The 57,545-nt window shown below is 62.2% G+C and carries 47 protein-coding genes, 2 tRNA genes and 1 pseudogene (1 of these 50 running past the window's edge); 21 read left to right on the top strand and 29 right to left on the bottom strand.

Annotated elements, in window-relative coordinates; genetic code table 11:
• Positions 1-1,184, top strand: partial view of a Glu/Leu/Phe/Val family dehydrogenase gene (locus AC5RVG_RS05680; RefSeq protein ID WP_494013057.1) — the 3' portion only. It extends 124 nt beyond the left edge of the window; only the last 1,184 of its 1,308 coding nucleotides appear in the window; the start codon falls outside the window, past its left edge; the stop codon is at positions 1,182-1,184.
• 174 nt (positions 1,185-1,358) lie between these two features.
• Positions 1,359-1,556 (top strand): hypothetical protein, encoded by a 198-nt coding sequence (locus AC5RVG_RS05675; protein ID WP_494002281.1) that lies wholly within the window; start codon positions 1,359-1,361, stop codon positions 1,554-1,556.
• 1,152 nt (positions 1,557-2,708) lie between these two features.
• Here AC5RVG_RS05675 and AC5RVG_RS05670 read toward each other — a convergent pair.
• The 4 genes from AC5RVG_RS05670 to AC5RVG_RS05655 all read right to left on the bottom strand — a co-directional run bounded on the left by AC5RVG_RS05670 (position 2,709) and on the right by AC5RVG_RS05655 (position 9,070).
• Entirely contained in the window at positions 2,709-3,245 is a 537-nt protein-coding gene (locus AC5RVG_RS05670; protein WP_494013056.1) for a potassium channel family protein, read from the bottom strand.
• A gap of 390 nt (positions 3,246-3,635) precedes the next feature.
• On the bottom strand, positions 3,636-4,247 hold the full coding sequence (locus tag AC5RVG_RS05665) for a hypothetical protein (protein ID WP_494013055.1): 612 nt from the start codon (positions 4,245-4,247) through the stop codon (positions 3,636-3,638).
• 273 nt (positions 4,248-4,520) lie between these two features.
• Entirely contained in the window at positions 4,521-7,115 is a 2,595-nt protein-coding gene (locus AC5RVG_RS05660) for a DEAD/DEAH box helicase (protein ID WP_494013054.1), read from the bottom strand.
• A complete protein-coding gene (locus AC5RVG_RS05655) occupies positions 7,112-9,070 on the bottom strand; it encodes a site-specific DNA-methyltransferase (protein WP_494013053.1) in 1,959 nt (652 codons plus the stop codon). Before AC5RVG_RS05655 ends, AC5RVG_RS05660 begins: the two co-directional genes overlap by 4 nt.
• A 314-nt stretch (positions 9,071-9,384) precedes the next feature.
• On the opposite strand from AC5RVG_RS05655, the gene AC5RVG_RS05650 reads away from it, so the two are divergent.
• On the top strand, positions 9,385-11,106 hold the full coding sequence (locus AC5RVG_RS05650; RefSeq protein WP_494013052.1) for an ATP-dependent nuclease: 1,722 nt from the start codon (positions 9,385-9,387) through the stop codon (positions 11,104-11,106).
• Positions 11,107-12,284: 1,178 nt separating this feature from the next.
• A complete protein-coding gene (locus AC5RVG_RS05645) occupies positions 12,285-13,418 on the top strand; it encodes a protein kinase domain-containing protein (protein WP_494013051.1) in 1,134 nt (377 codons plus the stop codon).
• A 682-nt stretch (positions 13,419-14,100) separates the two neighbouring features.
• On the opposite strand, the gene AC5RVG_RS05640 is transcribed toward AC5RVG_RS05645, so the two are convergent.
• The 5 genes from AC5RVG_RS05640 to AC5RVG_RS05620 all read right to left on the bottom strand — a co-directional run bounded on the left by AC5RVG_RS05640 (position 14,101) and on the right by AC5RVG_RS05620 (position 18,634).
• Entirely contained in the window at positions 14,101-14,259 is a 159-nt protein-coding gene (locus tag AC5RVG_RS05640) for an HNH endonuclease (RefSeq protein ID WP_494013050.1), read from the bottom strand.
• 730 nt (positions 14,260-14,989) lie between these two features.
• On the bottom strand, positions 14,990-15,505 hold the full coding sequence (locus tag AC5RVG_RS05635; RefSeq protein WP_494013049.1) for a flavin reductase family protein: 516 nt from the start codon (positions 15,503-15,505) through the stop codon (positions 14,990-14,992).
• Positions 15,502-16,848: an NtaA/DmoA family FMN-dependent monooxygenase gene (locus AC5RVG_RS05630; RefSeq protein ID WP_494013048.1), complete on the bottom strand. Its 1,347-nt coding sequence runs from the start codon at positions 16,846-16,848 to the stop codon at positions 15,502-15,504. The genes AC5RVG_RS05635 and AC5RVG_RS05630 overlap by 4 nt, the downstream gene beginning before the upstream one ends.
• 86 nt (positions 16,849-16,934) lie before the next feature.
• Complete coding sequence (locus tag AC5RVG_RS05625) at positions 16,935-17,447, bottom strand: cupin domain-containing protein (protein WP_494013047.1); 513 nt, start codon at positions 17,445-17,447, stop codon at positions 16,935-16,937.
• Between the two features lie 155 nt (positions 17,448-17,602).
• Positions 17,603-18,634, bottom strand: a complete 1,032-nt coding sequence (locus AC5RVG_RS05620; RefSeq protein WP_494013046.1) for a helix-turn-helix domain-containing protein — start codon at positions 18,632-18,634, stop codon at positions 17,603-17,605.
• 300 nt (positions 18,635-18,934) lie between these two features.
• On the opposite strand from AC5RVG_RS05620, the gene AC5RVG_RS05615 reads away from it, so the two are divergent.
• The 3 genes from AC5RVG_RS05615 to AC5RVG_RS05605 all read left to right on the top strand — a co-directional run bounded on the left by AC5RVG_RS05615 (position 18,935) and on the right by AC5RVG_RS05605 (position 23,231).
• Positions 18,935-19,822, top strand: coding sequence for an SDR family NAD(P)-dependent oxidoreductase (locus AC5RVG_RS05615; RefSeq protein ID WP_494013045.1), 888 nt, complete (start codon positions 18,935-18,937; stop codon positions 19,820-19,822).
• Positions 19,823-20,034: 212 nt separating this feature from the next.
• Positions 20,035-20,988, top strand: coding sequence for an isocitrate lyase/PEP mutase family protein (locus AC5RVG_RS05610; RefSeq protein ID WP_494013044.1), 954 nt, complete (start codon positions 20,035-20,037; stop codon positions 20,986-20,988).
• Positions 20,989-21,746: 758 nt separating this feature from the next.
• Positions 21,747-23,231, top strand: a complete 1,485-nt coding sequence (locus AC5RVG_RS05605) for an MFS transporter (RefSeq protein ID WP_494013043.1) — start codon at positions 21,747-21,749, stop codon at positions 23,229-23,231.
• Positions 23,232-24,165: 934 nt separating this feature from the next.
• Here AC5RVG_RS05605 and AC5RVG_RS05600 read toward each other — a convergent pair.
• From AC5RVG_RS05600 to AC5RVG_RS05575, 6 genes are all read right to left on the bottom strand, one after another.
• Positions 24,166-24,993: an SDR family NAD(P)-dependent oxidoreductase gene (locus tag AC5RVG_RS05600; RefSeq protein ID WP_494013042.1), complete on the bottom strand. Its 828-nt coding sequence runs from the start codon at positions 24,991-24,993 to the stop codon at positions 24,166-24,168.
• 54 nt (positions 24,994-25,047) lie between these two features.
• A complete protein-coding gene (locus AC5RVG_RS05595; protein WP_494013041.1) occupies positions 25,048-26,133 on the bottom strand; it encodes an amidohydrolase family protein in 1,086 nt (361 codons plus the stop codon).
• A 1,431-nt stretch (positions 26,134-27,564) separates the two neighbouring features.
• Positions 27,565-28,347 carry an HpcH/HpaI aldolase family protein gene (locus AC5RVG_RS05590; RefSeq protein ID WP_494013040.1) on the bottom strand — a complete coding sequence of 261 codons (783 nt, stop codon included), beginning with the start codon at positions 28,345-28,347 and terminating at the stop codon, positions 27,565-27,567.
• A gap of 143 nt (positions 28,348-28,490) precedes the next feature.
• Complete coding sequence (locus AC5RVG_RS05585) at positions 28,491-29,009, bottom strand: cupin domain-containing protein (protein WP_494013039.1); 519 nt, start codon at positions 29,007-29,009, stop codon at positions 28,491-28,493.
• 710 nt (positions 29,010-29,719) lie between these two features.
• A complete protein-coding gene (locus AC5RVG_RS05580) occupies positions 29,720-31,075 on the bottom strand; it encodes an MFS transporter (RefSeq protein ID WP_494013038.1) in 1,356 nt (451 codons plus the stop codon).
• Between the two features lie 295 nt (positions 31,076-31,370).
• Positions 31,371-32,276, bottom strand: coding sequence for a LysR family transcriptional regulator (locus AC5RVG_RS05575; RefSeq protein WP_494013037.1), 906 nt, complete (start codon positions 32,274-32,276; stop codon positions 31,371-31,373).
• A 138-nt stretch (positions 32,277-32,414) separates the two neighbouring features.
• On the opposite strand from AC5RVG_RS05575, the gene AC5RVG_RS05570 reads away from it, so the two are divergent.
• From AC5RVG_RS05570 to AC5RVG_RS05540, 7 genes are all read left to right on the top strand, one after another.
• Entirely contained in the window at positions 32,415-33,761 is a 1,347-nt protein-coding gene (locus AC5RVG_RS05570) for an NtaA/DmoA family FMN-dependent monooxygenase (protein ID WP_494013036.1), read from the top strand.
• 16 nt (positions 33,762-33,777) lie between these two features.
• A complete protein-coding gene (locus tag AC5RVG_RS05565; protein ID WP_494013035.1) occupies positions 33,778-34,353 on the top strand; it encodes a flavin reductase family protein in 576 nt (191 codons plus the stop codon).
• Positions 34,354-34,907: 554 nt separating this feature from the next.
• Complete coding sequence (locus AC5RVG_RS05560) at positions 34,908-35,396, top strand: NUDIX domain-containing protein (protein ID WP_494013034.1); 489 nt, start codon at positions 34,908-34,910, stop codon at positions 35,394-35,396.
• Between the two features lie 43 nt (positions 35,397-35,439).
• Complete coding sequence (locus AC5RVG_RS05555; RefSeq protein WP_494013033.1) at positions 35,440-35,877, top strand: riboflavin kinase; 438 nt, start codon at positions 35,440-35,442, stop codon at positions 35,875-35,877.
• Between the two features lie 131 nt (positions 35,878-36,008).
• Positions 36,009-36,299 (top strand): hypothetical protein, encoded by a 291-nt coding sequence (locus AC5RVG_RS05550; RefSeq protein ID WP_494013032.1) that lies wholly within the window; start codon positions 36,009-36,011, stop codon positions 36,297-36,299.
• 205 nt (positions 36,300-36,504) lie between these two features.
• The gene (ppsA, locus tag AC5RVG_RS05545) at positions 36,505-38,913 is read left to right on the top strand and encodes a phosphoenolpyruvate synthase (RefSeq protein WP_494013031.1); all 2,409 of its coding nucleotides are present in this window, start codon (positions 36,505-36,507) and stop codon (positions 38,911-38,913) included.
• A gap of 9 nt (positions 38,914-38,922) precedes the next feature.
• Positions 38,923-39,759, top strand: a complete 837-nt coding sequence (locus tag AC5RVG_RS05540) for a pyruvate, water dikinase regulatory protein (RefSeq protein WP_494013030.1) — start codon at positions 38,923-38,925, stop codon at positions 39,757-39,759.
• 1,196 nt (positions 39,760-40,955) lie between these two features.
• Here AC5RVG_RS05540 and AC5RVG_RS05535 read toward each other — a convergent pair.
• From AC5RVG_RS05535 to AC5RVG_RS05515, 5 genes are all read right to left on the bottom strand, one after another.
• Complete coding sequence (locus AC5RVG_RS05535) at positions 40,956-41,150, bottom strand: hypothetical protein (protein ID WP_494013029.1); 195 nt, start codon at positions 41,148-41,150, stop codon at positions 40,956-40,958.
• 208 nt (positions 41,151-41,358) lie between these two features.
• Positions 41,359-41,670: a hypothetical protein gene (locus AC5RVG_RS05530; protein ID WP_494013028.1), complete on the bottom strand. Its 312-nt coding sequence runs from the start codon at positions 41,668-41,670 to the stop codon at positions 41,359-41,361.
• Complete coding sequence (locus AC5RVG_RS05525) at positions 41,667-41,942, bottom strand: hypothetical protein (RefSeq protein ID WP_494013027.1); 276 nt, start codon at positions 41,940-41,942, stop codon at positions 41,667-41,669. Before AC5RVG_RS05525 ends, AC5RVG_RS05530 begins: the two co-directional genes overlap by 4 nt.
• 108 nt (positions 41,943-42,050) lie before the next feature.
• Positions 42,051-43,460 carry a DNA primase family protein gene (locus tag AC5RVG_RS05520; RefSeq protein WP_494013026.1) on the bottom strand — a complete coding sequence of 470 codons (1,410 nt, stop codon included), beginning with the start codon at positions 43,458-43,460 and terminating at the stop codon, positions 42,051-42,053.
• Between the two features lie 130 nt (positions 43,461-43,590).
• Positions 43,591-43,794, bottom strand: coding sequence for a helix-turn-helix transcriptional regulator (locus AC5RVG_RS05515; protein WP_494013025.1), 204 nt, complete (start codon positions 43,792-43,794; stop codon positions 43,591-43,593).
• 103 nt (positions 43,795-43,897) lie between these two features.
• Between AC5RVG_RS05515 and AC5RVG_RS05510 the strand changes: the two genes are divergently transcribed.
• Entirely contained in the window at positions 43,898-44,500 is a 603-nt protein-coding gene (locus tag AC5RVG_RS05510; RefSeq protein WP_494013024.1) for a helix-turn-helix domain-containing protein, read from the top strand.
• Positions 44,501-44,506: 6 nt separating this feature from the next.
• Positions 44,507-45,613: a site-specific integrase gene (locus AC5RVG_RS05505; RefSeq protein ID WP_494013023.1), complete on the top strand. Its 1,107-nt coding sequence runs from the start codon at positions 44,507-44,509 to the stop codon at positions 45,611-45,613.
• 62 nt (positions 45,614-45,675) lie between these two features.
• On the opposite strand, the gene AC5RVG_RS05500 is transcribed toward AC5RVG_RS05505, so the two are convergent.
• A tRNA-Ser gene (locus AC5RVG_RS05500) sits at positions 45,676-45,763 on the bottom strand.
• A 60-nt stretch (positions 45,764-45,823) separates the two neighbouring features.
• The gene (locus tag AC5RVG_RS05495) at positions 45,824-46,303 is read right to left on the bottom strand and encodes a nucleoside deaminase (RefSeq protein WP_494013022.1); all 480 of its coding nucleotides are present in this window, start codon (positions 46,301-46,303) and stop codon (positions 45,824-45,826) included.
• Positions 46,304-46,364: 61 nt separating this feature from the next.
• On the opposite strand from AC5RVG_RS05495, the gene upp reads away from it, so the two are divergent.
• Together upp and AC5RVG_RS05485 are read left to right on the top strand one after the other, a co-directional pair.
• Positions 46,365-47,000, top strand: a complete 636-nt coding sequence (gene upp / locus AC5RVG_RS05490; protein WP_494002283.1) for a uracil phosphoribosyltransferase — start codon at positions 46,365-46,367, stop codon at positions 46,998-47,000.
• A 570-nt stretch (positions 47,001-47,570) separates the two neighbouring features.
• Entirely contained in the window at positions 47,571-48,434 is an 864-nt protein-coding gene (locus tag AC5RVG_RS05485; protein WP_494013021.1) for a winged helix-turn-helix domain-containing protein, read from the top strand.
• A gap of 26 nt (positions 48,435-48,460) precedes the next feature.
• Here AC5RVG_RS05485 and AC5RVG_RS05480 read toward each other — a convergent pair whose 3' ends face one another.
• On the bottom strand, positions 48,461-49,912 hold the full coding sequence (locus AC5RVG_RS05480; protein ID WP_494013020.1) for a dihydrolipoyl dehydrogenase family protein: 1,452 nt from the start codon (positions 49,910-49,912) through the stop codon (positions 48,461-48,463).
• 55 nt (positions 49,913-49,967) lie between these two features.
• On the opposite strand from AC5RVG_RS05480, the gene AC5RVG_RS05475 reads away from it, so the two are divergent.
• Entirely contained in the window at positions 49,968-50,489 is a 522-nt protein-coding gene (locus tag AC5RVG_RS05475; protein ID WP_494013019.1) for a SixA phosphatase family protein, read from the top strand.
• A gap of 66 nt (positions 50,490-50,555) precedes the next feature.
• On the opposite strand, the gene AC5RVG_RS05470 is transcribed toward AC5RVG_RS05475, so the two are convergent.
• The 3 genes from AC5RVG_RS05470 to AC5RVG_RS05460 form a co-directional block, all read right to left on the bottom strand.
• On the bottom strand, positions 50,556-51,644 hold the full coding sequence (locus AC5RVG_RS05470; protein ID WP_494013018.1) for an NAD(P)-dependent alcohol dehydrogenase: 1,089 nt from the start codon (positions 51,642-51,644) through the stop codon (positions 50,556-50,558).
• Between the two features lie 101 nt (positions 51,645-51,745).
• Positions 51,746-52,636, bottom strand: a complete 891-nt coding sequence (sigJ, locus tag AC5RVG_RS05465) for an RNA polymerase sigma factor SigJ (protein WP_494013017.1) — start codon at positions 52,634-52,636, stop codon at positions 51,746-51,748.
• A gap of 312 nt (positions 52,637-52,948) precedes the next feature.
• Positions 52,949-53,025, bottom strand: a tRNA-Arg gene (locus AC5RVG_RS05460).
• A gap of 397 nt (positions 53,026-53,422) precedes the next feature.
• On the opposite strand from AC5RVG_RS05460, the gene AC5RVG_RS05455 reads away from it, so the two are divergent.
• Both AC5RVG_RS05455 and AC5RVG_RS05450 read left to right on the top strand, forming a co-directional pair.
• Positions 53,423-55,261, top strand: coding sequence for a phosphoenolpyruvate carboxykinase (GTP) (locus AC5RVG_RS05455; protein WP_494013016.1), 1,839 nt, complete (start codon positions 53,423-53,425; stop codon positions 55,259-55,261).
• A gap of 231 nt (positions 55,262-55,492) precedes the next feature.
• Complete coding sequence (locus tag AC5RVG_RS05450; protein WP_494002290.1) at positions 55,493-56,056, top strand: hemerythrin domain-containing protein; 564 nt, start codon at positions 55,493-55,495, stop codon at positions 56,054-56,056.
• A 25-nt stretch (positions 56,057-56,081) separates the two neighbouring features.
• On the opposite strand, the gene AC5RVG_RS05445 is transcribed toward AC5RVG_RS05450, so the two are convergent.
• From AC5RVG_RS05445 to manB, 3 genes and pseudogenes are all read right to left on the bottom strand, one after another.
• Positions 56,082-56,531, bottom strand: a complete 450-nt coding sequence (locus tag AC5RVG_RS05445) for an RrF2 family transcriptional regulator (RefSeq protein ID WP_494002291.1) — start codon at positions 56,529-56,531, stop codon at positions 56,082-56,084.
• Between the two features lie 62 nt (positions 56,532-56,593).
• On the bottom strand, positions 56,594-57,082 hold the full coding sequence (locus AC5RVG_RS05440; protein ID WP_494002292.1) for a hypothetical protein: 489 nt from the start codon (positions 57,080-57,082) through the stop codon (positions 56,594-56,596).
• Positions 57,079-57,545: pseudogene (gene manB, locus AC5RVG_RS05435) on the bottom strand (phosphomannomutase/phosphoglucomutase); the annotation flags it as partial. The gene AC5RVG_RS05440 and the pseudogene manB, both read right to left, overlap by 4 nt.

Here is a 57,545-nt window from a genome sequence, read left to right as displayed (position 1 = left end):
GATACAGCGAAGGGCTGCACCAGTTGCTGGCCCAGCCGCGCCGGGAGCTTTCCGTGAGCATCCCCTTGCGCCGGGACAACGGCAGCGTTGAGGTTCTCACCGGTTACCGCGTGCAACATAATTTTTCCCGCGGACCCGCCAAGGGCGGACTGCGTTACAGCCCGCACGTCTCCTTGGACGAAGTGCGTGCACTGGCAATGTGGATGACGTGGAAGTGCGCTCTGCTGGACGTCCCTTACGGCGGCGCCAAGGGCGGGATCACTATTGATCCGCGGAATTACTCGCAGCAGGAATTGGAGCGCGTTACGCGCCGCTACACCAGCGAAATCCTGCCGATCATCGGCCCTGAGAAGGACGTGCCGGCGCCCGACATCGGCACTGACGAACAGACCATGGCATGGATGATGGACACCTATTCGGTCAACGTCGGATACACGGTTCCAGGCGTGGTGACGGGCAAGCCTGTCAGCGTTGGCGGTTCCCTCGGCCGTTCGAGCGCCACATCCAGGGGCGTCGTGCACGTCGCGCTGGCAGCGCTTGCCCACGCCGGGCTTGATCCACGGCAGAGCACCGCGGCTGTTCAAGGCTTCGGCAAGGTGGGAGCCGGAGCCGCAGAGTTCCTTGCCGACGCCGGAGTCAGCGTTGTGGCTGTGGGCGACCAGTATGGGGCCATCCATAATGCTGACGGCTTGAACATCCGTGCCCTGCAAGACCATGTCAAGGAGACTGGCAGCGTCGTCGGCTTTGCCGGCGCAGGTGCCATGCCTTCGGATGAGCTGTTGGAGCTTGAGGTGGACCTGCTGGTCCCCGCAGCAGTAGAAGGCGTGCTGCACGGCGGCAACGCCAACAAGGTGCGCGCCAAGGTCATCGTGGAAGGCGCCAACGGCCCCACCACGGCGGCGGCGGACGTCATGCTGCAGGACAAGGGCGTGCTCGTTGTTCCGGACATTCTCGCCAATGCGGGCGGCGTCATCGTCTCCTACTTCGAGTGGGTGCAGGGCAATCAGGCCTACTGGTGGACTGCTGCCGAAGTTGAAGAAAAACTGGAACACCGGATGTTGGCGGCGTGGGAGAACGTCCTGTCCATTGCGTCCAAGCGCGGCCTGAACCTGCGCGAAGCCGCTACCGTGACGGCCGTCGAGCGTGTGGCACAGGCGCACCTGACCCGCGGGCTCTACCCCTGATCCTGACTGCGCGCGTCGGCGGGGTTTCGCATGCCCCGCATCAGGGACCGGGCCGGTTGGGGGATGTTGCGGAACGATGGCGACATCCCCCAACCGGTGGCGGCACCCTCGTTTTACCTCTCTTACCACCACGCAGCGGTCAAAATACTGCACAAGATTGAGGAAAGGTCTCCCATGACGGTAGACAATTGGAAAGACCTAACAGGCCAGCACGTTCAGATCCGCAAGGACGGGAAAGCCGTCCGGAAGGGCCGGGTCGAAGAGGTGACGCGGGCAGCGGACGCGTTGTGGCTGGAATGGCACGGTGGACACCTGAGGCAGCTGTACGAAAAAGCTGAAGGTTATTCGGTAGAGCTCGTTCCAAGCCCGTAAGGCGCGGAAACAGAAGAAGCTCTGGCCGTTACGGGTGGTCGTCAAACGCGCGACTCAAGCTTGGCAAACTGTCCCGATCTGCGGCGAAAGCAAAAGGCCCCACTTCCCTTCTTTAGGAGGGGAGCGGGGCCTTGCTAGTGGCGGTGACGGTGGGATTTGAACCCTATCCATGCCCCTGTAGTACCGGCGAAAACCGCGTGATTCCGCGGAACGACATCACTGTCATTCACCCTGAATCACGGTGTTTCTCAGCCAAGTGTTGCCAAAATGTTGCCACGGAATCAGGTGGAGAATCTTCTGCACCTGCTCTTCCCACTCGTGTGGAGACCGGCGTCCGCTGGCCGTGGAGCGTGCCAGGACTCCGCCGCCTGAGGCATCCGCGCCGGTCCGATTTGGGGCACGGTGGCCACGTACTGGCCCGGCTAGGAAGGTCCGTGGGGTCATTCGACGCCCCGCGGGCCTTTCCTCATGCCTGTCCGGAATGACCACCAAACGAGACATCCTCGTCGGTAGCGGTGCATGCAGTCTTATGCGCCTTGTAGCTATGGTTAGGCCATGACAGGCAGCGGACCGCGCAACGCTTGGTTGCGGATGACAGACTGGATGGGTCTGGCCGAACCTGGGGTCAAGCCGGCGAGCCCAAGCCCCCGCGCCCTCCTGTTCTCAGTCGTCCTATGGTTCCTCTCGGCTCTGGTCTGGTTCGCGCTGGTCATGCTAACGCAGGGTGGAATCCAGGTCTTGTACGTAGTCCTGGCTCTGACTTCACTCACATTGAGCGTGGCCAACTCCGTGATGCTGCGCCAGTCACGGAAGAACGGGGGCGGCTCAAGGTTGGATCGGACGGGCCAATAGGTATCCAGCATGGCGGCCGCTGGCGGCACAGGAAGGACCTGTGGATCCATTGTTTGCGCCCGGTCCACGAAAACCGGGCGCGCCGTGCTGCCAAGCGGCAGGGATTTCGCCTGCACAAGTCCCGCGCCCGAGACCCCCGCGCACGCAACTACGCCACGTACGTGCTTACCGACATCGAGCCCAACGCGCTGATTGCCGGTTATGACTGGGCCGGCGGCTACGGCCTCAGCCTGGAAGATCTGGAGGACTATGTGACCCGCTAAATATTGGGCCGTTCCCCGGACCTCGGGGGACGGGATCCTAGTTCTCCGTGCCAGCCCGGATTCCAGAAGGTTCACGGTCCTCAGCAAGCAGGCGGCTCAATTGCTTCACCTCGTTCTTTAGCTCTTCTATTTGTGCCGAGGTGGCGGCGGTGTTCTTTTCGTCCGCGGCGGAAACTTTCTCGACGAGCCATGAAGCAAGTGTTGCCGTGACCACGCCGAGGAGTGCAATGCCACAGACCATGAGTCCCACGGCGATGAGTCGGCCTGTCGCAGTGTTCGGGGACAGGTCACCGTATCCCACTGTTGTAATCGTGACGACGGACCACCATAGGGCGTCTCCGAAGCTGCTAATAGTCGCATCAGGGTGTGTCCGTTCAGCGTCATACATGGCGAGTGCTGCAAGGAACACCAGAAGTGTTGACGCTCCGACCACGTAGGTAACTACTTTGCCTCTGAGCGCGTTGCCCGCTATGCGCTGAAGCACAGTTATGAGCGTTATGAGCCTGAGTAAGCGCAGTGGTCTCAATGCGGGGAGAATGACGATCGCAACTCGTGAAGATGCCGGATGAACCATTTTCCGCGTGGACGAGCGAGAGCCAGGCTAATCATGTAGTCAGCAGCGAATGCTAGCCAAGATAGCGTTATCACTGCACTGGTCACATCATTTAGTCCGCGCTCAGGAATGAGGACTTGGACCGTGTAGGCGATGAGAAAAATGATAGCGACCGCCATAAGAGGCCATTCGGACAATTTTTGCCAGCGATGCATAGTCATGACGGCGGTGCGCTTCCCTCGTTTGTTCTTCTACTGCGGCGGAGTTGAGTCTATATTGACCGCCTCGGTATGGCCGCACACTCAGGTGCAAAAGATGATCGCTTTTAGAAGGGAGTGCCTTCCAGTGTCAAAGGTTCGCTACCGTCGTTCTTCAAATTGTTTGCACCGGACACACACAATACGGGCGCGGTCACGACCACCAGTCTGACTGATCCAGGTCTTCTCCGTCTGCGGCTTGAAGAACAGCATTCTTCAAGTCCGTCCACTGCGTAACGCCATTGGAGAGTCGGGAAACTGCATCGAGTCCGATGCTAGCGGAGCCGAGTCGTTCCAGTACGCTCCTGGGCAGGACGTAGAAAGACCATTGGGCCAGATTTAGCGGCTGGTAGTTCTCGTGAGAGATCGCTGTCTGCACACAGAAGACATAGACGTGCGCGTTCAGCCGCTTTCCGTTTGGGTCGTAGCCATGTCGAGGGTGGTACCGGGTTCCACGTAATCCGCTGAACACAATCCGGCTCAGCCGGGGTTGTTCCCATGCCTGCAGGTATGCCGATGACTTCACCTCCACACGGATTCCATCCAGTAGCAAATCGTAGGCATCCCATTCGACCCGGGTGACGTCGCGTAGACCCAAAGCTTTGGCTACGAGAAATTCGGCCAGATAACCGCGGGCGTTATTCATTCGGAGATCACTCATCGCGAATCGCCAAAGGTCGGCTACGGTCGCGTCCATCCCTATGAAACGGTCGGAGCCGTCGATGGCAAATGCTGGAGGCGGGATAATCCATGCTTCATCGGCCATGGCAGTACAGTACGGCTATCGCTGTCGTTTGGACACTGGAAAGGAACCTGCGATGGCCTAAAGAGAGCGGGCGACGTCGGCGAAGACCGTGTAGCGACCCCTGACATGAACCAAGACCAGTCACTTAGCCGGTGCTTGGGCATATGCGCTGTTATCGGCGTTTGCTTGTTCCTCGGGCCGGATCCAGCCCAAGGAACATTATCGTCTTGCTGTTCCCCGCGGCACCCGCGAACGACCACGGCCGTCAGGGAACAAGTGATCATTTCTAGTTGTTTAGTAAGCTCCGCCCAGCTCACGGAATAGCTGTTCGATGGCTTCCTTGGATGTTGCCTCGGCCAACTTTTTCTCTAGGATCTCGTCGGTTTGGCCGGATAGCTGGATTGCCAACAGCTTTCCCGCGGTGTCCTTGATGACAATCGCAGCTCGGCGGAAATCCCCGTCGTGCTCTCGGACATAGCGCGCCAAGGCAGCCCACTTTGGTGCAGTGTCCGCCAGCGAGTGGTTGTGCGGGTCCACCAGGTCGATGGCTGCCCCGCCCTCACCGTCATCGTGGAAGAACAGGAAGTCCGGGTAGAGGATTTTGGACACCTCTGAATCCAGATAGTGCACAGACAGGGCGTGGTTTCCACCAACGGGGTTGCGGTACCAGCCCAACAGGGTGCTGGAAGCCTGCTCGGCTTCAAGGACACTTTCCTCCCAACCGGTGAAGGTGTCGGGGAACAGCTTGGTGTCGGGCAGCGCGTAGAGATGACTCGCATACATCGGGAGTTCCTCGACCTGCCCGGTCTCCTTGTCTAGGATCTCTGTCTTCTGAGAAATCGTCGCTGGCATACCGAGTTTGCTGGTCAGCGCCGAACCGATGGGGGCGAAGATGGTTTCAAATTCCTGGCGTTGCGTCGGCTTCAGGCGTGCCACCGAGCCGGCCGTGTTGCGCCGCCAGGATTCCACGCGGGCACCGCACTGGGCTTCCAGTGCTTCCCTGGCCTCGGTGGACCGTGCCAGGGCGACAGTCCGGACGACCACCTCATCCCACTCCAGTTCCCCGGCAACGACCAAGGAGGTGCTGTACCAGGCAGCGGCGGCGTCGGGGAGCCGTCGTTTGGCCTCCTCCAGGAGCTGACGAAGATTCTTTTGACTGGTGGCAGCCGTGCGCGCAAAGGTTCCGGTATTGGCGCCGCTGTACTGGTCGAAGGTGGCCATTTCAAAACTCACTTCGAGCAACGAAGCAGCAACCTTATCGATGGCCACCTTGTTCTGGCTGTACACAGAGGCAAGGGTCTCTACGACCACGTTGCGTGATTCCTCGGTATAGGAAGACCCTCCGGGGTGCTCGAAGTCGGAGTTGTCCAGCAGGGCACCAAGCCGCACCAGGCGATTCACGTTCGAGTTAAACCGGCGGACCGGCTTCTGCTCCCGGGTCAGCTCACCGATGGCATCCCAGACTGCTTCAGGAACGTCCGGGTTGCGCGTCATGCGCTTTGGATTCAACTGCACCGGAACCTCGACGTCAGCTGAATCCATGAAGGACTTCACGACTTGTGCCACTTCAGCTTTGTTGAAGTGTGGCAGGTACAGGTCCACTGCGTTCAGGTCATCGAATTCGGGCTCTTCAATTTTCTTGGCCAAGGGGTTGCGGACCATCCGGCCGATGAGCTGGGCGATCTGCGTGTGTTCCTGGGCGGTGCGAAGGGACACCATGACTTCGGCGCGGGGGCAGTCCCATCCTGTGGTTAGCGCCTGCATGAAGATCACGGCGCGCAGGTTCCCTGACTGTGAAATCGCGGTAGGGGCAATGTATTGGATCACGCGGGGCATCTCCACTCCGCTCAACCATGTGGTCGTCGTGATGGGGGTATGGACACCAAACGCGTGAGCTACAGAGTCGGGGTCATCAAAGGCGTCGGAGGCGTCCGTGAGTGTCTGGACGATCTCGCCGATCTTGGCGGCCGACGTAAGGTCGGGGACCTGGATGGCCAGAAGCGGCACCGGATAAGACGAAGAGCCTGTGGCGCGGGCCCATTCCTGCCATTGCCGGTCGGAACGTTCCAGGTCGGCTACGGCCTGACGAATCAGGGTGTCATCGCTGGGCTGGTTGTCCACAGCGTAGCTGACGTTGATGCGCTCCTTGATGAGACCGGAGGCGCGTACTTTTTGGACATCGGCCACCACTTGCACCAGGGAACGACCGGAGGCACCGCGCATGGCCTCCTCAAATTTCTTCGGCGTCGCCGAGAGCCCAATCACGATGGGCGCCGGCGGGTTCACGATTGTGCGGAAAGTGTCGTTGCCACCTGGGACCTCGATGGTCGACCCGTCGAGGATTCGGCGCAGAATCGTCGGCCGGCTCCGGTCCGTGGCTCCCCGGTGGGCCTCATCGACCAGGATGATGAAACCGCTGCCGCGCTGTTTGATGGTGTTGCCGATGGTTTCCCACAGCGAATACCTACGCCCGTCGCCGGTCTGGATGTGGCGGGTAGCGCCGGTTCCGAGCTTTTGGACGTTCAGGAAATAGACGAGCCCGGGATCGAACTCAGCCTGATCAAAGTCAGCTTCGACGGTCCGGAGCATGTTCATGTTGATCCGGTCTGAGGACGCCCGGATCTTCTTGCGGGACTGCTCGTTGAGTTCCCCGTCGTCCGTCAGCCACAGGACGGTGGTTTCCGGACGCGGATCTGAGTCCTCCGTTCCGAAGAACAATCCCTCCAACACAGCCGAAGCGATCACGGTCTTACCCGCGCCTGTCGGAGCACTGATACCGATCGCGGTTTTGCGCTCACTGTTGGAGCGAAGCCGTTGGGTGGCGATGCTGATTTCGTTGAGAGTTTCCTCAACGACGTCGGACTGGTAGTCGGCAAGGGTGAATTTCACGAGTCGCTCCGGTTGATCTGGAAGGCGTCAACATATGAGCCGTAGATGGGCTCGACGGCGATCTCGTCGCCGAACGACTCCCCGGCGAGGTCGCCCTGCTCGGGAGAGTCGGTGATGATGAAGACGTGTTTGACCCGGTTCTGTTTGGTGGCAAGAACCTCTGCCAATTCAGCTGCCTTCCCGGCATCAAACAGAACGGCCATCGAGGACTCCTCATTCCATTCATAGGCTGAGTCCTCACGGCGTTGCACCACGTTGCCCACTGCGCCGGACTTCAGCCAGAACAATGGTGCAAGGCGTTCGTACTCCAGAGCTGCATGCACCCGGCTCTCCTCAAGGTAGGCGAGCTCAAGGAACTCCACATTGGCCGGCAGGCCATCAGAGTACGTAGAGCCGTCTTGGCGTACACCTGTAACGACTGTCTCGATGCGCGGCTTGGTGACGTCGTGGAACACGCCCTTTGCTTCATATTCTTTGGAGCCCGGCCCGTGGCCGGTTTTGCGCAGCGCTGCATCGTCTTTAGCGGAAAGCTCGTTGTTGGTGACCAGGATGCACTGCCGCGTGCCTTGGTCCTCAGCGTTGAGCCTGATGACGGCTTCAGCTGTGGTACCTGAACCGCCGAAGAAGTCGAGGATTACGGCATCTTTGGGCGCCGCAAGCCGAATCCAGCGCATCATGACGTCTGGGTCCTTAGAATTCGGAAATCTGTCGGAACCTAGAATCCGTCGTAGTCGTTGGGAAGCCGAACGGCGGTCTTTGTAAAACGACGGAGCGGGTAATGCATCCATGTGTTCAATGAGCAGTTTTTTACGCGCCGGAACGTTGCGGTTCCCGAAAATGATCCTCTTGCGCGCGATTAGATCGGCCATTCGTTCTGGACCGATTTCCCACCCGTTTTTCGGTGGCTCATATGTACGGCCGGTTTCTGGGTTGGTGATCGGGTATCGGAGATTTGGTCTCGGAAGAGAGTTGGCCAAGTCTCCTTCAAGGTAGATGTCACCGTTGTCATCTACCTTGCTGAAAATTGCCAATCCGGGAGCGATTTCTTTCGCTTTTGATTTGATGAATTTCTTCAACTTCACTTGTGCTTCATCAACGGTGTCCCCAGCTGAGAGTGCATCGCGCACCACTGCAAGCATCTCGGGAGCAAAGGGCTTGGGGTCACGGAACTGGGGAATCAGCTCTGCATGCAATCCATAAACAAGCATGTAGTCCAGACCGCCACCATGGTGTTTGGCAAGCGCAGAGACTCCGCCTTGCCACGCGACGTTCATGATGAAGTTCTTCTCACCGAAGATCTCGTCCATAAGCATCCGCAACCGGTGGTGCTCATCGTCGCCGATTGCCACGATGATGACCCCAGTCGGCTTGAGCAGCTTCTTCGCCAGCGTCAGCCGGCGTTCCATGAAGCTCAGCCACTTGGAGTGCCTAAAGCTGTCTTGTTCAGCGACGTAGTGGTCGTTGTACTGCCACGTCTTATTGCCCGTGTTGTATGGGGGATCGATATAGATCAGATCCACCGATTCCGGGTGGGTGTATCCCAGCATTTCGAGGGCGTGGAAGTTCTCTCCGTTGATCACCACATGGGCGGGATCTTCGGAGTTGCCGGTGCGCACGGAACCCACGGTCTTCAGGCCCGGGAAGACCACCTCGCCGAATTGCCGGGCGGCGGTGACGTTCGTGAGCTTCTCTTCGATCACGTTTCCGTGCTCGTCTGCAAGAGTCACAGCGTCGCCGCTGATGGCACGGACCTTGTGGAATGTGCCGTCGGCTTCGCGGATGACGGTGCGGCCTCGACGGACCTGGGCCTGGGGCATCCGGATGCCTTCGGGAGAGTGCCGTTCAAAGACGAGTCCGAACTTCTTCGTGGTGCGCTCGAATTCGGCCTTCAGCCTTGCTCGCAGCCCTTCGTCCGTCACCTCGTTCAAGTAGACCTCGAACATGCTTTTGGACATAAAAACTCCTTGAAATCACACGGGCACGGACACCCAGCCTCATTTCTATCAGCAAATGCTCGACACTCTGACACTCAGCATCGAGGGTCTCGGGTTGAGTGAATGCCATTTCAGGTGGCCTACACGCCGCGGCGATCGGCTTTGCCTGTCACTTTGCCTCGACAAGTAAATCGAGGGCTTTCCAATGGATCTCGAGTGGTACCACTCGTTATAGGTCTTGCGCCATCCTCGACGAGAAGCATCACCGGCTACCGCTATGATCAGTCGCGTACTGGTACCGCCTTGCAAAACTGCACGTGTCAGATAGGGGCCGAATGAAGATTCGCTCGCTCGAACTCGCCAATTTCAAGGCGGTCAAGCACACCACTCTGGAACTTCACCCAACCTTCAATGTGTTGGTCGGGTCCAACGGCTCGGGGAAGAGTAGCGTGTTGCAAGCGCTTCATTGGATGCTGCAATCAGGCAGAAATAAGGTGGTGAAGCCAGGGGCGGCGGGAAAAGCGTCTACTCTGTCCGAAAGAGACGCCATATTCATGCCATCGCCGGAATATCTAAGCGCCGGGCACGGCGCAGACTACGGCAATTTCAATAACAACCCTCAGCTCGACCTTCGAATCGTTGCGGTCGATGATAACGCCAATGAAGTTGAGGCTAAGATGTGGCTCAAGGCCGCCCGAAATGAAGGCATTTCCGTCCATGTGCCTGCAAATAATGAGTTCGTCACATTAGTGCGGGATCGCAGGCGCGAGATCAGCGCCTACATCCCAGGGCTGGCTGGAATTCCGCTCGTGGAAGAGAAGCGGTCGCGACTCATCGTTCATAGGTCGGCCGCAGCAGGTGATGCCAACATGGTGTTGCGCAACATGCTCGATCTTTTGCGTAGCCAGACGATCAACGGGAGGAACGGCCTCGATCTGGTTTCTGAACTCGTCGCCCGGGTGATGGGTGACTTTGCGTTGAAGGTTGAGTTTGATGACGCCAGCCATACCCGCGTGGTTGCGAACTTTCGCGTCGGTGAAATGGGATCTTCGGGGGATAAATCTTTCCGTCCCCTAGAACTCGCTGGAATTGGCTATTTACAGGTCCTGCAGATCTTCTGTTACTTGATCTACTTCAGACCTGTTCTGTTGCTCGTTGATGAACCGGACGCGCATCTGTATCCAATCGCGCAAGAACGACTCGTCGAGGTGTTGTACGAGGTCGCGGGGGAATTAGATTCTCAGGTCATCCTCACTACCCACAGCCCCTCGATTGTTCGTGCCTTACCGCAAGACTCTCGGGTGATCTGGATGAAGGATGGAAAGGTTGAACAGAGCGGCGACGCTACCGCTCGGCAGCTAATGGGCTGGGGCCTGCTTGATCGGAAGATCATCCTTCTAACGGAGGATACTCGGACGGAAATGCTGCGGTCATTGCTTGCTCAGTGGCCAGACCTGGAACGAGTGACTGCAGTCTGGCCCTTTCACGGCACGGGGAAATTGCCAGCGCCGGAGACGCTCGAAGGGTTCCAAGGTCTTGTTGGCTCGAATGTAAAGCTAGTTGTTCACCGCGATCGAGACTTCTTGATGCCGCAGGAGACTTCCTCGTTCGCGGAGCCATATCGGAATGGCGGCCATGAAGTTTGGTTCACGAAATACTCGGATGTTGAGTCGTATTGGGCGGCCCCCGGTGTCGTCGCTAATCATTTCGACTTGTCCGCGTATGATGCGGAGCAGTTGGTAGAGGAAGCGTACAAACGAGCAAGCGCTGGCGACGACGCTCTGCATAAGGTGCGCAAAAAGCGGAACGAAGCGCTGCAAAAGCTCAATAAGGATGGAGCTCTTCCGCACTTCGGCGACGACCAAGTACTGACAGAGGCTACCCGCGATGGCAAACAGTTTGCGGTGTTGGGGAAAAAGCTCGTTTCCGAGCTCCGCAACGTCGCCGCGGAGCAGAGGCTCGCCAACGCAAACACCTTCGGAAAATCGGTTCCGCTAAAGTCACAGCCGTACCTGGGTGACGACCTGAGAGCGATTCTTAACTCCTGCCTACAGTGAGCTGGCCGCCCACGGCATCAGCCACAAGTTCATCAAGCCGCACTGCCCGTGACAGAACGGCTAGGTGAAACGGTAAGACCGCACCCTGAACGGAGGGTGTGCCGTCCGCCAGATATTCGCGTCTAACACTGAGCACCAAACTGCCCTTGCCCAGGCCGTCTCATGAAAGGACCCTTTGATGGGGCATGGACGGACGGCCTATGTCCCGGCAGTCCGTGCCGAATTTCCAGGCGCCGGCTTGTCTCACCAACATGTCTCACTAGGAGCATTCTCAACAAGTAAGAAGAAGACCTTTGACGGGACCTGGGAGCGGGATGGCCGGCATCGGCTGTTAGTTCAGAACGGCGGTTCTTCACAGCCCAATTTAGCGGCTTCGCTGCCTTGCAAGATTGAGGATTTGGGATACGAAAGTTTGTGAGACACAGGAAGTTGAACTAAGAGAAGGATTCGGCTGTCCGTCGGGGATCCCTCAGTGGGACGGATTGCTCCCCGTAATGGTGCGGTGGTGCACGCTTCGGCATGGGGTTGAATGCTGCTTCTGAATTCCGAGACCCCCGTCGAGGCGGCGCAACCCGGGCACCCGCCGATTAGCTCATCGAAAGTTTCGTATCGTCGCCTTCGTAGGGTGAGCTTCTTCGAGACTTGGACCGGGATACCGTACGTCCAGCTTTCCTAGTCAACAGGAGATGACATGTCTAATAAGCTACTCAGATGAGATGCATGGGGGTGAGCGCGGCTGGCACAAAGTTGTGGCTTGCCGGCACTGTTGATGGGCAGCTGATTGATATCCAACCGTATGTATTGGAGATGCCGGCTGGCTTAGAGTCTGGCGACCAACTAGTGGCTTTTCTCGAGGACTGCAAACGGGTTGTCGCAAAGCTCCGCCCGGATCGTGTAGTGGTGCTTAACTCAGAATCGATGGCTCAGGCGTCGTTGCTTAAGGCACGTGACCGCGCAACTGGAGAGGCATTCATTTCCCTCGCGTCAGCGCAAGCTGGAATCCCATGTGACTACGTGTCGAGACAGAAGCTCCGCGCAACACTGGAGTTACCTAAAAGTGGAAAGTTGGCAGATGTGGCGAAGCAGGTGATTTCTGAACCTATGCGCCCACATTGGAAAAACGCGCGAGATTTGGCGTCATTGGCTGCATTGGCCGCTCACGAAGCGGCTAATTCCTGATGCCGCTCGTCGGAGAGTATCTGAAGCGGCCCACGTACAAGATCCTCGAGACAATTGGCGAGGGCAACCAAGGAATATGTGTCCTCGCGCAGCACGAGGTTTTTGGCCAGTTGGTCGTTCAAAAGACCGTGGGGACGCTCGGGCAACCTGACAGTCTGGTCCGGGTCAATTGCGAGCCAGCTATTCTCCACGAAATCCAGCACGATCGGATTGTCCGCGTCCATGAGGCGCAGTGGGAGCCTGCCCCTGAGTGGGCAGCGATGAACGCTGTCACTTTCGTAATGCCTTACTACGAGGAAGGCAGCGTCTTAGATGCTCTCTTAGCAGGCCACAGGTTTGGCGTGCGAGATACGGTTCGGATCGCTTGCGATATCCTCGCAGGCCTAGCCTTCATGCATGACGAACACAGCCTCATACACCGAGATGTGAAGCCTGCCAACGTCCTGCTAGAGGACAAGCGTTCTCGAGCAGTTCTATCGGACTTTGGATCGGCCGGCCATGCGGACCCCATCACCGATGGTGTATCCGCCGAACACGTGACACGACTCTACCTGTCACCAGAATCAGGGCGTACGAAACTTGTAACTCGGGCGAGCGATTTATACGCCGTGGGCATGCTTATGGTGGAGATGCTCAATGGGCACCTCCCTTATGCCGAAATTGATTTCAATGAAGTGGAAAATCGCTTGGAGCGCGGCAGGCGTTCTGTGAGTGATGCCCAGCTGGAACCCGCCATATGGGTTCCCAAACCACTCGCCTCGATCATCCGCTCGCTCTGTCACAATGATCCGGCCAAGCGACCGCTAAGTGCCGCTGATGCGATACGTCAGTTGCAGAAGCTACGAGTGGTCGACTGGCGTCACGCCGAGGGCGTTGGGCTTGAGGGCACGTGGTTGGGCTATTGGCCGCCTAATTCTCGTCGCGCAGATCAGCGAACCACCCGCGTGACGATAACTCGAAGCGGTCGAGACTCAAACGAAAGATTTCTGCGCGCCAAGGTCGACTGGAAGCACAAGAACGGAAAATGGCGTGCTTACCGTGACTTGAGTAGGGAGATCGCCGGCGAAGAGCGAGCAGTTCGGCGGTTCTTCCGCGACGTGGATGCCCGCGCCCAAGCTGCGCCCACCTCATAAAGCAGGCGCGACTGCCTGTGATCCATGCGGGCTACCTGTGCCCGTAGCATGCGGCGTTGCTCCTGCGGCATTGAGAACCAGGCCTCATGGTGATCCTCATACGGCTCAAGCACACCCTCACGGACCGCTTCGCTGACCGCCTGAGTCATGCCTTTAATACGAAGTCCAACCTCCGGATCCGGGCGCGCGCTTAAGAACACACCAAAATTCCGCAACAGTGCTTGTGCCGGGGCAGAGTCGTCTTGGACCAGGCGCGCCACCGAAGCATGTGCCAGTCGAAGCTCGCTTATCCAAAGCGCAGGCACGTCCGCAGCGGCCATTATGGCCACCAAAAGATGCGAAAGTCCCTGCGTTGGCATGTGCCCAACCTATCGGTAGAAGACAAACTTGCGGAAGAGCTACGCCGACAAGGTGGAAATTGCAGACTTGAGTCAATGTAAAGGGTGAACGAGGTGCACTGAATCCGTTCCGTCAGCAGTACCCAGGACGAGCAACCAATACCCACGAAGGTCCGCAAAAGGCCTCTTCAACGCGTACGCTGATCTGGCGCATGCATGCACCTTGAGGTCCTAACGTACGGCTGTCCAAATGCTTGTTTGTCCTCCGAGGCCCAGAAGAGGGGCCGATCCTTACCCCAGCAGACCGTCTCAGCTGGCGAGCAAACGAAGGAACCCTGCAGTCGTCACCGGTTGCCTTTGGAGCGGTTATGTGGGACGCAGAGCATCTCGCCGTTGGCGAGCTCCGAGGCACCACGCTTGCTCCACGCCGTGACATGGTCGGCGTCTATCTCGGCCGACTCGTAGATCCGAGCCGTGTTGCTGCTATTGCCATTGGCACCCATGGGACAGCTCGACATCCCGATATAGCATTCATGGCGCCCTCACCGGGCATTTTTGCGGGCCGGGTATACGCGAATCTGGCTTCCCAGTGTTTATATGAGGATTTTCCGGCGGGGGAGGGGCCGACGGGTGCCGCGGTGAAGGACCGGCTTGCGGGACGGCGGTGAGGTCTAGGGGGCGGGCTCCTGTTGAAGCAATGCTTTTGCCGTGCCGGATCCTAATCTCACAAGGGGACGAGGTCCGGATCCGACGCGGCCACCGGCAGGAGCCGGCGGAACGGACGCCGGGAGTGCTGGCAAGGGATCAGGCCGGTACTGCTGTGGCAGAGGCATCCGTCTGGCGGCGCTATTCCGGTCGCCGCCGGGTCTTGGTGTGCGGGAGGGCAGCATTAAGGGGTTCCAGGGCAGTCCCGTTCAAAGGTCATGCCGTAAGGAACTTGGGGACTCATGGCGACGGTATACGCACCGTGGCCATGCCGGGTGATCGGTACGTCGTGCCGGGTGATCGGTACGTCGTGCCGGCGATCGGATATGGCAAGGGATTTGACGCTTTCGTGTGCGGTGTCCAGTTGCTTCTGAAGAGCATTCCAGCCGGTGTCGGCAGCAGCTCTGGAGTGACGTAATAAATGGCCGCGGTGACGGGGCGGGCCTTCCTGAAACCGAGTGGTTAACGACCAAACAGTGTCGGAAGGCCAGCCCCCATCTACCTAGCGCGGCAGCGTCCTCGGGGCTGTCAGGCGACTTCCTGTTCCGGGCGGAGGTAGCGGTACTTCCCCTTGAAGTACAGGAGAGGCTCATGGACGTGCCAGTCTGACGGGCTCATCTCATTGACCTTGCCGAGCACGATGAGGTGGTCGCCGGCATCGTGTTCTGCCCAGATGTCGCAGTCGAGCCACATCAGGGTGTCCTCGATGACGGGGTTGCCTGCCCCGGTGGCAGTCCAGTGGATGCCTGCCCACTTGTCGGTACCTTTCTTGGCGAACTGGTTCGACACCGTGTCCTGGTGTTGGGAAAGGACATTGACGGCGAACTTCCCGGTCTGGCGTATCCGCGGGTACGTTGTGGAGGTCTTCATAACGCTGAAGGAGATCAACGGCGGCTCGGTGGAGACGCTGTAGAACGACTGGCAGGTGAACCCGATCGGGCCCGTCTCATCTATGCCGCTGATGATCGTGATTCCGGAGGCATAGTGCCCGAGGGCATCCCGGAATTCGCGCGGGTCGATGCGCTGCTGTAGCTGAGTGTTCATGACTGGCTCACCAGGCTTTCCGACTTATGGGCGAACTGGTTTTCGGGCCGGGCGAAGCCCAGCTGCTCGCGGAGGGTTCCCTGGCCGTAGGCGGTGCGGAAACGTCCACGCTTCTGCAGTTCGGGGACGACGAGGTTGACGAAGTCCTCCAGCTCCTCGGGCATGCCTTGTAGAAGTAGCGCGAATCCATCGCAGGCGCCGGACGCGATCTCGTTTTCCATGTAGTCGGCGATGGTTGAGGGACTTCCGACGACGGTGCCGGGACCTTTGTAGTTCTCGATCAGTTCACGGACCGTGGGCTTCCTGCCATCGGGCATCCGGAAGCTGAGTACCGCGTCGCGGTATCCCACGATTGCGTCCGACGAGCTTGTTTCCGGCAGGGGCTCATCGAGGGGATATCCGCTGATGTCTTCGCGCAGCATAGATTCGATGGCGCCGCGGGCGAGGTCGGGATGCAGCAGGCGTTGCAATTCAGCCCACTTTTCGTGAGCTTCTTCGTCCGTGGGGGCGACAACCGGCATCAGCTGCGAGAGGATCTTGATGGCGGACGGTTCACGGCCGGCCTGTGCCGCGATCTCCCGGACGTCCTTGGAATAGGCGACAGCGGCTGCACCGGTGAGCGGGGTGAAGATCAATTCGCCCACAGTGCCGGCCAGCACCTTGCCCGGTCCGGAGCCTCCTGCCTGCGCAAACACAGGGTAACCCTGGGGAGGCCGCATGACGTTCAGTGGCCCGCGGGCCGAATAGTACTCGCCCTGATGCTCCAGGATGTGAAGCTTCTCGGGGTCGAAGAAGGTCCCGGACTCCTGGTCGATTACGTAGGCGTCGTCTTCCCAGGAATCCCACAGGCCTTTGACTACCTCGACAAATTCAGTTGCCTTCGCGTACAGCTGCTCCTTGTCGAGGGTTGCCTCCTTGCCGAAGTTTGCGTACTCGGCGGGGATGCCGGAGGTGACGATGTTCCAGCCGATGCGTCCGCGGCTGAGGTGGTCGAGACAGGCCATCTGCCGCGCGAGGCCATACGGCTGCTGGAACTCGGTGTGCGCGGTGGCGATGACGCCGATCCGGTCTGTGACTGTGGCCACCAGCGAGGCGGCAATGATTGCATCCCATACCCCGACTTTGGCGGTGTGGTGCCTCAGGTGTTCCGGCACCGGCCAGAGGGCAGCGTTGTCGGCGAAGAAAACGGCGTCGAGCAGGCCGCGTTCGGCGGTGCGGGCGATGTCTCTCCACAGATCCGGATTCCAGATGTCGTTGCCTTTAGCTCCTTCACGCCGCCACGAGGCTTGGTGAAAGCCTCCCGCGTGTGGCATCGCGCATACCGTGATGTGTTCAGTTTCCATGAGGACTCCTTTGGCCTGAAAATTGCAGGTGCGGGGGCAGGTGCCGTGAAGCAGGATCCGCGCCGTCCTGAATGAGGGTGGAAAGGTTATTTGTTGAAGCCGATGGTGATGGCGATGTAGACGCAGTCTTCGTCGTAGTGGTTCTTCCAGGCGTGCGGGACGCCGGCCATGACGAGGAGATCGCCGGGCTGAAGGGTCCGTACTTTGCCTCCGGGGAGTTCAATGTCGACCTTGCCGGAGAGGACGATTTCGTAGTCGATGGAGTCGGTCGCGTGCATGGAGGGGTCGTCGTGGCCTGCGCCGCCGGACTCCTTGATGTTCTCGTTCGAGGCGGCGACGTCCAGTTTTCCGGCCGAGTTCGCGGGAAAACACATCACCCCGAAAGTTGATCCGTTGGGCCCGGCAATATCGACGCTGTCAGCAGCAGCACCGAAGTTGCTGATGCTGTGGCCCTCGGAGACCTTCCAGTACCAAGCTCCGTTCACGGCGCCGGGGATATCCATGGTGGCCGGGCCGGGCACGTCGAGGAAGTCAACATCTCCGTCGGCATTTGTCGCTGCTACTACGAGGTTGAATTTGTCGGGGGCTGGGAAACTCATCGGTTCTCCTGGATGTCGGCGTGTAGTCTGTGACTTTGCTTTCTTCCTCCGGTGAGATGCGTCACCGGAAGGAAGCCGTAACTCACGATAGGGAGATCCGCGCCGCACCCGAGAGGCCCGCCCACGCCAATCACTTGTTTATTCCCGCCAAGCCCTTACCTGTTTGGAAGCGGCGAAACGCGGTATTGGGAGGGGGAGCGGCCGGACCAGCGCTTGAAGGCCACGGTGAAGCTTGCCGGCTCCTCATAGCCGAGCCGGCGTGAGATTTCGGCTATGGGGATGTTTGTGTCTGTCAGTAGTTCGGTGGCGAGTTCAAAGCGGGCCAAGTCGCGCGCCTGCCGGAAGCTCATGCCGGCTCGCTCGAGCCGCCTCTGCAGGGTTCTCGCTGAAGTATTCAAGGTCGCAGCGACATCGGAGACCGCCGCGCCGGTGCCAACCGTTGACTTCATGGTGGAGACCACGGTTCGCGCCCAGTCCTGCTCCAGCTGGAATTGCCGCAGGTGTTCCTTGGCCTGGCGGACATAGGTTTCATGCTGAAACGCGTCTCCAAACGGCAGCGGCTGCGTGGAAAGCTCCTCGTCCCAAATGATTTGAAGCTCCGTGGCACCAAGGGTGATCGGGGCCGAAACCATCTTCGCCAGTTCCGGAGAGGCGTCTTTCAGCGGCAGGTGTACTGCGGTTAGAGGAAAGGGATTCATCGTTGTAACCATGGTCAGGAACCGGAGCGTGGCAGTGAGGTCCCGGTAGACGCTGAACGGGACGAGTTCGGGAGGGGCCTCCGGGTAGCTCAGGTGGTAACCGATCAACGTTCCGCGGCTATTAAGGAAGGCCGAAGCTTCGGCCATCGAGTAGGTGATATCCATTTCAGTGCTCACACGCACCCAGTGCGTTAGCGTCGGTGATGTTGACAAGGCTAGGCCGTGGATGCCAAAAGCGGCTGGGGAGTAACTCTGCCCGGCCTTGATCCAGAGATCAGTCCGACCCGTGGTCAGTTCAACGAACTTCAGCTGGAAGGCGAGCTCCTGCTCCCCTGTGACAACTGATCCGGGATGTTGCGCGATGGCCGGGTCAAGGCTGGCTGCCTCAAAGGCGGACAGTTGATCCAGCCCGGCTCCGGCCAGAACGTCCCGCATGATGCGGACACTCAGATTCGGCACACGGATATCGCGGTACGAGGCCTTACGCATGATGGTTCCCCTTAAAGTCATGGCGGGAAATCAAAAGTAGTTGGCGTCTGCCCGTCTGGCAAGCCCTGCCGCCCCGGCCGTAGCGTTGCCATAGTGGCACACGCCACAACAGTTCATCCGCTCCGACGCCATCGCCGGACCGGCCGTCAGTGAAGACAAAACGTCAATGCGGACCGGGGCGTGGCTTGGAAACAGCCCGGGCACCGGCCCGGTCTCGCTGAGGTGCCGAGGGGCGTCGCGTGGGTGCAGAACTGGAACTGCCGCGCGCCAATCCGCGCATCATTGAGAAGGACGGGAAGCATGGAAGAACTTATTGGAAAGTCCGCAGTGGTGACAGGTGCCGGCGGCGGGATAGGCCGCTCGATAGCGCTTGCGCTGGCCGACGCAGGGGTGAACGTCGGGGTCGCTGACATTGACGAAGATGCCGCCGCCAGTGTCTCCCGGGAAGTTGCGGAACGTGGGGTGAAGAGCTTCGGCATGCGCTCTGACGTTTCCGACCTCGACGCCGTTCAAAAGCTCGCCGATGCCGCTTACGACCAGTTCGGGTCGGTTGAGATTCTGGTTAACAATGCCGGTGTCACCTTGCGGCCCTTCCGTGCCTCCTGGGATACCAGCTACGAGGATTTCCGCTGGATGATGGACGTCAACTACTACGGCGTCCTGCACGGACATATGGCGTTCGTGCCGCGGATGCGCGAGACTCCGGGCGAGAAGCACATCGTGAACACCTCATCGATGGCCTCTGTGCTGTCCATCGCGGGGCACTCGGCATACTCCGCGTCAAAGGCTGCAGTGGACGGGCTCTCAAATGCGGCCCGCGAGGAGCTCAAGACCCAGAATATTGGGCTGAGCATCCTGCACCCGGGGGCGGTCCGGACCCGCATCGTCTCGAGCGAGCGGCTTCGTCCGGAGGAGCAAAAATCGGACAACCGTGGCGTTAAGCCGTGGGCCGATTACCTGGAGAACGTATCGAACCCGATTGTTGCCGGACAGGCCGGGGAACCGGCTCAGGACCCCGACGTCGCCACGTCGCCGATGGAATACATCACGCCCAATGATGTGGGACGGCTGGTGGTCGAGGGCATTCTCGGGAACAAGCCGCACATCATGACCCACCCCGCCCCCCTTGAGGCACTGCAAAACCGACTTGACGGTCTCCTCAACGGTCAGCCCCAGCCGGCCAAGTAAGGTCCCGGGGGCTCCGTCCCTCGTCAGCGGCACCGGTATTCCGGTCGGCTCTTCAGGTTGTTCGAGGGGCTGGGCTGTGCAACAGGGGTGCTGCGCGCAGGCTGCCCGAGACCTGCAGGCCGCGCTAGCCGTCGTACAGCTCAGGCACAAGACAGCCCGTCAGTGCGGATCCGGCACGGCCATCCTTAACTTCAAAAACGAAAGAATTCAGAATGAGTGATTCCAAGAAGACCACGCGGTTGCGCGAGTTCTTCTCCAGCCCCCGCACGGAGCTCATGCCGTTCGGCGTGCTGCCGATCCACGCACAAATGGCTGAGGCTGCCGGGTTCGGCGCCTTCCACATTTCCGGCGGAATGGCCTCGTGGTGGCTCAACGGCGTGCCCGATGTGGGTCTGATGACCAGGACCGAGATCATCGACAACGCCCGTCGCATCGTGCAGTCAGTGGATATCCCGGTTTACTGCGATGCCGACACCGGATACGGCGGCATCCAAAATGTCCGCAAGACGGTCCAGGAGTTCATTGACGCCGGCGTCGCCGGTATCCACATCGAGGACCAACTCGACCCGAAAAAGGCAGGCGGTCAGGCCGGCATCGCCCTGGTCTCCGACGAGGAAGCGGTCGGGCGGCTGAATGCCGCCGTCGAAGCCCGCGACGAAATGGATCGGGACTTCGTCATCACGGCCCGAACGGACGGGTACGCGGTGGCCGGCGGAGGAGTCGAAGAGGCATTGCGCCGAGGCCGTCTGTACCGCGAGAGCACCGGTGTTGACGTGATCTTCTACGAAGGGATCCGGACTTGGGAGGAATCACGATACCTGCTCGCCGAGACCCCAGGGCCCGCGTACGTGATCGCCAGCCGGCATGCCGGACCCACCCCGCCCGTGGCGCAGCTGTCGGAATGGGGCCAGGCCATCAACATCGTCCCGTTCCTGCTGCCCGGAGTTCAGGACGCCTGGAAGCTGCTGCTGAAAGTGAAGAACACCGGCGAAATGGCTGCCTTCGACCAATACGTCGAGGATTCGTATGCCCTGGAGGGAACTGAGGAGTTCGTTGGCTTCGGCGACCGCTTCGTCAAACCCAGCTACCGGCAGGTCCGCGAGCTGGAGGAACGGCACTTGCCCGCGTCCCAGCAGCGGGACTACGAAAACTCCGTGCACGACTGAACCCACCCCCTCACCAAACTAGAAGCCTGCTGTCATCGGGGAGGCTGTTCCCCCGAATCCACCTGGCAGCGAAGCGAAGCGGCGACGACGATCTTGTAGTCATCGCCGCTTCGCGCTGCATCGGATCCCGTCCCTTGCTCTTCCTACTTCTCTCAGGTTCTCTCCAGCCCAGAGGAGCCCTCCGCCTGGTACGCGCCCTCGAAATACCGCCCGGAAACAGTGTTTTCGCTTTCCCAGCGCAAAGGCGCCCAGGTTTGCGCCGCGTTGCATAGGGCCCCTGGAGAAGTCCGGGAGGTAGCTCAACCCTGCCGCCGCCAAACGGGTCTGGCCTCGGTATCCGAGCGCATGAAGGGTCGTCGGCGAGTCCGGGACAGTCGGTCTTGGCGTCAGCCCAAATGCCGCTCCCTTCGTCGATTCCTGCAGCTTTACGTTGTGGCGGAAAAAACCAAGTGATTGGCGCGGGAAGGGCTCTCGGGTGCGGTGCAGATCTCCATATTGTGAGCTATGGCCACCCCTCAGGGTGATGTACGTCACCTTGAAATGACAGCAGCTTCACTTACTTGACCCTGAATAGCCGATGGATATTGCACTTCCTACCATCCGGGCAGTTCCAAATCATCGCCAGGGGCGGCGTGCTCCTGCCCTACGAACCAGCCCGGATGAACCCCAGTAGGTTCCGTTTCCCACAGGCATGTTGACGCTTGAATGCCCCTTTAGGGCATGAATTCTTCTGCCTGACCGATCAGATAGGTAAACACATGGCGACAACAACATCAATTCCCAACAAGAGTTCCGTTTTCAACAGAGGAGGTCCTTGGGCAGGCGTGGGGGCACTCCTCACCGCCGGGTTGATCTCCGATATTGTCGGCGGCGTAATGTACGGGCCGCTGGTCACGACGATCATGCGTGATACAGGTTTCTCGGCCGCCGAGGTCGGATGGTTCTTCAACGCGACAGTCCTTGGCGGGGCTGTATCGGTCGCACTTACGTCGCGGATGGGGGACATCTACGGCTCGCGAAAGGTCCTGATTGTCGTATCAATTTTGGCGTTGCTCGGGTCGACGGTAGCGGCCCTGATGTCCGACTTTTTGCCTCTGGTAATCGCGCGTTTTCTCATTGGCTTCTCAGCCGGTATCCCGCTGGGGTGGGGACTTGTACGCCCTGGGGCTGATGCATCCCTTACGCAGCGCGTTTCCGTTTGGCTCTCAACCGTAATGGCAATTTTCTCTCCCGTAGCGGCTGTTCTCGCGGGCCTGTTCGGGCTAGCAGGCCTATCGTGGCGCTATGTCACCTGGTTCATTTTCGGACTATTCGCCATTCAACTGCTCTTCGCCCTGGCGTCCCGCAACGCCCCGATCCAACCTCGCGCCACCACTGTGGCCACCAACAAGCTGGACTGGGCGGGCGCCATCGGGCTCGGCCTCTGGGTCACCGCGATATTGCTCGCTATTAGTGCAGGGCCCACAAGCGGTTGGACTTCAGCGACTGTTATTTTCTTCTTCGCCGCCGCTGCGGTCTTATTTGTCGCATGGGTCTTCCAACAGCGGCGAGCCTCGTCACCTGTGATGTCATTCGAAAACATGGATCTGCGCCAGACTGTATCGGGCTATCTGACGATAGTGCTCATCTGCTTCGCTGGGATACCGCTCTATGTCGGCCTTCCGAACATGATGCAGAACCCCAGCTGGGGACTAGGGCTTGATCCTCTTGCCTCCACATTGCCTCTCCTGATGGTTTTCCCCGGGACATTGGTCGCAGGGCAGCTGGTAAAGCGTATCCTGCCGCGCATGGGGCCGAAGACCTTTCTGCCTTTGGCTGCAATATCAACGCTGTCGGTATTCCTTGGCCTGGCTTTCGCGCACGACACCTACTGGTCGTTTTTCCTCTGGGCATTCCTGTACGGCGTAACCGTCATGAGCGTATTCGCAGCGGGCTACGTTCTGGTTGCGTCATCAACCCGCCAAGACAATCCGTCAACGGTGTTTGGAGTCCACGGCGTCATCCAGTTCCTCTCTGCCGCGGTCTCGACTGCGATCATCTTCAACGTGATTGCACCCGGACCGGACGGCTTCACTCCAGAGTCTTCCTGGATCGGGCTCTTTGTCGGACTATCTATCCTGGTTGTGGTCATCGCAGGCGTGTGGTGGCTCCTTGCTCCGCGTGAACTGACGGATCGTCACGCCATCGGCACAACTGACGAGGTGCCAAGCGTTCTGCCGGTTCCGCCGGTTAGCGCCACATAGCTCCGGACATACGTCCCCCGAAACGTGCGGACGACGCGACGTCGTAAGTAAAAACAGATGGGGATGCGGCCACTGGGCCGGTTCCGTGAGCGATCGAAGCGACGGCATCAGAGTCTTCGGCGCTGCGACGATGATCAGCCGTTCCTCGACGGGGCCCCGGCGAGGAACGGCCGATCATCCCTACTCGACGGTTAGGGGTTATTGGGACAGCTCTAGCGACTGAACATCCGGCTGCCGCATGTGACTTCACAGCAGTTCAGCGCGTACCAAGTCACGGCTCCGTCCTTCGTAAGTGATGAAGGGGAGTGTAATTGATGTTGAAGGCGACAATCGTCGCCGGAACCCCGAAGCCCGCATCCGGGATGTGGATGGTCGCGGAGGCTTGCGTCCGGAAGCTCTGAATCCGCTGCTGTAACTCCCGTGAACGCTGTTCATCTGTGTCAGCTTCGAGCGGCATCATTGGTACTTATCCGCATGCAAGCGTGCGAATAAGTTCTCGCTCATTCTTGTCGCGGTGGAGGACCGGCTTGCGCGACGAAGGGAGGTCTGCGGGGAGCCGAGCGGTTTTGTCGAAGCAGGGCTTCGGCCGTTGCCGGATCCGGACCTTGTAGGGGGGCGGATCCGGCACGGTTGCCGGCAGTAGCCGGCGGAACGGAGCCTCAGGGAGCACCGGCAGCCGGCAGGGCGGTGCTGTCCTCGGCGGAGGCGTCCGTCTCCAGCGGCGCCGGTTTAGGGGCCGCCAGGTCTCAGGGAGGCATGGGTGTGGCAGGTTGGCCGGAATCTCTGATTTATAGGACGTCCCATTTTTCAGAGACCCCGTCCCTGCCTTCTGCTTCTGTCTGGTGGCGGTGCCGGTGCTCTGGTGAGAAGCCCAGTGATGACGGGGCCTCTCACCGTCGACCCCACGTCTGCAAGCACAGCGCAGCTTCTGGAATTAGCGTCCTGGAGTCAGGCCTCCATCGACAGGGATGATCTGCGCCGTGATGAAGCGGGCTCCGTCCCCGACAAGGAAGACCAGGACGGGCGCGAGGTCCGTGTCCGGGTTACCGAACCCCACCTGCAGTTCCTCGTCGGTGGGCGGGAATCGCCGGGTACCGAGCGGGGACATGCTCTCCAGTTTACTCGCCACATGCTCTTGACCGGCTTTTGCCTGCGTCTCGGACGATTCGCGGAACATGAGTGTTCCTGCGATTGCAGGGTTGACCACGTTCGCCGTGATGTTGTGCTTGCCCCACGCAAATGCGAGCGAACGGGTCCAGGAGATGACAGCTCCTTTCGACGCCGAGTAGTGCGCCGCGGCCGGGTATTCGCGAAGGCCAGCACCGGAACCGAAATTGATGATGCGGCCGCCCCCGTTCTCGACGAGATACGGGAAGATCTCCTGATTCGTCAGGAATATCGACCGCATGTTGATGGTCATGAGCCGGTCGAACTCATTGTCATCGATTGACTCCGGGGCAATCTGCTTACCCATCACACCAGCGGTGACTACTAGTGCGTCGACTCCGCCGAGCGCACTCGCTGCCGATGCGAAGGCTTCCTTCACCTCGGTGCGCACCGACGCGTCACAGTGAAAGTAAAAGGCCTTCCCAGGGCCACTCTGATTGGCCTTGCTGACAACCGCCTCGCCGTCTGAATCGCGGATATCCAAGGCGGCTACGTGGGCCCCTTCCGCGACATAAGCACGGACAATGGCCGCACCGGTCCCATTGGCGCCGCCGACGACGACGATCCGCTTATCCTGTAGTTGCATTTTTCTCATTTCATATATGTGTGGCGCTAGGTCCACTATTAATCGGGTCTGTAGGTTAGCGGGTCAGCGGTGGAACGTTGACTCAGCAGCAAAGCCGGTCTCTGGATGTACACTCGGCTCCACGAACCCTGGCTTCTCAGTGGACAATGGCAGGCCGTAGGCACGGCGGGCGGTCCCCGAGAACATCGCTGCCTTCTCCTCGTTCGAGAAGTCGCGCACCATCTTCTTGAAAGCATTCCAGAGCACGACGTACGAGACACTGTGCATGTCAAGCGGGAAATTGCTCTCGAACATGCATCGCTCTGGGCCGAACAAATCTACCGTGGCCAGGATGTACTCACGTTGTATCGCTGCGACCGCGTCTGAGTCTGGCGGAAGAGGACTGTCGCGGGTGTCGAGGCCCGTGAGGTCCATGAAGAGGCCGCCCAGCTTGACGTGGACGTTCTCGTGCACGGAGAGAGCTTGCATTTCGCGCAACCACTGCTGGAACATTTCGTCCCTGCGGCCCGCGTATGGGCCGGCGCCGAGCGGTGCCCCGACATGATTGAGGACGATCGTCGTGTCTTCAAACTCCTTAGCCAGGTCGGTCACGTCCTGGAGTTGAGTCTGGAAGACCATGGCGTCGAAGGTCAGCCCGGCCGGTGCGAGCTGGGCAAATCCTTCGCGGAAGTCCGCCTCCTTGAGGATCCCCTCCCGTGGCCCGCTGTGCAACGGTATATGGCGGTCGAAGGGCACCCGGTGCCGCACTCCTACGAATCGATCCGGGGATGCCGCGCGGTGCGCCGACAGCACCTCCTCGACGCGCCGACCGAAGAGGAGGTTGGCGTGGGCAACGATGCCCGCACAGGGGTGGGCGCTTGAAGTCCCAGAATGTAGGGCGCGAGCCGCCACGGCATCGATGTACTCGGTTTCGCCGACGGGGCGGAGGTGTTCGGGCCCGGACTGCCGGTAGAAGGACTGGGCTTCGACGTAGACGCTCGCGACTACGTTGTGACCGGCCGTCTGGTCGGCCAGCACCGCGTCCTCGCCGTAGGTCTCGAACACCGGAACAGGCGGCTTTTCCCACAAGTGGTGGTGCGCGTCGATGATCTCAAGATCGGCTTCGATCGGGTCCTCCTCAACGAGGCCCCTCCAAGCTGCGGCATCCATTTCGTATTGTCTCCTTGGTTATTGAGGGGACTAAACCATCCTCGCAACGTTCCACTTGCACTTACTCGCGGGGACGCTCTCGTAGGGCCCCCAGGCGACTGGTTGCGTTGCTCCGCTCCGTCAACCCCCCCCGCTTCACCTGCCGTCTGAGGCGAAGCGGGGGGGGGTGCCATGCGGCGGCACTACCTTCGCGTTTCAATCCCTTCCCTGCACCAAACGGACCCGCTTGAATCATCTTTGCCTGATCCGTTCACTGTTGGCTGTGGTCCGGGCCACATCAAATATTTGACCAGCCCCGAGACGAGATGTCTAATGCATAGTTCGAAGCGATCCATGCATCCAATGCAATCATTTCTCTTGAGGTGTTGGAATCCGAGCGGCAGGCCTTCCCGTCTTGGTCGACAGGGCCTCATCAGAAGGAAACGCCACTCGGGAGGTGTATTCCGGAAAATCTGTTTCGCGGCTCGATTTTGAAAGTTCGTCGGCGTACCTTCGACAAGACATCGAATCGCTGACAACATCGCGTCAACCCGGCTCACCTCGCCGGCCTGCCGCCCGAAGTGCTGAGCCTTCTGGCAAGGGCGGATGGCCGGCGAAACAGCCACGTGACGCTATATGCCCCGTGAGGCAATATGCCCGGATTTGCGTGTGGACGCCTTTCATAGGTCGCCACGAAGCAGCATTGGACAGTTATGAGTCGAGCGGCGGGTTGCTACTCGCCTGCCGCTTCATCCTGTAGCGTCGGCGACGCTGTGCCGCTAGCCATTCCACATCAAGGACTGAAAGGGTGGCCTTGCCAGCCCGAATGGGCGTTTGGAAATACATACCTGCCGGGCACCGGTGGAAGGATCATGCCGTGTCTATCGGCGTACGGAACTCCGGTTATTAGTGTCGGCCCTGGGGCTGACTTAGCCAGGGGAAGTAATGGCTAGACCTGTCTCGGTTGCGCCTCGCATCGCATCGAGTATCTCCGTGCGTGCGTGCGTGCGTGTGTCGTCGAGGGAAGGGGCGTGGCGTGTGCTGATCCGAAAGATCGTGCTCAACGAGCAGCAGTGCGGGAGGGCTCGCGAGGGTCAGTTGCAGCGGGATCGAGTTACTGGGCAGCGGCAGGCGCTGCCATGCTCCCTCCCTGATGTCATTTCACGCATAGCTGGCGGTGCATTGTCAGCGGCGGACCGAAGCAGTCCGAGATCACCCTCGACGATATCGAATGCGCCGTTCTCGAAGCCGTAGCTCAACGGTGCCACGTGGTGAATACCTGCCGCCTGGGCCGTGCCAATCGTCTCATTCCAGATGGGCTCTAACTGGTCGGCATCCTGATGGGAGCGTGCCGCCTTGGCAGCCCAGCCACCGTCCGCAGGCAGGCCGGTGATCTAGGCATCGGCCGGGCGGTCAGAGGGAGGCCGGGGCCGAGGGCCAACCGGGAGGCAGTCATTGGGCGGCTGAGGCGATGGACCGCATCTCGCTGATCTCCCCGCGCAGGGCGCTCTGCATCCCCTGGCGTTCACCGATACCCAGCATCATCATGCGCGATCCGTTCTTATAGAGCTTCTCGACATTGGACGCCAGCCCAATTGGACAGCTGATCTTCCCTGCCGCCTGGATCGCCTCGATAGCGCCGGCGACGATCTCTGCGACCTCCGGGTCCCACAGGCTCCGTCCCATGCGAATGGACAGGTCTCCCGAGCCAAGCAGGAAGGCGTCGATGCCGTCCACGTTGAGCATCTCGGGCAGGTTTTTTATGCCGAGCGGGGTCTCGACGAGAGCGGCGACGAACACCTGGTCGTTCGCCTGCCGGCAGTACGTCTCCGGGGCGAAGTCGTCTCCGAAATCGTCCCCCTCCCACTCATTCATCCAGCGTTTCACCGGCGGGACGTTGCACCAACCGCGTTCCCCTTGGGGGGCGAACCGGGCTGCCCGGACCATCATTTCGCAATCTTCGACGGTCTCCACGGTCGGGACGACAACTCCCTGTGCACCGGCGTCCAGGGCCTGCTCGATGAGGCTCTGCTCCTTCTCGCGGACGCGCACCAGCATCGGCACATTCATCGCCGCGCCGGTCATGATGCAGGCCGCTGCGGACTCGATTGACTTGCCTGTGTGCTCCAGATCGATTATCAAGTAGTCGACACCGCACCGTGCGAGGTACTCGGTGATCTCCGGATAAACGATCTGCTGGAACATGCCGATCACCAGATCCTGCTCGGTGACCATTTCTTTGAGGATTCTTTTTCGGGTCATGCTGCCCGGGCCTACCTTTCGGTGTGGGTGGGGTTTGGTTCGCGGGGATCACGCAGAGCTTTTACGGAGTCAGTTGTGCTCGCAGTTGGTGCTGCATCCAGCCCTCCTAGCCGGTGTCAGACCTGGTGGCCGACCTCAACGACTGCGATCTTCACGTCCTGATCCGGATGCGGGGCCCAGGCATGTTCTCCACCTCGCTGAACGAAGGTGTCCCCGGCGTGGAGCGTTACCGTATCTCCGTTGCGCATTTTCACGTCTACCGCTCCCTCAAGTACGACTCCGAAGTCGATCGTGGCAGTGGAATGCCAGCCGCCGTCCTCGGTGAGGCTGTTCATCACCACCCCCGCACGGTCGAGTGCCTCTGCATACGTTTCCGGTCCCAAGTGGTCGCCTGCGTGCTTGGGAAAACGGAGCAGTTGGAAGTTCACCGCACCAAAGGGCGGGAACAGGTTCTTGAAGTCGAGCGTGGGGTCGTCCCCGGGGAAGTTTAGCGGCGACGAGAGGTCCTCCTCCCACAGGACCGCGATGTTGTCCACGCCGGCCTGCCACTGAACCACACGAGGCGCTTCGTCATGGAAGAGAACGCGGCTGACGCCTTCGGCGTCCTTGCCCATGATCAGACGTTTAGTAGGCACATTTTTCCTAACTGAAGGGTTTTGGGGCACGGATTTGGATTCGCCATAAGCGACGACGAGCACATGCCCAGACACGTGATGCTCGATACTCAACCAGAAGCAGCAATTGGATGTCTATTGCATCGTTTACTTCTATCCATGCGCTTCATGCATGAATGACCTGTTGGGGGACCACCCGGCTGAAGGTGCGGACATACCAGCCGTCCGATCCGGCGACGAACGCCACACACCCTGTCGCGTTCCGGCTCGGGTCCGGCCGAGGTCGCATGCCACCACGAGCTGGCCCGCCCGGGCAGCCCCGCCATCCGCGACGAGCATTTATCCCCGACAGCCGCGCGAAAACCCTCGGTGACCGCCTCGGGAAGGCCCGCACAGTAGACATAGCCATAACCTGGCCAAAATCGCGGGTACAGCTGCAGTCGCCGTGCCCTGGGCAACGCCGCCGCTGCCGGCCGAGCTCGAGGAGTTGATGCAGCAGCTGAAAATGCCGCACCCGCAGCCTAATTCGCCACCAGAGGGCAGGACTTGCCGGTGCTTGACAGGCCTTAGATCGCCAGCCACCGCACGGCACGACCGGTGGTGAAAATGGCTCTTCTGTGGGTCGACTGTTCGTCGACCCACAGAAGATTTGTGTTGGCAGTCAAGCATGCAGATCGTGCGGCTGCCTTAGCCTGTCGTCGGTTTCATTGCGTGGCGGCGTAGGTCAGGGCTTAGATATTTTCCAGAGACTGTTGCGTAGTCCGCTGCCCGAAGAACTGAAGCAGCAATCCTGACAGGAGAATCACCGCCGCGAGGATGGTGTAGAGCATCTGGAACCCAAGCGAGCTGTAGATCGAGGCGACGACAACTCCGGACACGATGCCTGCCATCCGGCCTGCGGCGTTGGCAGTGCCCGCGCCTACTCCGCGGACGTGTGTCGGAAAGACCTCGGGCAGGTAGGTGAAGAACGCCACGGTTGTCACCCCGATGCCGAAAACGGCTAGAAAGGCGGTGATCATGTTGATGGTTGGATCCGGGACGAACGCGAAGACAAGTAGTGAGGCAGATGAGAGTGCGCAGCCGATAAAGACTGTCATTCGTCTCTCGAAGCGGTCGGCGAAGTAGAAGAGGGCAACTGCAGCTGCTGGAGCGGCGATGCCTACGGTTCCGGCAAACGAAAGCGCGGCTGTCTGATCCATGCCGCGGTCGGTGAGGATCGTCGGGATCCAGGCAACGAATCCATAATTTGCGAAGAGAAAGAGGAACCAGGCCAGTGATGTGACGATGAGGCGCCGCAGGTACACAGGCTGGAACAGGTCGCGCGATGTGCCCTGCTTCGTTACGGGAGGTTCGGGCTCGGGGTCGGGCAGGACCAGACCACGGGCCTGCGCGCGTGACTCCAGCCTTGTCACCAGGCTTGCGGCCTTCTTGTCTTGGCCATTGGCCGTCAGCCATCGGACCGACTCGGGCAGCCAGATCGCCGCGAAAACGGCAAGCACAAGTCCGGAGGCGCCGATGACGAAGACCCATCGCCAGCCCGCCACGTAGTTGGGCGCGATAGCCATCGCCGTGAATGTAGTCAGGGGAGCTCCGACGAATCCTATAAACGTCATTACGGTGAAGAACCGTCCGCGGCTCATCTTCGGAAACAGTTCGCTCATATAAACGATCACGGCGCCGGTCGCTGCCTGGGCGCCCAAGCCGGTCAGAACTCGGCCGGCGAGGAGTATTTCGAAGTTCGGCGCGACTGCCGAAACCAGGGACGCCAACGAGTAGAAGACTGCAGAGTAGATGAGGACCGGTCGTCGTCCGAACTTGTCGGAGAGTTGGCCGCCGATGATTGCGCCGAAGGCCATCCCAATGAAGACGGCCGAAGTCAGGACACCGATCTGGCCGATGGAAAGGCCCCATTCCGCTCGGATGGACGGCGCCAGAGCCGAGAAGACGGTGACGTCAAAAGTCTCTACAAGGTAAAAAAGTCCTAGAAGCGTGAGCCAAGCTATGTGGGTCGCCGTAATTGGTAATCGGTCGAGCCGGGAGTTCAGATTCGATGCGGTGAGCTGGGGCGCTGTTGCGGCAGCTTCCATGGTTGTCCTTTCAGTCTGCCACCGGGTGAACGTGAGGACAGACGGTTTTACGCGCCGTCGGGCGTTCGACCTGGGGTGGCGGAGATTAGCAATGACGCCACTGAGGATCTGGGTCTGGTCACATCGGTAGCCCTGCGGCCGTGCCCGGCCCTCTTCGGCAGGATGGCCCGTTTTGGTATTCCAAAACCTTCCTCAGGGACACCAAATGCGACGGGAGTCACAGAGGACAATGCAACCAAGCCCCTCCGGCAGAGTCCATTGCATAGTTGGCATAGACTTATGCGCTCGTCGCAAATCAGCTCATTGCGCGGGTGATGAAGTCGCGCACGACCTCGAAGACTTTCTCCGCCTGACCCGATAGGCCCAGATGCGGTGACCATTGAAGAACCCAGTGCGTATCCGTGGGTGAGGGAAGCTCGATGGGAAGTGCCACGAGACCCAGCTCCGGGCGCAGCCGGGCAAGAACCGTGTTCGCAACAACGATATAGTCTGTGTTCCGCGCCAGCGCGCAGAGGAGCCCGTAGTCGTCGGATTCGACGGTCGGCCGATGGAGGTTGAGTCCTTCCAGAAGTCCGGGCTGCAATGTGTCGGTCAGGAAGCTGCCACCCGCCACCGGATACTGTCCCAGGTGCTCGGGGGTGAAGTCATCCTGGTCCAGCGGATGACCGGCCCGCACAAGCAGGCCGACTTCTCCGCCGAGAATCCGGTGGGTGATGTATCCCTTTGCGGTGGCAAAGTCATCGGAGTTCCTCGGCACGCCTCCGACAAAAAAGTCCAGTTCGCCGTGAGACAGCATCGCGGCCAAGCGGCTGTTCGTCTCGACCACAACCTGCACACGTAGTCCCATCGCTGCCAGTTCCGGCAGCAGTTCGGGCAGGAACGCAAGTGCAGAAACCGCGCCCACTCCGACCCGTACACGTGCCTGGCGGCCTTCCGATGCAATGAGGCTGATCTCCTCCGCCACACCGTCAGAGCGCTTCAACAGCGACTCTGCCAAGGCGATGAACTTGGCGCCGGCTTCGGTCAGGCGGGCGCCTGTGCGGCTTCGCTCGAAGATGCGCAGTCCGAACTCCCGCTCCAAGCTCTGCACGCTTCGCGTCAGCGCCGACTGGGAGAGAAACAAGTTTGTGGCGGCGGTCGTGAAGCTGCCCTCGCGGGCTACCTCCACGACGTACCGGAGCTTTTGCAGGTCGATCGTCATGTGCATCAACCTGGCATGCACTGAATACATTTGTCAACGCAAAGCATGCATTGGACAGATGGGATTGGGGCGGGCGAGCATGGTGGTGGTGACCTTCTTCACAACGCCTTGCACCCATGAATAGGAGTGGATTTCCCTATGACGACACGTACCGATCACATGACCCTTGCCGCTTTCGCGTCCGCCTCGAGCACCTATGGCTCGCTTGGCGCCTGGAGACATCCGCGCACAGATCCGCGCATTCTCACGGCCGACTACTACATCAATCTGGCCCGCATCCTGGACCGGGGCGGGTTTGATGTCCTGTTCTTCGACGATCGGCTCGCGATGCCTGGCGTCTACGGCGGCTCGGTGGCACAGACCGCACGCTTTGGGTCCCGCGCGGTCAAGCTCGACCTTCTGACGATCCTCGCGATGGTCTCGTCGCACACCACGCGAATCGGGTTGGGCGCGACCTATTCGACGACGTACCATGCCCCTTACCAGGTCGCCCGGGCCTTTGCGACGCTGGACCACCTGACTGGCGGGCGCGCCGTCTGGAATGTCGTTACCTCGCTCAACGCTAACGAGGCGGAGAACTACGGCACCGACTACAAAAATCCTGAGAGCCGCTACGACCGGGCCGATGAGTTCCTCGAGATCGTGACGTCGTTGTGGGAGAGCTGGGAACATGACGCCCTGAAACTCGATCATGAGACCGGCATCTTCGCTGACCCGGACAAGGTCCACGAGATCAACTATGTGGGCAAGTTTCTGTCGTCACGGGGGCCGCTGACCGTCCCGCAGCCCCCGCAGGGCTGGCCTGTTTTGCTGCAGGCAGGACAGTCGGGACGAGGCATGGAGTTCGCGTCGCGCTGGGCAGACCTCACCTTCACAGTGCCGCGGGATTTGGAAAAAGCTCAGCAACACTATGCCGAGCAGCACCGGCTGCTTCCAGACGCGGGACGTGACGGTTCGATGATGAAGATTCTGCCCGGGGTCCAGGTCATCGTAGGCGAGGACGAGGAGACCGCCCGTGCGAAGGAAAGGTACTTTGACTCACTTTCCGCACCCGAAGAAGAGCTGATTTTCCTTTCCGAACAGGCGAACTTCGATTTCGGCAAGCTGGCGATGGACAAGCCGCTGCCAGATGATCTTTTGGACTCCGTAGGCGGGGCCAGGGGGCTTGTGGCCAGGTATGTCGATGCTGCGCGAAAGGAGTTTGGCCCCGACGCGACCCTGCGGGACTTGGCGGAGAGCCAGACCCGCAACAGTGTCTTCCGCTTCACGGGGAATCCGGAGCAGGTGGCGGACCAGCTCGAGGAATGGTTTGTCGAGCGGGGATGCGACGGCTACGCGATCGTCCCTGCGGACACACCGGGAACATTCGAAGACTTCACGCGGTTGGTCGTCCCGGTGCTTCGGCGCCGTGGATTGGTCCCCGAATTAGAGGAAGCTCCGACGCTTCGTCAGCGCCTCGGACTCCCTCATCGTGCCACTCGTTGATCAGGAACCCTCAGACATGAAAACCTACGACTACCTGACACGCCATCCGATCCAAATCCCTGAGTTGGACCTGGCCGAGTCGGTGAGCGCGGACCAGTTCAAATCCGCCTTCCGGCTGCACCCCGCCGGTGTCGCGGTTGTAACCGCTGATCCGTCCGGTTATGAGCCAGTAGCCATGACGGTGAGTTCGCTGGCGTCGGTGAGCACCGAGCCTCCGCTCCTCATGTTCTCGGCATCCGCTCTCTCATCGTCGACGCCGGCACTTGAGAGATCGGAAACCGTTGTCGTCCACATGCTTGGCGCCGATCATCTTCGGCTGGCGCAGCTGGGGGCAACCAGCGGGGTGGACCGGTTCGCCGACAAGGACAGCTGGAAACGACTGAAGACCGGTGAGCCGGTGTTCCACGGCGTCTACGCCTGGCTCCGAGGCAAGGTGGTGTTCCGACTGGAAGCAGGCAACTCAACGATCTGCATCGTCCATGTGACTGAGGCGCGGCTACCGGACTCCGTCGAGGCCGCCACGGCTATCGACCCTCTCGTCTACCACGCACGTACATGGCATAGGCTCAACGAACAGTCAGCCGCGAGTTAGCTCGCTCCGAATGCCGCTCGGTCATGGCGTCGGCTCAGAGTCTTGAACTTTCCCGAGGATGATCGGCCGTTCCTTTGCAGCGAACGCCCCGAGGAACGGTCGGTCTCCCCTCCAGCTGGTTAGGGTTTCAAGGGCGGCTCTATCGAACAGAACCTCCGGCTGCGGTGTTCGGCTTCGCAGCAGTTCAACACGCAAACCCCGCTTCTTGCGGAGTTGGGCGCGATTGTTCCGGGCCGCGGCTTTTATCTCAGCGTTGACCGGTTCGACGAACGGCTAACTTCAGCGCTTTGCGAACGTTGCTGGCGCTGTGACCGACTTCGCCCCCCAACGGGCGAGCTAGACGACGCTGTGCGGGCATCGCTAGGAGCACGTGATTGTTTCGCTCGGGGGGACAGGCTCTCGTGCGCACGCTGACCGCTCTGCCGGGTTTTTCGCTTTGAAGAACCGCGTGTGCTGCCTTAGTGGACGTTGCGGCGGCGGCTTGGTTGTTATGGCCAGTGGTCGCCAAGGAAAGTGAAGTGCCCGCCCTAGGGGCATGTTGTTAGGACAGGATAATGAGCACGATCAATGCATCTCCTGGCGTCAGGTTTCCCTCTGACGCTGAGATCACACCGGATCACGTTGTCATCGCTGCGGTGGTCGAGTGGCGGGGCAGGATTGCCCTTTTCAGGAGGAGCCGCAGCCTTGGCCATGACAGCGGTCGTTGGCACTGTGTTACTGGGTTTGTGGAAGCCGGGGCCACGCCCGAACAGCAGGCCTTTGAAGAGCTGTTTGAAGAAACAGGTCTGCAGGCCAAAGACCTTTTGGACCTTCGGCAGGGACCGGACCTAGTGGTCCCTGACGGCTCGGGAACCCCCTGGCTTGTGCACACGTTTACTGCCCGCACCTCCCGGCGGCGGTTGAAAATCGACTGGGAACACGATTCCTACCGTTGGACCGCCCCGCACAAGGCGAAGCGCTTTGCCAACCGGGTCAGCTGGCTGGACAACGTGCTCGAGGCAACCGGTCACAGCCCCGCAACCCTCCCTGCATGCCAACCCTAGGCCGAACCATTTCCCCAAACCTGCCAGATTAGTGAGTGAGCCAATGAAAGTTTTGAGCAGAGCGGGCGCCCGAAACAGCGGTGCCCTCCGGCTTGAAGGCGTAGTTGAGCATGGTGATGCCCGCGGCCGGGAGCTTGGTTACCCCACGGCTAACATCTCCGTGCCGGACGCGAAGATCCGGGACGGTGTCTGGGCGGGCACTGTCTGCCTTGGGCCGGAAGGGCTGCGCGAGACATATGCTGCCGCCATTTCAGTGGGGCGCCGCCCAACCTATTACCGCAAAGGAACTCGCCTGCTGGAAGCTCACCTTCTGGACTACACCGGTGACTTGTACGATCACATCGTTATGGTGAATCTGCACGTTTATATACGCCCCCAGCGCAGATTCCAAGGAACCGATGAACTGGTAACCCAGATCAGGGACGACGTGGCGTGCGCACGTAACTGGGCCCTGGGCGCTGGCGAGGAATTTTGGTCGTGAGAGATCACGCGCGGCAACCCGAAGGCACCGCATCGAACCAGCGGTTTACGGCCGCACCTCCTCCTCCCCAGCAATGGCGGCTGCCGGCCCAAACGGGCGCATCCGCTGCTACCCAAGCCCCCGTAAGCCACGTGACACGCAACCGAGCAACGCCCGGTAAACACCGCGCATGGAGCCTGCTGATCAACGCCCTGGTGGAAATTCGGCACAACGGCCAGATCATCAGAACTGGCTTCGTCGAAGACGCCATGCCTGACTCCTCCGTACTCTGGATCGCCGCGGACACCAATGGCCCGCGCCAAATGTTTGAAGCGTCCCAGGGACACCAGGTGTGGGTCACGCCGCAGGAACTGCCCGACGGCCTCCGCTACCGGATGACTAAGAACCAGCTCTGCAGAACCGCATCCGCGCCCAACGCATAAACAACCACTCCAAGCCAAACAGCTGAACCTACAACAGGCAGCTGTGCCGGCAGCCCACCAAAGTAACCGTGAAGGGACCGGCCCTTTATGCGTTGTTGCGTGCATCACGATTGGTTGCCTCCGCAGGGCCACATCGTACAGCCTTGGGCATCAACATGTTTTGTCCACCGCGCTTTTATAAGCGGCCCCACAAGGAGCACCACTTATGACCGACGTCCTTTGGTTTTCCGAACTTGGCCTGAACGACCTTGACCAGGTCGGGGGCAAAAACGCCTCGCTTGGCGAGATGATCCGCAGCCTGAGCAGGGCCGGGGTCAGGGTCCCGGACGGTTTTGCCACGACGGCGGACGCCTACTGGCGCTTCCTGCGTGAGTCCGGCCTTGACAGGCGCATCGCGGGGATCCTCGAGGGCCTGGACAGCGACAACGTAGAAGCCTTGGCGCAGGCAGGGACGCAGATCCGGGACCATATCGTCCAGACCCCGTTCCCGGCCGGTTTCGAGAAGCAGATCCGCACCGCTTACGCCGCGCTGACCGATAAGCACGGCGGGGATGCAGAGGTTTCCTGGGCGGTGCGCTCCAGCGCCACGGCCGAGGACCTGCCCGACGCCTCCTTCGCCGGCCAGCAGGAGACCTTTTTGAACATCCGGGGTGTGGAGAATGTCCTGCGGGCGATCAAGGACGTCTTTGCCTCGCTCTACAACGACCGGGCCATCGCCTACCGGGTTCACCACGGCTTTACGCACTCCGAGGTCGCCCTTTCGGCGGGTATCCAGCGCATGGTCCGCTCCGACCTCGGCGCCTCCGGCGTCATGTTCACGATGGACACCGAGTCAGGGTTCACCGACGCGGTGTTCATCACCTCCTCCTACGGTCTGGGCGAATCGGTGGTCCAAGGCGCCGTGAATCCGGACGAGTTCTACGTTCACAAGCCTGCCCTGGCCGCGGGCCGCCCGGCGATCCTTAAGCGCGGGCTGGGCGAGAAGGCCGTGCAGATGACCTACACCGAGTCCCGGGAGGTCGGCCGGACCGTCGATTTTGTGCCCGTGCCCCCGGCGCAGCGATGCCGCTTCAGTCTCACGGACGAGGAAGTTCAGCAGCTGGCCCGGCATGCGGTGGCGATCGAGGCCCACTACGGCCGGCCCATGGACATCGAATGGGGCAAGGACGGGGTGGACGGGGAACTATACATCCTGCAGGCCCGGCCCGAGACCGTCGAGTCCCGCAGGGCCACGGGCACCGTCTCCCGCTACACGCTGAACGAGCGCTCGGCGGTCCTAGCCAAGGGCCGGGCCATCGGCCAGCGCATCGGTGCCGGCCAGGTCCGCGTGCTGACCTCGATCGACCAGATGACCTCGTTCCAGCCCGGCGATGTCCTGGTGGCAAACATGACCGATCCGGATTGGGAACCGATCATGAAGAAGGCCGCCGCCATCGTCACCGACCGCGGCGGGCGTACCTGCCATGCGGCCATCATCGCCCGGGAACTGGGCGTCCCGGCCGTAGTCGGCACCGGGAACGCCTCAAAGGTCCTGGCCGACGGTGCGCCGGTGACCGTCTCCTGCGCCGAGGGTGAGGCCGGCTTCGTCTACGAGGGCCTGCTCGATTACTCACTGCAGGAGACTAGCCTGGACACGCTGCCGCCGGCACCGGTGAAGATCATGATGAATGTCGGTACCCCCGAACAGGCCTTCAGCTTTTCCCGGCTCCCGCACAGCGGTGTCGGGCTGGCCCGCTTGGAATTTATCATCAACCGTCAGATCGGCATTCATCCCAACGCGCTGCTGGCCGTCGCCGGCGAGATTGAGCGTCCGGCCACGCTCTCGGACGACACGGTGCAGCAGATCCGGGAAAAGATCGCCGCCTATGACGGGCCGCGGGACTACTACGTGAGGCGCCTGGCCGAGGGCATTGCCACCATCGCCGCGGCCTTCGCCCCGGAACCGGTGATCATCCGGCTCTCGGATTTCAAGTCCAACGAATACGCCAACCTGCTCGGCGGTCCCGCCTTCGAGCCGGCCGAAGAGAACCCCATGATCGGCTACCGGGGAGCCTCCCGGTACCTCTCGGACTCATTCCGACAGGCCTTCGAGCTCGAGTGCGAGGCACTGAAATTCGCCCGCAGCGAGATGGGCCTGACCAACATCAAGCTCATGGTCCCCTTCGTGCGCACCTTGGACGAGGCGCGCGGCGTGACCGAACTGCTCGCCGCCAACGGGCTGAGCCGCGGCGAGGACGGCCTGGAGATCATCATGATGTGCGAGCTGCCCGCCAACGCCTTGCTGGCCGATTCGTTTCTGGAGTACTTCGACGGCTTCTCCATCGGCTCCAACGACCTTACCCAGCTCACCCTCGGTCTGGACCGGGACTCGGCGCTGGTCGCCGGGGCATTCGACGAACGCAACCCGGCGGTCACCAAGCTCCTGGAAATGGCCATCTCCGCCTGCCGCGCCCGCGGCAGGTACGTGGGCATCTGCGGCCAGGGCCCCAGCGACCACCCGGACTTCGCCGAATGGCTGCTGGAGCAGGGCATCAGCTCGATCTCACTCAACCCCGACGCCGTGACCGACACCTGGCTGCGCCTCGCGAAGGCCGGCAACCGCTCCGCGGTCTGAGTGACCGACATGCAGAGGCAGGACACCGCGGGGGCCGGACAGCATCCCGCCCCCGCGGTGTTCTTCCTATCGGACAGCACCGGCATCACCGCCGAGACTCTGGGCAATACCTTGCTGACCCAGTTTCCCGGCCACCGGTTCGAACGCCGCACCATTCCCTTCATCACCTCTGCCGGGGAAGCGGAAAACGTGGTGAAGGCCATCGACGCCGTCGCCGCGGTAGGCAGGCGGCCGATCGTCTTCTCCACGGTGGTAAATCCGGAGATCCGGGCGCTCCTCTCGCAGAACAGCGGGCACTTCATCGACCTGCTCGGCGCCCACATCGCCCAGCTGGAGGACGTCCTGCAGACCACGGCCAGCGCGGAACCTGGCAAGGCCCACGGCCTTGGCGACGCCATCCGCTACCAGTCACGCATGACCGCTGTCGAGTACGCCATCGAGCACGACGACGGGCAGTCCATCCGCGCCCTGGAACGGGCGGAGCTGATCCTGATCGCCCCCTCGCGGTGCGGCAAAACCCCGACGACAATGTACTTGGCGCTGCAGCACGGCATCCTGGCCGCCAACTTCCCGCTGATCGACGAGGACTTCACCAGCCGGGCCCTGCCGGAACCGCTGCGCGCCTTCGCCCGCAAATGCTTCGGCCTGACCTCCCTGCCGGTCCGGCTGAGCCAAATCCGCCAGGAGCGCCGGCCGGACAGCACCTACTCCTCGTTGTCCCAGTGCAGCTGGGAACTGCGCAACGCCGAGGACCTATACGAGGTCAACCGAATCCCGTACGTGAACTCGGCATCCATGTCAGTCGAGGAAATCTCCGCCACTATCCTCCAACAGATGAAACTGTAAGCATTGGCAATCTATTGTCGGCCGGCCAGGACTACCGGAGCTGTCTCGTGCCGCCCGGGTGGCTCGGTTTCCGCAGAAATGGCAGAGTTACAGCCTGATGAGGCAAACGCCGATAACCGTGAGTATGACAACCGAGTTGCGTTGACGACCGAATAAACGCAGTACTCCAGCCGGAACTAATGAGCTGCGATAGAGCTTCGCTTAGGGAGCTGCCGCCATCCAGCCGAATGCACATTCGTCAGATCGTAGAGGCGCAATGGGGACCGGCTTGAGCGACCGCGGGGACGCCTGACGAGAGTTGGTCATTGAAAATCGTTGTCTGGGGCTGTGCCAGATCATGATTCTGTCGCTCGAGGCGCTGCCGGGAGCATTGGCAGGGTTCCGCGAGTAGGCGCGGCAACCTCAGGCGCGGAAGTTCGAGCGAGAAGTGGGTCGGCAACAACCGACGTGCTGCTCGGAGTCCGAGCGATCGAGGCGGACCTAGATGAGAGGCCGACCCAGGCAGCGGGCTGTGGTCACGACAGCGGTCGTCTTGTCCAACCCCGCCGTCGCTAGCACCAGCGTCAGGCGATGCTGGTTAACGATTCGTGCAGGAGGCGTTTTACAGAACCCCCTGAAGCGGTCGTGCTGAACTCACTGAATTACGGAGCGTAAAAGCGAACACCTCACCGCCATCCAAAGACAGCGTTATGTACTCCCTGGTCCCGCATAATGCGGGTCGAGTCCTATTCGAGGAAATTCCAGTCGTCTGCAGTCATCTGCTTGCGCTCCTCTTCAAGAACGGCCATCTAAAGAGCGTACGCAGTGACGGAATCCGTGGCCTTCTGCCAGCGCAGTGCTCGGGCTCTTTCTTCGCTCCATACCGGTCGGCGCAGCCAGAGGTTACACCTGCTGCATACGAATAACGCTCTTCTAGCCATTTTCCTGCATTCCTTGTGCTGGCGGTAGTAGGGTCAATTTTTCAAATGCGACTCGACGGATGCTGTTACCTGCGCCGCCGTCCCGTTGGAAAACTTTTAAGATTTCGACCCCCCTGGTCCCTTCAGACCGGCAGCAGCGCGAGGCGTCGCGGCATCCCTGGGTTAACGGCAGCGACGTCGTGGCTGTTGGTTCGTCCGAAGCGTTTTGAGGCGTTCTGACGAGCTTCTGCGGCTTTTGCGCGCACAAGGGGAAAACTGTGCACTTTGGTGCCGATTTCATGCGTTTTCCCGTTCTGAACAAGCCGAAATCAGCTTGTTCACGAGTTGTTCGACGTGGTTCTTCAGCACGTCGAACTCGTCACCGCTGGTTCTGCTGCCGTGCTCGTAACACCTGAGTGCTGCCTGCGCCTCCTGCGCCAACCCTGAGAGCAGGGCAAGCTCCACCCTCAGATCGGCCAGTTGCTCGGCCATCGGTACGTGGTGGTGGGTGCCAGGCGTCACGGTGTCCTCCTTGCCGGCGTGGTGGACTGGTCTTCAGGACGGGAGGTGGTGCGCTTACGCCTCCCGGGGCGCTTGGGACACCCGGGGTGGTGTGCAAATTCCTCGGCCCCCGACATCATGCTGAGGTCGCGCCGGATAGGGGCGCAGTACCGACACTGGGAGGGCATCAGCTTCTTCTTCATGGTTCCCTCTCGGGCACAGCGGGGGGTGTGTAGCGGACGGGGAGACCGCGCTGCCGGAGTTGTTCGGTAAACCATTCCGCCATCGGTACGGGGCCGCTCCACAACGGTTCGACGCCGTACCTCGCCGGGAGCGGTCCAGCGTAGTGGCCGTCCAGAATGAGGGCGATGTCGTAGCCGCCGTCATAGGGGCCAGGCACGACGCGTATCTCCAGCCAGCTATCCCGGCTGTGCAGGAACTCTTCGAGGGATTCGTACGGGTGGGGTGGATCCACCGACTCAGGGTGCCGGTTCTGGCTGGGATGGGTCATGACTTCTTTCCTTCTTGTTCTTCAGTGGTGGGATCGGGAATGTCGTACCCGCGGCCCAGGACTTCCTCGGGCGGAAGGGGTGGTTTCCGGTGTCGCCACCGGCCGAACCGGCTGGTTATGCAGTGGCTGATCCTGTGTCCCGGAGGGCCGCCGGGAGGCCAACCGTGGGCATGGATCTCGCGGCAGAACGGGCACTCGACTTCGATGATCCGCACGCCCCGCACGACGCGTACGCCGACCACACGGGCCTTGGGGATCGGGCTGCTGGGCATGGAATCTGCTCCTTTTCGATAGGCCGGTGACACTTGGTGACGCATTTCCCTAGAGATTCCCTAGAAACGATTTCCGCGAGAACCGATGGGGAAATCCGTCACCATGTGTCACCCTCCCGGCGGATCGTCCTCTTCAAGCTCGGGTTTAAGGCCTATTCCTTGCCATCCGCGGGAGGTATTGGTCCGGGGTTCGGTGACCTTCGGGAGGCTTCTGACGCGTGCGTTCAGGGCCTTGGTTGACATGGGCGCTTCGCCGTTTTCCCTCGCCCATTCGTTGTACGCGCCGGCCAGCTTCCCCTTGGCAACATGCTGGGCCGGCCCGAGGGTGCAGCGTTCTTCGAGGAAGCTGGCGAACGGGTCATTGTCGCTGCGGTACTGGTCGGTGACGACCCGGACGGGAGCCGGATCGTTGAGTCCCTGCTCCCGGTAGGCAGTGAGACCTTCGACGGCCCAGGTGAGGATCGCGTCGGCTTCGGCTTCGAGCCGGTCGGGCAGGGACTTGTCCTCGCGGCCCTCGAAGCACTCATTGAAGGGCACGACGCGGACGCGGGACCAGGCCGCTGTGGCCGTGGCGTCGATGGCCGGCAGGTCGTTGGTCAGCAGCAGGAAGCTGTGGGACGGATCGAACGATACCCAGTTACGCGCCATGAGCTTGGCGGTGATCTTGTCGCCGCCGGTCAGCGTCTTCATCGTGGCCTCGTTCATCCGGGCACCCTTGGCGATCTCCGACATGACTGCCAAGCGTGCGCCGCGGAGGACCATGTGGGCGGCGAGTTCGCCAGCTGACTTGTGGCCGTAGCGGCCCTCGATCAGCAGTTCATTCGACGCGGTGACCGCGTAGTCGCCCAAGGACTTGGACACGGCCTCGGTGAACGTCGTCTTGCCGTTCCGACCGGAGCCGGTGGCAATGGCCATTTTGTGCTCGCGCACCTCGCCGATAAGCGCCTGACCGATGTATCTCTGGAGGAACCTGCGGACCTCGGGGTCCGGCAGGGTCGAGTTCAGGAACCCAGCCCAGGCAGTGCCCTTGGCTCCCGGCTCGTAGGCGGCTCTGGTGACCTTCGTGATGAAGTCGCGGGGATCATGGGGCCGCAGTTCCAGAGTGTGGAGATCCAGGGTGCCGTTCGCGCAGTTCAGCAGGTACGGGTCGACGTCGGTTTCCGCCGTGAACATTCCGTCGTGCAGGGCCGCGAGGTCGAGCACGCCGGCGGATCCGGCCGCCGTCATGCAGGCCTTCACGTCGGCCTGGAGTTCCTTGTCGCCGTAGGCCTCGGTCCAGCAGTCGCGCAGCAGGTCGGTGAGGATCCGGTTGACGCGGGCTTCGCTGTGGTCCGGTGCCCAGCGTTGGCCGTCCCAGAAATGCCATCCGGTGCCGTGGACGTAGAGAACGCGTCCTTTGGCCCGTTGGGTGAACCGGACGGCGATGCGCTGGTGGGAGCGCAGCCCCTTGTCGTTCCAGTTGGTTGTGTTGCCGGATTCCGGGCCGAAACCCGGTGCCCAGGGAATTTCGGCGCTCATGTTGCCACCGCCTGTAAACCGTGGTCATGGTGGTCTACGTCACGTACCCTGGGAGTGGATGTGCTTTGCGGGCCTTCCTTCTTGGGCCGCCGTCCGGGTCCTTCACCCGGGCGGCGGCTTTCGTTTGCGTTCATGCGTTTACACGGGCCTCTCCCGTGCCTTGGCGCGTCTGTGCCTCCAGCCATGCGTTTACGTCAGACTGGCGGTATCGGACCTCGCGGCCGACCTTGATGTACCGGGGGCCGAAGCCCATGTATCGCCATTGCGCCAGGGCTTGCTTGGACTTACCGAGGAAGTCAGCCAGGACTTCCGGGGCAAGCAGCTTCTCTTCCACGATGTTTCCCTCCTGGTGCCGGAGTTTCCAGCAGCGTGTTGGCTATGCCCTCCAATCTAAAGGGTGCTGGCTTATTTGACAAGATGGCGATAAAGTTTGGGTTATGCCAACAGATCAGAACACATCGCGTGACAGAACCGTGCCGCTCGGACCGTCCGGCGAGGAGGTGCGCAAGAACGTCCGTGCCTACCGGGCACGCCTCGGCTGGTCCCAGGGCGAGCTTGCGGCGAAGTCCGGCCTCAGCCGCAGCGCCATCCAAGCCATTGAGTCGGGGACCCGGCGCGTCGACGTGGACGACCTCGTCCGGCTGGCCTTGGCGCTGGGTGCCACGCCGAATTCGCTACTGCTCGATCCGGCAACCGGGGCCGAAGCGGTGGAGCGTGCGGAGAAAATTGAGGCCGCCGCACAGGCCGGGATCGACCTCCCGAACGGGGAAGATGTCCCGGTGGAAGTCGAGGTTACCGGAGCCGGAACCGTCGACGCCGCGGAATTGTGGCGCTGGCTGGACGGCCGGTGGTCGCTGACGGATGAGTCCGAGTGGCCAAAGGATTTCGCGGCGCGGAACCGGCCGGACGGGATGCCGGAGACCGGCTTGGAACAGGTCAAGCGGATTTGGGAGGGCCGGGCCGTCGAGTCCTTCGCGCAGGAGATAGTGCAACGGCTCTCAGCCCTTGAGGGCTTGGCCGACGAGTTGAGGAAGGCGTGAACCATCGTGTCCAGCGTGGAAGCCTACGAGACGAAAGCCGGGCGGCGCTACCGCTGCCTGTACCGGACGCCGGACCACCGGCAGACGAGCAAGCGCGGGTTCAAGACCAAGCGGGACGCTGAACTGTTCCTAGCCGGCATCGAGGTCAGCAAGGCGAAAGGCGAGTTCATCGACGCCGGGGCTGCGCGGGTCACGGTGGGCCAGCTTGGACCGGCGTGGTTGGCTGGGAAGGCCGGGGTGCTGAAGCCCTCCAGTTACCGGCCGCTGGAGATTACCTACCGGCTGCATGTGGAGCCGCGCTGGGGATCCGTGCCGGTGGCGGAGGTCCGCAAGACCGCCGTGCAGGCCTGGGTAGCTGATCTGTCGGCCGGCAAGTCGGCCACGCTGGTGATCCGGTCGTACGGGATATTGGCGGGCGTGCTCGATGATGCGGTGTCGGACCGCCGACTCAATTCCAACCCGGCGCGGGGCGTGAACCTGCCCAGGAAGGGCAAAAAGCCCCACGTCTACTTGTCGCACCAGCAGGTCCACGCGCTGGCCGCAGGGGCCAAATATCCGGCCCTCGTGCTGGTCCTCGCCTACTGCGGGCTGCGCTGGGGCGAGGCGGTCGCGCTGCGGGTAAGGCACTTGGATATGCTGCGCCGCCGGATCCTGATTGAAGAGAACGCGGTCGAGGTCGGCGGGGTGATCGAGGTCGGCACGCCGAAGTCCGGGCAGCGCCGGACCGTGCCGTTCCCTGCGTTTTTGGCCGAACCGCTGGCCCGCCAGTGCGAAGGCAAGGGCCGCGATGATCTGGTGTTCGCCGGGGAGCACGGAGGCTACCTGCGGTCGGCGCGGATCCACGAGGATAACCACTCATGGTTTGCCGGCGCGGTCCACCGGGCCGGGCTGCCGAGGATCACGCCGCACGATCTGCGGCATTCGGCCGCCAGCTTTGCGGTGGCGGCCGGAGCGCACGTCAAAGTCGTTCAGCGGATGCTTGGACACAGCAGCGCGGCGCTGACGCTGGACACGTACGCGGACCTGTTCGACGCCGACCTTGACGACGTCGCCGCGGCTCTCGATCACGCTGTTTCACAGGCGGATGTTGCCATTTTGTTGCCACGAGCCTGATTTAGGGCAAAGCGAAGGCCCCGGATTCCTTCCAAATAAAGGGATCCGGGGCCTTCTCAAGTTGGCGGTGACGGTGGGATTTGAACCCACGTTGGCTTTCACCAAACAACATTTCGAGTGTTGCACCTTCGGCCGCTCGGACACGTCACCAACGCGTCAACTTTACCCGCTGTTGGCTTGAGCCCCAAAACGGCGCGGTCGGCACCTGAGTCAGAGGGGGAGTTCGCCGCGGTGCTGCGCGAAGAACTCGCGAAGCATGGCGGCCGACTCCTCCCTGCGGACCTCCGGGTAGACCTCCACCCAGTGGTTCAGCCGGCGTTCGCGCAGGATGTCGAAAACACTGCCCGCCGCCCCGGCCTTCTCATCCCACGCCCCGAAGACAACTTTCGGGATGCGGGCGAGCACGATGGCGCCGGCGCACATGGCGCAGGGCTCCAGCGTGACCACCAGCGTGCAGCCTTCCAGGCGCCAGGAGCCGAGCTTTCTGGCCGCCTCCCGAATGGCCACCATTTCGGCATGGCCGGTCGGGTCGTGCAGCGCCTCCCGTTCGTTGCGTCCGGAACCCAGAACCGCGCCGTCGGGCCCCATCACCAGGGCACCGATCGGCACGTCGGAGGTCTCCAGGGCCAACCGGGCCTGATCCAGGGCAAGACCCATCCACTGGTGGTGCTGCGGATCAATCGGGCCCATGCCATCATTCTGGCAGGCCCGATGTTTGTCCCTGCTATCCGGCTGCCGGTAGTTTTGTGGAATGCGCGTACTCGAAGTGGATCATCCCCTTGTTGCCCACAAACTCACCGTTCTCCGCGACAAGACCACTCCGTCGCCCGTATTCCGCCAACTCACCGAAGAACTGGTGACCCTGCTCGCCTACGAGGCCACCCGCGACGTCCACACCGAGCCGGTGGAAATCGAGACCCCGGTCACCCGGACCATCGGGACCGCCTTCACCAAACCAACCCCGCTGGTGGTGCCCATTCTGCGCGCGGGCCTCGGCATGCTCGAGGGCATGACCAAGCTGGTGCCGACCGCCGAGGTCGGCTTCTTGGGCATGGCGCGCAACGAGGAAACGCTGGACATCATTACGTACGCCGAGCGGTTGCCGGCCGATCTCACCGGCCGTCAGGTATTCGTGCTCGACCCCATGCTGGCCACCGGCGGCACGCTGCGCGAATCCATCAAGTTCCTCTTCGCGCGAGGCGCCGCCGACGTCACCTGCATCTGCCTGCTGGCGGCACCGGAGGGTCTGCAGGCCCTGCGCGATGAGCTCGAAGACAAGAACGTCTCGATTGTGGTGGCGTCCATCGACGAGCGGCTGGATGAGAAGGCCTACATCGTGCCCGGCCTGGGTGACGCAGGGGACCGGCTGTACGGCGTTGCCGGCTGAACCAGCCGGCGAGGTGGCACCACTCACGGAACTGCCGGCTGACCCAGCCGGCGAGGGGCACCACTCACGGGAACTGCCGGACCTAAGATCGGGGCCGGTACGTTCCAGTGGGTGTCCACATTTTGGACGGTTTGCAAACGCCGGTGCTTTGCATCTAGTGCGCCTCGCCACGAGGCAAAAGCAGCAATGCATATTTATTCATCGTTGCCCCGCAAGAGCCGTGTTCGTCTGATATTTATGCACGCCCGTGGTGTGATGTGTGGCACAAAAGCGCTGGTTCGTCTCACTATGTGAGACAAGCAGGCTTATATTACTTGCACGTAGGCATTGTTACGCGCCAAACTCATGGTTGTGAACAACAACGCAACAGCATCTGCAGCCGCAGCCTTCAGTTACGGGACGTATCCCGGCGCACTGGCGGACTGTTGCCGAATGCAGGCCTAACTCACCACCCCTCGAGTTATTCCAGGCAATTCATCTGTCCAATGGCGGGCGCCAGAAACACATCCCGTGCGGGCATACCCATGCATTCGCGCCGTGATGACGGCCATTTTCACACATGAGGTTCTAATGTCAGTTTCATCCGGATACGTCCACATCTCCGTCCGCAACGCCCAGAACCGTGCGGCAGCCGCGCAGCGACAGGCAGCCGGGCAGAACCCGCAGTTCGCCGGGCAGCCGTCTTACCCGGGGGAGCAGCAGGCCTACCGCGTGCTGCGTGCGGTTCCCGGCCAGTTCGACGCCGCTGCCCCCCATCCGACCACTGCCCCCACCCCCGTGGTCACCCCCAATGGAATTCCCGGTCCGCAGGCGGTGTCGAATGACACTGTTGCCCGCGGGTTCGTTCTCTATGTGGGCCTGGACGAGGAGGCTGCCGCCGCCCAGGGGACCACGCTGAGCAAGCTGGCTTCCCAGGTGCGCGCCTACGTGCAGTCGCTGGCTCCCGACGCCCAGACCCACGGGGCCGTGGCACTGGCGCCGGCCGACGCCCCGGGCGAGAACATTGACGTAGTGCGCCAGGCCCTGGGCGATCCGACCGTCAGCCGCCGCCCGCGGACCGCGGCCGTGGAGATCCAGCGGCAGCCGCAGCCGGCCTCGCACGCCAGCCGTCCCAGCGGCGTCCTGATCGATCTGTCCCGCCGCGAGGTGCACCTGGACGGGGAGACCCTGAACCTGACGTTCAAGGAATTCGAGCTGCTCAACTACCTCGTGGAGAACGCCACCCGCACCGTCGGCCGCGAAGAGCTGCTCTCCGGGCTGTGGAAGAACGCCGAGGAAGTCCCGAACGAACGCACCATCGACGTGCACATCCGCAGGCTCCGGTCCAAGCTAGGCCGCCTGGCCAACACCGTGCGCACCGTCCGCGGCCAGGGCTACCGGTTCTACGAGCACCCGGAAGTAGTGGTCTGGGCCGCGCCGGAGTACTCCATCTAGGTCCTGCCTGACTTCGCCCCGCCGCGCTACAGCCCGTAAGCCTCGAGCAGGCGGAGCCAGACTTCGCTGATGGTGGGGTAGGAGGGCACCGCGTGCCAGAGCCGGTCCAGCGGGACCTGGCCGACGACGGCGATGGTCGCCGAGTGCAGCAACTCGCTGACACCGGGGCCGGCGAACGTCATGCCCACGATGACCTTGCGGTCCTCGTCCACCACCATCTGCGCCCAGCCCTGGTAGCCGTCGGCATACAGCGAGGAGCCGGCGACGGCGATCGGCAGTTGGGTGGCGGACACGGCGAGCCCGCGCTCCCGGGCCTGCTCTTCGGTGAGACCGACGACGGCGACCTCCGGATCGGTAAAGATCACCGAGGGGACCGCCGCGTCGTCGGCAGTGCTGGCGAAGCGGCTCCACGCTTCCGGGTCGCCGTCCAGCTCGCCGGCCGCCCGGGCGGCGATCGCGTCCCCCGTGGCCCGCGCTTGGTACTTGCCCTGGTGTGTCAGTTGGGCTTTGCCGGCGGCGTCGCCTACCGCATACAGCCAGCCCCCGTCGACGCCGGCCACGCGTCCGCTGGCGTCGACCTGCAGCCGCTTCGGATCCTGTCCCAGCTCCTCCAAGCCAAGGCCGGAGAGGGCCGGCCGTCGTCCGGTGGACACCAGGAGCTTCTCGGCTGTGACGGTGTCCGCCGCACCGGTCTCCCCGTCCGCACCCGCAGCCGTCAGGGTGAGGTTAACGCCGCCGTCGTGCGCAGCCACCCGTGACGACGCCGTGTGGAGCCGGAGCCGCACTCCGTCGCGGCGCAGCCCGGCTTCCACGAGCCGCCGCGCGGGTTCGGGGACGCTCGCCAGCAGGTCTCCGCGTGCCACCAAGGTGACGTCGGTGCCCAGCCGGGCATACGCCTGCGCGAGCTCGCAGCCGGAGACGCCGCCGCCCAGCACCAGCAGGCTCTCCGGAACCTTCTGCGCGGCGGTGGCTTCGCGGGTTCCCCAGAAATCGACGCCGTCCAACCCGGGCAGTGGCGGCACGTTCGGGGAGGAACCGGTGGCCAGCACGACGGCGTGGCGTGCGGTGATGCGGGTCAGGGTCCCGTCGTCGTCCGTTGCCGTCACTTCGCGCGGACCGCTGAGCCGGGCGGTGCCTCGGACCAGTTCGATGCCGGCGCCCTTCACCCACTCCACCTGCGAGGCGTCGTCCCAGCCGGAGGTGAAGGAATCGCGGCGGGCCAGCACGGCCTCCGCCGCCAGGCCGCCGGTCACGGCTTCGGCCGCGCCCTTGACGCTTCGCGCGGCCTGCAGGGCCGTGCCCGGGCGCAGCAGGGCCTTGGAGGGCATGCAGGCCCAATAGGAACACTCGCCGCCGACCAGCGCCGATTCCACCAGGATGGTTTTGAGTCCGCCGCGGGTGGTCCGGTCCGCCACATTCTCGCCGACCGCCCCGGCCCCGAGTACCACGACATCCGCTTCCAAGGTCCGCTCTGCCATGTCCCGAGCCTCGCATTGAGCGGAGGCGCTGACAAGGGCCGCATACACTCGTGGTGTGAACGACCACCACCTGAAGAAGCTGATGATTATGCGCCACGCCAAGGCCGCGTGGCCGCTGGGCGTCGAGGACCACGAGCGGCCGCTGGCCCAGCGCGGCCACGACGAGGCACCGCAGATCGGCCGGTGGATGGTGGAGCACGACTGCATCCCGGACTTCATCCTGTGCTCGTCGGCACTGCGGACCCGCCAGACCTGCACCTGGGTGTGCAGCGAGCTGGGGGAGAAGGCGCCGACTCCCATGCTGTCCGACGAACTCTACGATGCGCCGGCCGTGCGGGTCCTGTCCGAGATCAACCGGCTGCCCGACACGATTACGTCCCTGCTGGTGGTGGCCCACATGCCGGCAGTGCAGGACCTGGCGATGCGGCTCGCGTCGGTGGATTCCGACGAGGAGGCAGTCGTGGACATGGCCACCCACTATCCGACCTCGGGCCTGACCGTGCTGCAGCACGGCAAGAGCTGGGCGGAGTTGGACGGGCGCGATGCCGCGGTGACCGACTTCGTGGTGCTGCGCTGACGCGTGGCCGGCCGGCGCCTCGCGCGGACGCGTTTCAGCCGGGCGCGGATCCCGCCGGTCAGCCGGTTAGAAGAGGAGGATCGGCTTGATCGTGGAACCGCTGGCCGAATCCTCGAACCCCTGGTTGATGTCGGCAAAGGGGTAGGTCTTGACCAGCTTGTCGTACGGAAACCGTCCCTGCTTCCACAGCTCGATCAGGCGCGGGATGAAGACCTGGTACACCGAGCTGCCCTGAACATTCATTGTGAATGTCCATCCCTTGACCTGGGACTCGCCGATCTCGAACGGTGCCTCGGTGCCGAAGGTCGTGTTGCCCACGGCCACGAGCGTTCCGCGGAAGGCCAGCGCGCGCGCAGCCTGGTTGAGCACCGCGGGCACGGAGGTGGTATCGACGATGTAGTCCACACCCTTCCCGCCGGTGATGCGGTTCAGTTCCTCGCCCATGTCCGTCTTGGCGGAGTTAATGGTGTGGGTGGCGCCGAGTTCGAGGGCCGTCTCCAGGCGGTTGTCGTGCAGATCCACCGCGATCACCGTCGTGCAGCCGGCGATCTTGGCCGCCATGATCGCCGCCGAGCCGACCGCTCCGGCGCCGATCACCGCCAGCGATGTGGCCGGCTCCGGCCGCAGCTCGTTGAGCACCGCCCCGGCACCGGTCTGCAGCCCGCACCCCAGCGGGGCGAGCATCTCCAGCGGAACGTCGGGGTCCACCTTGACCACGCAGCGCTCCAGCACGTTTGCGTACGACGAGAAGGACGACTGGCCGAAGAAGTGGGAGGCCACGGATTCACCGTCGGCCGAGAGCGCGGTACGGCGACCACTGAGATTGATGGCGATGTAGTGCTCGCAGTACGCCATCTCCCCGCGGCGGCACTGCTTGCACGTACCGCACGATGCCGGCGCCAGCACCACGTGGTCACCGGCCTTGACGCTCGTCACCGCTATGCCCACATCCTCCACAACGCCGGCGCCCTCGTGTCCTAGCACCGCCGGCCATTGGAGGGGATACGCCCCGTCGCGTGCGGTCGAATCCGTGTGACAGATGCCGGTGGCGACCATGCGGACCCTCACCTCGTCGGGCCGGAGATCGGCGAGCTCCAGTTCTTCGACTGAAAGCGGTGCGCCCGTCTCGCGTACGACGGCGGCGGTGACCTTCATGGGTATTCCTCCTCAATACGGGACCAACACATAACAGGAGCGCACACGATGGCTCGGACTCCTGTTTTAACCGTCTCATGACGGCCGGGTCAGTGCACCTGCTAGATGCGGATGCGGCCAAGCTTGTCCGGGTTCCGGATGAGGAAAATTTCGCGGACCAAGCCCTCATCGATCCGGAAGCCGGCGACCGTGTCCACCGCACCGTCCGCGTCAACGGCCACCAACCCGGGCAGCCCGTTGACGTCGGCGACGTGCAGGTGGAAGGGGGCGTCCGGCTTGCCGGTGATGCCGAGCAGGAAGCGCAGCACCTTCTCCACCCCGAAGATGGGCCGCAGCGCCGAGGTCTTCTGTCCGCCGCCGTCGCTGGTCAGCACAACGTCCGGGGCCAGCAGGCCCAGCAGAGGCTCGATGGCCCCGGTGTTGGCCGCCTCCAGGAACTGTTCGCTGATCCGCCGGTGCAGGGCCGGATCCACCTGGTTCCTGGCTTGCCGGCTGGCGACGTGGCCGCGGGCACGCGAGATCAGTTGCCGCACCGCCGCGGGCGAGCGGCCCAGCGTCCGGGCAATCTCCGGTGCCGGGTAGCCGAAGACCTCGCCCAGGATGTAGGCCGCACGCTCCAAGGGGGAGAGCTGTTCCAAGACCACCAGCATGGCCAGCGAAACATCGTCGGCCAGCACGGCGGCGTCGTCCGGCGCGATGGCGGTCGGGGCACCCGGCAGGGAACTGACCGGCTCGGGCAGCCAGGGCCCGACGTAATTTTCGCGGCGGCGCTGCTGGGCGCGGATCTGGTTCAGCGCCAGATTGGTTACCGTTCGCAGCAGGAAGGCGCGCGGTTCCCGGACATGGTCCTGCGGTACGTCGGAGAACCGCAGCCACGCCTCCTGCAGGACGTCCTCCGCGTCGGCGGCGCTGCCCAGGAGGCGGTAGGCCGCCCCAAAGAGCAGCCCGCGGTGCTGCTGGAACACGGCCAGGTTTGCCTGGGTCGCCGTCATCTCAACCTCCTACGCTGCAGGTTTCCGTGAAGCCCTGGCTGGTCAGGCCTAGGCCTAACGCGGCGTAAACCCTTGACCGCTGGTTCTCCACACACCAAGCACATCGCGCTCCAGCCGAGTGTAGACGGTAGCCGGTCTGCCAGCGCGGAACCTCCCGCAGTTTCTCCGGGTCCACGCCTTGGTGATGAAATTCCCAGTATCCGAAGTCGAGACACTGGAGCCCGGCGAGGGGAGTAGCCGGTAAAACCGCTGGAACGGCGGCACATGCCGAAAAGAAAATGCAGCCCGGTCGATGACCGGACTGCATTTCGTTGGTGCGCCCAGAGGGATTCGAACCCCCGGCCTTCTGTTCCGTAGACAGACGCTCTATCCAGCTGAGCTATGGGCGCTTGGCCTCGCGGCCGGATACAACTGTAGCGTGTTTGCCGGACAGTCGCCAAATCGAGGAAGCCCCGCCCGCCTCCGCCCCGGAATTCCGCGCATCGCTGCTTGTGGGAGCGCCGCCCCCGCGGCCCGTCTGCCTGACCCAGAGGAGTCGCCATCGCCGGCCCGCGGGGCGGCCGCTGATCGCGGGAAACCACGTCGGGCAGCCCCTGAAGGGGAAACATGAACTAGACCGGTCTATATGACCTTAATCACACCTGTGGGCCTTGACACGTCGAAAAACCCCGAATTTCCGGGCTCTATCCATCTAGCCAGACCTATTTTCCTTTTTCTACAGCCCGCTGGTCTAGCCATCGACCCATAGCATCTAGAAACACCACTGGCCCAGGAAAGGGATGAGTCATGGGCGATATCACGCGTCAGCCGGTTCTTGAGGAAACACTTATGGATGCCCCAACTACACACGCAAAGCTTCTGGCCTGGGTTGCCGAAGTTTCAGAGCTGACGCAGCCCGACTCTGTCTATTGGGTGGACGGCTCCGAAGAGGAGTACGCCCTCCTGACCGACCAGCTGGTCGAGGCCGGGACGCTCAAGCCGCTGAACCCGGAGCTGTTCCCGAACTCTTTCGTCGGCTTCTCCGACCCGAAGGACGTCGCCCGGGTCGAAGAGCGGACCTTCATCTGCTCCGAGAAGGAGGCAGACGCAGGGTTCACCAACAACTGGATGGACCCCGCGGAGATGAAGTCGATCCTCACGGAGCGCTTCGCCGGCAGCATGCGCGGACGCACCATGTACGTGATCCCCTTTGTCATGGGGCCTCTGGACGCGGAACAACCGCAGTACGGCGTTGAAATCACCGACTCGGCCTATGTGGTCGCCTCCATGCGCATTATGGCGCGCATCGGCACGGACGTGCTGCGCAAGATGGAGCAAGAGGACGCCTTCTTCGTCCCCGCGCTGCATTCCGTCGGCGCCCCGCTGGAACCAGGGGAAGCCGACGTCGTCTGGCCGTGCAATGAGGAGAAGTGGATCGTGCACTTCCCCGAGGAGCGGTCCATCTGGTCCTACGGCTCCGGCTACGGCGGCAACGCGCTGCTCGGCAAGAAGTGCTACGCCCTGCGCATCGCCTCGGTCATTGCCCGCGACGAAGGCTGGCTGGCCGAGCACATGCTGATCCTCAAGCTCACCAGCCCGCAGGGGAAGGCGTACAACATTGCGGCCGCCTTCCCCTCGGCCTGCGGCAAGACCAACCTTGCGCTGCTGGATCCGACCATTGAGGGCTGGAAGGCCGAGACCCTCGGCGACGACATCAACTGGATGCGCATCGGCAAGGAGGGCGAACTGCGCGGTGTGAACCCCGAGTACGGCCTGTTCGGCGTCGCACCGGGCACAGGCTGGAGCACCAACCCCAACGCCATGCGCGCCATCGCCAAGGGCAACTCCATCTTCACCAATGTGGCGCTGACCGATGACGGCGGCGTCTGGTGGGAGGGCATGACCGACGAAGTGCCCGATCACCTCATCGACTGGCAGGGCAACGACTGGACGCCTGACTCCGGCCGGCCGGCGGCGCACCCGAACTCGCGCTTCTGCACGCCGATCTCACAGATCGACATGCTGGCCCAGGAGTACTACAGCCCCGACGGTGTGGAGATCCATGCGATCCTCTTCGGCGGGCGCCGCAAGACCACCATCCCGCTGGTTACCCAGGCCCGCTCATGGACCAACGGCATCTTCATGGGCTCCACCCTGTCGTCGGAGACCACCGCCGCCGCCGCCGGCGAAGTAGGTGTGGTCCGCCGCGACCCGATGGCCATGCTTCCGTTCATCGGCTACAACGCCGGCGACTACCTCAAGCACTGGGGCACCATCGAGGGCAAGGCCAACCCGGACCGCCTCCCCAAGGTATTCCTGGTCAACTGGTTCCGCCGCAATGCAGACGGCGGCTTCGCGTGGCCGGGCTTCGGGGAGAACTCCCGCGTGCTCAAGTGGGCCATCGAACGCATCGAGGGCACCGCGGACGCCGCGGAAACCCCGATCGGCTACATCCCGACCGGCGACTCCATCGACCTGACCGGGCTGGACATGACCCAGGCTCAGGTGGAAGAAGCCGTCAAGGTGGATCCGGCGGAGTGGAAGGAAGAGCTCAAGGGCATTGAGGAATGGTACGCGCAGTTCGGCGATTCCCTGCCCGATGAGCTGGACGCCGAACTCAAGCAGCTCCAGGCGCGCTTCGCCTGAGTGACTGAAGGCGGGACGCCATCACAGGCTCCCGACATGAGGCCCCCGCGCACTTGCGCGGGGGCCTCATCCGCTTAACTGCGGCCACACCGCGCGTCCGGTCTAGACCGGCTGCCCCGATTTCGCGCTCCCAACCTCGAAAGCGCTTCGGACCGTGGAATCGAATGCCGCTCGTTGGTATGTTGAGCCCTCCTACGCACGCTTACGAGCAACGACCCAAGGAGGGGCGTCATGGCCGATACGCAGGGCGGGGATGTCATCGATATCCTCACGACCGATCACCGCGAAATGATTGAACTGCTCAGCCAGATCGAGCAGACCGCCGACCCGGGCCAGCGCCGGGACCTGGCCGACACCGTCATCGCCGAGGTGATGCGCCACGCCGTCGCGGAAGAGATGCTCGTTTATCCCGCGATCGAAGAGCACGTGCCGAACGGCAAGGAAGAGGTTGAGCATGACAAGAAGGAGCACGATGAGATCGTCCAGCTGATGAAGCGGATGGAGGACGTTGACTCCTCCGACCCCACCTTCATGGAGCTGGTCAGGGAACTCGAAGGGCAGTTGCGCCACCACGCCAACGACGAGGAGACGGATCAGTTCCCGAAGCTGCGCGCCCACATCCCCCCGGAGCGGCTCGTTGAGCTGGGTGAAAAGGTCCAGAACGCCAAGAAAGTCGCGCCGACCAGGCCCCATCCCAGCGCCCCGCACTCCGAGCTGTTCCACAAGACCCTGGGCCCCGGCGTCGGCATGGTGGACCGGCTGCGCGACAAGCTCTCGGGCCGCCAGACCGGTTGAGTCCGTGGTGGTGGCCCGCCGCGGATCACGCGGGGCGGCGGTTCAGCAATGCCAAAAAGACGGGTTCCATCTGCGACGGGTGTGGCAACGAGGACACGACGAGGGGATCTAGTTCGCGGTAAAAGGCCTCGCGGGCCCGGCGCAGCGCCCCACGCAGCGCGCAGTTGTTGTTCATCGGGCAGTCGCCGCTGGCGGACTCGCAATCCACCAGATCCTCCCGCGCGTCGAGGGTCCGCAGCAGGCCGCCCACCGTCGCCAGCCGTCCGGCGGCGCTGATCCGGATGCCGCCGGAGCGGCCGCGCACCGCTTCGACCAGTCCGAGCGAGCGCAGCTTCAGCACCGCCTTGCTGACGTGGTTGTACGGGGTGCCGACGCCGTCGGCGACCGCCTGCGTGGTCATCAATTCGCCCTCCGGCGCCGCGGACAGCAGCATCAGTGCACGCAGGCACACGTCGGAGAAGGCATTGATACGCATGCCGCCAATTTTAGCCGTCCGGCGCGGCCGAAATTGCCGCCGTTCCGCGGTGCGCCGGCGGATCAGCCCCGGGGAGGCCCGGCTTCTGCGTCGGGTTCCTCGTCGGGCCAGACCAGGCGTTCCTGCGGGTCCACGAACGGGTCCGGGTAGCTCCAGGCGCCGTCGTCGTCGTGATGGTAGGGCTGGATGGCCGAGACCGCGATGCCGGCCGAGTGCTCCACGGCAATCTGGATCGCGTCGGCGTCCTCTTCGGGCAGGAAGATGTCGCTGATCACGGCGATGGCGCGGAAATCGGCGCGGTCATGGCGCAGGGTGGCGTACAGGTCCTCGATCATGCCGTCCACGTTGACCTCGGCGGCTTCGGCGTCCAGGTCATCGGGGGAGACGACGACGAGCCGCAAGCCGCCGTCGTGCGTGGTGACCAGGGCCGCGGGCAGGAACGCCCCGTGCTCGGTCAACTGTTCCTGCGCCACCCCGAGCCCGGTTCCGAACAGCGTGTCGATATCGGCCAGGATCTCCGCGGGGATGCCCTCCCGCCACGAGGCACTCATGCTGTTTCCCGGACGCGGGCCAGGACGTGCCCGCGGAGGGTGTCGAGCAGGCCGGGGCTGGTCGCCTCGGCGTTCAGCCGCAGGAAGGGTTCGGTGTTGGAGGGGCGGAGGTTGAACCACCAGGTGCCGTCGTCGGCGATCACGGTGGTGCCGTCGAGCCGGTCCACGCTCACGCCGGTGCCCGCGTAGGGGGCCGGGCAGCTGGCGGCGGTCGTGTCGGTTCCGGCCGCGGCGGGGTCGGACGCGAGGGCGGGGGCGAAGTCGGCCAGCACGCGGGCGATCGCGGCGTCCTTGTCTTCGACCTGGGAGTTCAGTTCGCCCGTGGCGTGGTAGGGGTCGTATTCGGCGGCCAGCTTGGACAGCGGTGCGTCCTGCTCGCCGAGGGCGGCGAGCACGTGCATGGCGGCGAGCATGCCGGTGTCGGCGTTGTAGAAGTCGCGGAAGTAGTAGTGCGCGGAGTGTT

The sequence above is a fragment of the Arthrobacter senegalensis genome, assembly GCF_059091765.1.
This window is presented reverse-complemented; position numbering and strand designations above follow the sequence as displayed.

What these genes read in the sequence shown, in the direction of transcription:
- AC5RVG_RS05455 (WP_494013016.1), top strand. Translation starts at nt 53,423, where the DNA reads ATGGGCGATATCACGCGTCAGCCGGTTCTTGAGGAAACACTTATGGAT.
- AC5RVG_RS05635 (WP_494013049.1), bottom strand. Translation starts at nt 15,505, where the DNA reads ATGAACACTCAGCTACAGCAGCGCATCGACCCGCGCGAATTCCGGGAT.
- AC5RVG_RS05595 (WP_494013041.1), bottom strand. Translation starts at nt 26,133, where the DNA reads ATGGATGCCGCAGCTTGGAGGGGCCTCGTTGAGGAGGACCCGATCGAA.
- AC5RVG_RS05440 (WP_494002292.1), bottom strand. Translation starts at nt 57,082, where the DNA reads ATGAGTGCCTCGTGGCGGGAGGGCATCCCCGCGGAGATCCTGGCCGAT.
- AC5RVG_RS05565 (WP_494013035.1), top strand. Translation starts at nt 33,778, where the DNA reads ATGAAAACCTACGACTACCTGACACGCCATCCGATCCAAATCCCTGAG.
- AC5RVG_RS05560 (WP_494013034.1), top strand. Translation starts at nt 34,908, where the DNA reads ATGAGCACGATCAATGCATCTCCTGGCGTCAGGTTTCCCTCTGACGCT.
- AC5RVG_RS05630 (WP_494013048.1), bottom strand. Translation starts at nt 16,848, where the DNA reads ATGGAAACTGAACACATCACGGTATGCGCGATGCCACACGCGGGAGGC.
- AC5RVG_RS05590 (WP_494013040.1), bottom strand. Translation starts at nt 28,347, where the DNA reads ATGGTCACCGAGCAGGATCTGGTGATCGGCATGTTCCAGCAGATCGTT.
- AC5RVG_RS05520 (WP_494013026.1), bottom strand. Translation starts at nt 43,460, where the DNA reads ATGAGCGCCGAAATTCCCTGGGCACCGGGTTTCGGCCCGGAATCCGGC.
- AC5RVG_RS05555 (WP_494013033.1), top strand. Translation starts at nt 35,440, where the DNA reads ATGAAAGTTTTGAGCAGAGCGGGCGCCCGAAACAGCGGTGCCCTCCGG.
- ppsA (WP_494013031.1), top strand. Translation starts at nt 36,505, where the DNA reads ATGACCGACGTCCTTTGGTTTTCCGAACTTGGCCTGAACGACCTTGAC.
- AC5RVG_RS05620 (WP_494013046.1), bottom strand. Translation starts at nt 18,634, where the DNA reads ATGCGTAAGGCCTCGTACCGCGATATCCGTGTGCCGAATCTGAGTGTC.
- AC5RVG_RS05480 (WP_494013020.1), bottom strand. Translation starts at nt 49,912, where the DNA reads ATGGCAGAGCGGACCTTGGAAGCGGATGTCGTGGTACTCGGGGCCGGG.
- AC5RVG_RS05535 (WP_494013029.1), bottom strand. Translation starts at nt 41,150, where the DNA reads ATGGCCGAGCAACTGGCCGATCTGAGGGTGGAGCTTGCCCTGCTCTCA.
- AC5RVG_RS05610 (WP_494013044.1), top strand. Translation starts at nt 20,035, where the DNA reads ATGAGTGATTCCAAGAAGACCACGCGGTTGCGCGAGTTCTTCTCCAGC.
- AC5RVG_RS05670 (WP_494013056.1), bottom strand. Translation starts at nt 3,245, where the DNA reads ATGGTTCATCCGGCATCTTCACGAGTTGCGATCGTCATTCTCCCCGCA.
- AC5RVG_RS05645 (WP_494013051.1), top strand. Translation starts at nt 12,285, where the DNA reads ATGCCGCTCGTCGGAGAGTATCTGAAGCGGCCCACGTACAAGATCCTC.
- AC5RVG_RS05655 (WP_494013053.1), bottom strand. Translation starts at nt 9,070, where the DNA reads ATGTCCAAAAGCATGTTCGAGGTCTACTTGAACGAGGTGACGGACGAA.
- upp (WP_494002283.1), top strand. Translation starts at nt 46,365, where the DNA reads ATGCGCGTACTCGAAGTGGATCATCCCCTTGTTGCCCACAAACTCACC.
- AC5RVG_RS05600 (WP_494013042.1), bottom strand. Translation starts at nt 24,993, where the DNA reads ATGAGAAAAATGCAACTACAGGATAAGCGGATCGTCGTCGTCGGCGGC.
- AC5RVG_RS05640 (WP_494013050.1), bottom strand. Translation starts at nt 14,259, where the DNA reads ATGGGTGCCAATGGCAATAGCAGCAACACGGCTCGGATCTACGAGTCG.
- AC5RVG_RS05495 (WP_494013022.1), bottom strand. Translation starts at nt 46,303, where the DNA reads ATGGGCCCGATTGATCCGCAGCACCACCAGTGGATGGGTCTTGCCCTG.
- AC5RVG_RS05530 (WP_494013028.1), bottom strand. Translation starts at nt 41,670, where the DNA reads ATGACCCATCCCAGCCAGAACCGGCACCCTGAGTCGGTGGATCCACCC.
- AC5RVG_RS05605 (WP_494013043.1), top strand. Translation starts at nt 21,747, where the DNA reads ATGGCGACAACAACATCAATTCCCAACAAGAGTTCCGTTTTCAACAGA.
- AC5RVG_RS05485 (WP_494013021.1), top strand. Translation starts at nt 47,571, where the DNA reads ATGTCAGTTTCATCCGGATACGTCCACATCTCCGTCCGCAACGCCCAG.
- sigJ (WP_494013017.1), bottom strand. Translation starts at nt 52,636, where the DNA reads ATGACGGCGACCCAGGCAAACCTGGCCGTGTTCCAGCAGCACCGCGGG.
- AC5RVG_RS05510 (WP_494013024.1), top strand. Translation starts at nt 43,898, where the DNA reads ATGCCAACAGATCAGAACACATCGCGTGACAGAACCGTGCCGCTCGGA.
- AC5RVG_RS05570 (WP_494013036.1), top strand. Translation starts at nt 32,415, where the DNA reads ATGACGACACGTACCGATCACATGACCCTTGCCGCTTTCGCGTCCGCC.
- AC5RVG_RS05675 (WP_494002281.1), top strand. Translation starts at nt 1,359, where the DNA reads ATGACGGTAGACAATTGGAAAGACCTAACAGGCCAGCACGTTCAGATC.
- AC5RVG_RS05650 (WP_494013052.1), top strand. Translation starts at nt 9,385, where the DNA reads ATGAAGATTCGCTCGCTCGAACTCGCCAATTTCAAGGCGGTCAAGCAC.
- AC5RVG_RS05445 (WP_494002291.1), bottom strand. Translation starts at nt 56,531, where the DNA reads ATGCGTATCAATGCCTTCTCCGACGTGTGCCTGCGTGCACTGATGCTG.
- AC5RVG_RS05615 (WP_494013045.1), top strand. Translation starts at nt 18,935, where the DNA reads ATGGAAGAACTTATTGGAAAGTCCGCAGTGGTGACAGGTGCCGGCGGC.
- AC5RVG_RS05450 (WP_494002290.1), top strand. Translation starts at nt 55,493, where the DNA reads ATGGCCGATACGCAGGGCGGGGATGTCATCGATATCCTCACGACCGAT.
- AC5RVG_RS05525 (WP_494013027.1), bottom strand. Translation starts at nt 41,942, where the DNA reads ATGCCCAGCAGCCCGATCCCCAAGGCCCGTGTGGTCGGCGTACGCGTC.
- AC5RVG_RS05575 (WP_494013037.1), bottom strand. Translation starts at nt 32,276, where the DNA reads ATGACGATCGACCTGCAAAAGCTCCGGTACGTCGTGGAGGTAGCCCGC.
- AC5RVG_RS05540 (WP_494013030.1), top strand. Translation starts at nt 38,923, where the DNA reads ATGCAGAGGCAGGACACCGCGGGGGCCGGACAGCATCCCGCCCCCGCG.
- AC5RVG_RS05470 (WP_494013018.1), bottom strand. Translation starts at nt 51,644, where the DNA reads ATGAAGGTCACCGCCGCCGTCGTACGCGAGACGGGCGCACCGCTTTCA.
- AC5RVG_RS05625 (WP_494013047.1), bottom strand. Translation starts at nt 17,447, where the DNA reads ATGAGTTTCCCAGCCCCCGACAAATTCAACCTCGTAGTAGCAGCGACA.
- AC5RVG_RS05665 (WP_494013055.1), bottom strand. Translation starts at nt 4,247, where the DNA reads ATGGCCGATGAAGCATGGATTATCCCGCCTCCAGCATTTGCCATCGAC.
- AC5RVG_RS05580 (WP_494013038.1), bottom strand. Translation starts at nt 31,075, where the DNA reads ATGGAAGCTGCCGCAACAGCGCCCCAGCTCACCGCATCGAATCTGAAC.